Source organism: Microcoleus sp. D3_18a_C4 (assembly GCF_036702415.1).
GTDB lineage: Bacteria > Cyanobacteriota > Cyanobacteriia > Cyanobacteriales > Microcoleaceae > Microcoleus.
The window spans coordinates 144598-198975 of sequence record NZ_JAUBTI010000003.1; the positions used below are offsets into that span (position 1 = coordinate 144598).

The 54378-nt window shown below is 45.3% G+C and carries 38 protein-coding genes (1 of these 38 only partly in view); 16 read left to right on the top strand and 22 right to left on the bottom strand.

Annotated elements, in window-relative coordinates; genetic code table 11:
- The 4 genes from QUB16_RS02875 to QUB16_RS02890 all read left to right on the top strand — a co-directional run.
- Positions 1 to 214: the end of a polysaccharide deacetylase family protein gene (locus QUB16_RS02875; protein ID WP_333313878.1), read on the top strand. Its footprint begins 476 nt before the window's first position; 214 of the gene's 690 nt are visible here — the last part of the coding sequence; its start codon lies beyond the left edge, outside the window; the stop codon is at positions 212 to 214.
- Positions 215 to 218: 4 nt separating this feature from the next.
- Entirely contained in the window at positions 219 to 1205 is a 987-nt protein-coding gene (locus tag QUB16_RS02880) for a DUF6263 family protein (RefSeq protein WP_333313879.1), read from the top strand.
- A 162-nt stretch (positions 1206 to 1367) separates the two neighbouring features.
- Positions 1368 to 2849 (top strand): S-layer homology domain-containing protein, encoded by a 1482-nt coding sequence (locus tag QUB16_RS02885; protein WP_333313881.1) that lies wholly within the window; start codon positions 1368 to 1370, stop codon positions 2847 to 2849.
- 419 nt (positions 2850 to 3268) lie between these two features.
- Positions 3269 to 3943, top strand: a complete 675-nt coding sequence (locus QUB16_RS02890) for an acetoacetate decarboxylase family protein (protein WP_333313883.1) — start codon at positions 3269 to 3271, stop codon at positions 3941 to 3943.
- Between the two features lie 327 nt (positions 3944 to 4270).
- On the opposite strand, the gene QUB16_RS02895 is transcribed toward QUB16_RS02890, so the two are convergent.
- The gene (locus QUB16_RS02895; protein ID WP_333313885.1) at positions 4271 to 4750 is read right to left on the bottom strand and encodes an orange carotenoid protein N-terminal domain-containing protein; all 480 of its coding nucleotides are present in this window, start codon (positions 4748 to 4750) and stop codon (positions 4271 to 4273) included.
- A 288-nt stretch (positions 4751 to 5038) separates the two neighbouring features.
- Between QUB16_RS02895 and QUB16_RS02900 the strand changes: the two genes are divergently transcribed.
- On the top strand, positions 5039 to 5632 hold the full coding sequence (locus tag QUB16_RS02900; protein ID WP_333313886.1) for a Uma2 family endonuclease: 594 nt from the start codon (positions 5039 to 5041) through the stop codon (positions 5630 to 5632).
- A gap of 210 nt (positions 5633 to 5842) precedes the next feature.
- Here the strand turns inward: QUB16_RS02900 and QUB16_RS02905 are convergent, their stop codons facing one another.
- From QUB16_RS02905 to QUB16_RS02920, 4 genes are all read right to left on the bottom strand, one after another.
- Positions 5843 to 8977 (bottom strand): MFS transporter, encoded by a 3135-nt coding sequence (locus QUB16_RS02905; protein ID WP_333313888.1) that lies wholly within the window; start codon positions 8975 to 8977, stop codon positions 5843 to 5845.
- 365 nt (positions 8978 to 9342) lie between these two features.
- Positions 9343 to 9684 carry a hypothetical protein gene (locus QUB16_RS02910; RefSeq protein ID WP_333313889.1) on the bottom strand — a complete coding sequence of 114 codons (342 nt, stop codon included), beginning with the start codon at positions 9682 to 9684 and terminating at the stop codon, positions 9343 to 9345.
- A gap of 179 nt (positions 9685 to 9863) precedes the next feature.
- Complete coding sequence (locus QUB16_RS02915; protein WP_333313890.1) at positions 9864 to 10793, bottom strand: hypothetical protein; 930 nt, start codon at positions 10791 to 10793, stop codon at positions 9864 to 9866.
- A 151-nt stretch (positions 10794 to 10944) separates the two neighbouring features.
- Positions 10945 to 11337, bottom strand: a complete 393-nt coding sequence (locus QUB16_RS02920; RefSeq protein ID WP_333313892.1) for a hypothetical protein — start codon at positions 11335 to 11337, stop codon at positions 10945 to 10947.
- Between QUB16_RS02920 and proS the strand changes: the two genes are divergently transcribed.
- The 3 genes from proS (at position 11336) to QUB16_RS02935 (ending at position 18678) form a co-directional block, all read left to right on the top strand.
- On the top strand, positions 11336 to 13174 hold the full coding sequence (gene proS / locus QUB16_RS02925; protein WP_333313894.1) for a proline--tRNA ligase: 1839 nt from the start codon (positions 11336 to 11338) through the stop codon (positions 13172 to 13174). The genes QUB16_RS02920 and proS overlap by 2 nt on opposite strands.
- Before the next feature lie 328 nt (positions 13175 to 13502).
- Positions 13503 to 16475, top strand: coding sequence for an adenylate/guanylate cyclase domain-containing protein (locus QUB16_RS02930; protein WP_333313896.1), 2973 nt, complete (start codon positions 13503 to 13505; stop codon positions 16473 to 16475).
- 139 nt (positions 16476 to 16614) lie between these two features.
- A complete protein-coding gene (locus QUB16_RS02935) occupies positions 16615 to 18678 on the top strand; it encodes an adenylate/guanylate cyclase domain-containing protein (RefSeq protein WP_333313897.1) in 2064 nt (687 codons plus the stop codon).
- 78 nt (positions 18679 to 18756) lie between these two features.
- Here QUB16_RS02935 and rpmB read toward each other — a convergent pair whose 3' ends face one another.
- The 4 genes from rpmB to rppA form a co-directional block, all read right to left on the bottom strand.
- On the bottom strand, positions 18757 to 18993 hold the full coding sequence (gene rpmB / locus QUB16_RS02940; RefSeq protein ID WP_006634309.1) for a 50S ribosomal protein L28: 237 nt from the start codon (positions 18991 to 18993) through the stop codon (positions 18757 to 18759).
- A 353-nt stretch (positions 18994 to 19346) separates the two neighbouring features.
- Positions 19347 to 21335: a molecular chaperone HtpG gene (gene htpG / locus QUB16_RS02945; protein ID WP_333313898.1), complete on the bottom strand. Its 1989-nt coding sequence runs from the start codon at positions 21333 to 21335 to the stop codon at positions 19347 to 19349.
- Positions 21336 to 21619: 284 nt separating this feature from the next.
- Positions 21620 to 22957, bottom strand: coding sequence for a two-component system sensor histidine kinase RppB (gene rppB, locus QUB16_RS02950; protein ID WP_333313900.1), 1338 nt, complete (start codon positions 22955 to 22957; stop codon positions 21620 to 21622).
- A 161-nt stretch (positions 22958 to 23118) separates the two neighbouring features.
- Positions 23119 to 23808, bottom strand: a complete 690-nt coding sequence (gene rppA / locus QUB16_RS02955; protein ID WP_333313901.1) for a two-component system response regulator RppA — start codon at positions 23806 to 23808, stop codon at positions 23119 to 23121.
- Between the two features lie 206 nt (positions 23809 to 24014).
- Between rppA and QUB16_RS02960 the strand changes: the two genes are divergently transcribed.
- Positions 24015 to 25019 carry a multicopper oxidase domain-containing protein gene (locus tag QUB16_RS02960; RefSeq protein WP_333313902.1) on the top strand — a complete coding sequence of 335 codons (1005 nt, stop codon included), beginning with the start codon at positions 24015 to 24017 and terminating at the stop codon, positions 25017 to 25019.
- Positions 25020 to 25052: 33 nt separating this feature from the next.
- Here QUB16_RS02960 and QUB16_RS02965 read toward each other — a convergent pair whose 3' ends face one another.
- Entirely contained in the window at positions 25053 to 25253 is a 201-nt protein-coding gene (locus QUB16_RS02965) for a hypothetical protein (protein WP_333313904.1), read from the bottom strand.
- 22 nt (positions 25254 to 25275) lie between these two features.
- Here QUB16_RS02965 and QUB16_RS02970 point away from each other — a divergent pair, with 22 nt between their 5' ends.
- Both QUB16_RS02970 and QUB16_RS02975 read left to right on the top strand, forming a co-directional pair.
- The gene (locus tag QUB16_RS02970; protein ID WP_333313905.1) at positions 25276 to 26400 is read left to right on the top strand and encodes a helix-hairpin-helix domain-containing protein; all 1125 of its coding nucleotides are present in this window, start codon (positions 25276 to 25278) and stop codon (positions 26398 to 26400) included.
- 87 nt (positions 26401 to 26487) lie between these two features.
- Positions 26488 to 27432: an FTR1 family protein gene (locus QUB16_RS02975; RefSeq protein WP_333313908.1), complete on the top strand. Its 945-nt coding sequence runs from the start codon at positions 26488 to 26490 to the stop codon at positions 27430 to 27432.
- Positions 27433 to 28053: 621 nt separating this feature from the next.
- On the opposite strand, the gene QUB16_RS02980 is transcribed toward QUB16_RS02975, so the two are convergent.
- The 9 genes from QUB16_RS02980 to QUB16_RS03020 form a co-directional block, all read right to left on the bottom strand.
- Positions 28054 to 29913, bottom strand: a complete 1860-nt coding sequence (locus QUB16_RS02980) for an AMP-binding protein (RefSeq protein WP_333313909.1) — start codon at positions 29911 to 29913, stop codon at positions 28054 to 28056.
- A 22-nt stretch (positions 29914 to 29935) separates the two neighbouring features.
- Positions 29936 to 31204 (bottom strand): transposase, encoded by a 1269-nt coding sequence (locus QUB16_RS02985; protein ID WP_333313910.1) that lies wholly within the window; start codon positions 31202 to 31204, stop codon positions 29936 to 29938.
- Between the two features lie 127 nt (positions 31205 to 31331).
- Positions 31332 to 32888, bottom strand: coding sequence for a formyltransferase family protein (locus tag QUB16_RS02990; protein ID WP_333313912.1), 1557 nt, complete (start codon positions 32886 to 32888; stop codon positions 31332 to 31334).
- Between the two features lie 295 nt (positions 32889 to 33183).
- Complete coding sequence (locus QUB16_RS02995; RefSeq protein ID WP_333313913.1) at positions 33184 to 34284, bottom strand: RNA-guided endonuclease TnpB family protein; 1101 nt, start codon at positions 34282 to 34284, stop codon at positions 33184 to 33186.
- A 595-nt stretch (positions 34285 to 34879) separates the two neighbouring features.
- Positions 34880 to 35359, bottom strand: a complete 480-nt coding sequence (locus QUB16_RS03000) for a hypothetical protein (RefSeq protein ID WP_333313915.1) — start codon at positions 35357 to 35359, stop codon at positions 34880 to 34882.
- Between the two features lie 39 nt (positions 35360 to 35398).
- A complete protein-coding gene (locus tag QUB16_RS03005; RefSeq protein WP_333313916.1) occupies positions 35399 to 38512 on the bottom strand; it encodes an efflux RND transporter permease subunit in 3114 nt (1037 codons plus the stop codon).
- A 239-nt stretch (positions 38513 to 38751) separates the two neighbouring features.
- Positions 38752 to 40695 carry an efflux RND transporter periplasmic adaptor subunit gene (locus QUB16_RS03010; protein ID WP_333313918.1) on the bottom strand — a complete coding sequence of 648 codons (1944 nt, stop codon included), beginning with the start codon at positions 40693 to 40695 and terminating at the stop codon, positions 38752 to 38754.
- Positions 40696 to 40897: 202 nt separating this feature from the next.
- Positions 40898 to 41095: a hypothetical protein gene (locus QUB16_RS03015; protein ID WP_333313919.1), complete on the bottom strand. Its 198-nt coding sequence runs from the start codon at positions 41093 to 41095 to the stop codon at positions 40898 to 40900.
- A gap of 348 nt (positions 41096 to 41443) precedes the next feature.
- Positions 41444 to 42166, bottom strand: a complete 723-nt coding sequence (locus QUB16_RS03020; RefSeq protein ID WP_333313921.1) for a DUF305 domain-containing protein — start codon at positions 42164 to 42166, stop codon at positions 41444 to 41446.
- Between the two features lie 319 nt (positions 42167 to 42485).
- On the opposite strand from QUB16_RS03020, the gene QUB16_RS03025 reads away from it, so the two are divergent.
- The 4 genes from QUB16_RS03025 (at position 42486) to gloA (ending at position 45942) form a co-directional block, all read left to right on the top strand.
- Positions 42486 to 42686 carry a heavy-metal-associated domain-containing protein gene (locus QUB16_RS03025; protein WP_333313923.1) on the top strand — a complete coding sequence of 67 codons (201 nt, stop codon included), beginning with the start codon at positions 42486 to 42488 and terminating at the stop codon, positions 42684 to 42686.
- A gap of 165 nt (positions 42687 to 42851) precedes the next feature.
- Entirely contained in the window at positions 42852 to 45107 is a 2256-nt protein-coding gene (locus tag QUB16_RS03030; RefSeq protein WP_333313924.1) for a heavy metal translocating P-type ATPase, read from the top strand.
- A 95-nt stretch (positions 45108 to 45202) separates the two neighbouring features.
- Positions 45203 to 45439: a hypothetical protein gene (locus QUB16_RS03035; RefSeq protein WP_333313926.1), complete on the top strand. Its 237-nt coding sequence runs from the start codon at positions 45203 to 45205 to the stop codon at positions 45437 to 45439.
- A gap of 74 nt (positions 45440 to 45513) precedes the next feature.
- Complete coding sequence (gene gloA / locus QUB16_RS03040) at positions 45514 to 45942, top strand: lactoylglutathione lyase (protein ID WP_333313927.1); 429 nt, start codon at positions 45514 to 45516, stop codon at positions 45940 to 45942.
- Positions 45943 to 46030: 88 nt separating this feature from the next.
- Here the strand turns inward: gloA and QUB16_RS03045 are convergent, their stop codons facing one another.
- The 3 genes from QUB16_RS03045 to QUB16_RS03055 form a co-directional block, all read right to left on the bottom strand.
- Positions 46031 to 47827: a hypothetical protein gene (locus tag QUB16_RS03045; protein WP_333313929.1), complete on the bottom strand. Its 1797-nt coding sequence runs from the start codon at positions 47825 to 47827 to the stop codon at positions 46031 to 46033.
- Between the two features lie 276 nt (positions 47828 to 48103).
- Positions 48104 to 49093, bottom strand: a complete 990-nt coding sequence (locus tag QUB16_RS03050; protein WP_333313930.1) for a DUF459 domain-containing protein — start codon at positions 49091 to 49093, stop codon at positions 48104 to 48106.
- Between the two features lie 5 nt (positions 49094 to 49098).
- Positions 49099 to 50514, bottom strand: coding sequence for an MBOAT family O-acyltransferase (locus QUB16_RS03055; RefSeq protein WP_333313932.1), 1416 nt, complete (start codon positions 50512 to 50514; stop codon positions 49099 to 49101).
- 405 nt (positions 50515 to 50919) lie between these two features.
- Between QUB16_RS03055 and QUB16_RS03060 the strand changes: the two genes are divergently transcribed.
- Entirely contained in the window at positions 50920 to 53871 is a 2952-nt protein-coding gene (locus tag QUB16_RS03060; protein ID WP_333313933.1) for an AAA family ATPase, read from the top strand.
- Positions 53872 to 54378 lie beyond the last annotated feature (507 nt).

Below are 54378 nucleotides of genomic sequence, written 5' to 3' on the forward strand. Positions count from 1 at the left end.
TTGGGTGCGACCGGGGGTGAGGAAAGTTATTAGTCGCATCGTGCAGCAAACTGAAAACGGATCTATTATTGTACTGCACGATGGCTATTGCGGCGGCGAAGATGTTGCAGCTTCTGCTGATAAAATAATTCCATTGCTTTTGTATAAAGGTTACAAATTCGTGACAGTCGATCGACTGTGGGAACAGGCTAACATTCAAATACCAGGAAATTAAGTTAATGAAAAAAAGACAGTTTATTGCATCTCTTTGCTTGGTAAGTGCCGGATGGGCGATCGAGCTTTCTCCTGCTTCCCTGAGTGCGAAAACTCCACTTCTAGTGCAGCAGCCAGCCAGGGGTGTATCCGCGCCTGCCCCCAACTCGAAAACCCCGCAAGTGGTACTGCTAAATCCGGGAGTGGAACCCCGACAGCAACTGCGTTTAAAACCAGCTATCAATGTCAAACAAACAACTGTTATGACCGTAAAAATGGATATGGAAATATCCGCATCCGGTCGGTCTTCGCCTGGGGCTAAAATTCCAGTATCGGTGATGACTTTCGAGACAAAAGTCACTAAAATTGATCCCAACGGCGATATTCACTACGAGTTTGCTTATACTAACTCAGATATCGTCGGCGATACTGGAAATATGCCGCCAGCCGTCCGAGATGCCATGCGTTCCGCACTCAAAAGCATGGTGGGAGTGAAAGGCTCTTTCATCATGGACAATCGCGGTTTTCATAAAGGAGGTAACTTTATTTTGCCCGAAAAAGCTGACAACAACCTCAAACAAATGGTTAGACAAATGTCTAAATCTCTAGAGCAAGTTGCCTCGTCGCTGCCCGCAGAAGCAGTCGGAAAAGGAGCAAAATGGCGCGTTTCTTCTTCCTCTGATTTCAGTGGCATAAAGGTGAATGACATTTCTACCTATGAATTGGCTAGCTGGCAAGATGGAGTTGCCTCTGTAAATGTAAGTGTAGAGCAGCAAGCAAACCCTCAAAATATTACCTCTCCCCAACTGCCTCCGGGAACTACCTTAACCCTAAAATCTTTGGCTTCTCAGGGTCGGGGAGCAACCACAATGCGCTTGGATAGATTAATTCCTGTTCGGTCTACTTGGTCTGTTAGTTCAAATAGCGAAATGAGTGCTAAAACTGCTGGCAGTTCTCAAGAATCACCAATCACAACAAAAATGGTGATGGAGATGACTTTAGAGTCGAAGTAAGCTTTATTATACCAACTGGAAAAAGTAGGGACACGGCCTTGCCGTGTCCCTGGTCGCAGCTAAATTTTTAATAAATGGTATTAAATCCGGCTAATATACTGGATATTATCTAAATTTTCCGAAACTTTCGATCGCCAATTTGCAAGTAGAGGAGGCTGTTATATGGTTCGATCGCACAAAAGTCAAGCTGTAATTGCTTTCGTCGTAGCTTTAGGGATAATCATCGGGAATTTGGTGTTTCCGGGTCTGAATGTAGCGCCGGCATTTGCTCAAGCCAAATTTCAGGATGTTAAAGACCATTGGGCTCAAGCTTGCATTGAGGAGTTAGCAGAGAAAAAAATTATCAGCGGCTACTACGAAGACGGCACTTTTCGCCCGAATCGCCCAGTCAGCCGCGCTGAGTTTGCGGCGATGGTTCGCATGGCTTTTCCCGATGCCAAAACCGTCCGCAATCCGATCGACTTTGCAGATATTCCCACGAATTACTGGGGTTTTAAAGCAATTCGAGAAGCTTATCAGACGGGTTTTATGTCCGGTTACAGCGGCAGCATTTTTAACCCGACTTTGAATGTTACCCGCTGGCAGGTTTTGGTAGCTTTAACCAGCGGCTTGAAATATACACCTGCGGGGCCGGCGGCTGAGATTTTGGATGCGACTTTTGAAGATGCGCGGGACATTCCCGAACTGGCCAGAAGTGCGATCGCCGCCGCCACAGAAAAACAACTTGTGGTCAATTATCCGGCTGTTAAACAGCTAGAACCTACACGCAATGCTACTCGCGCCGAAGTAGCAAGTTTTTTCTGTCAGGCGATCGCCAAACCCGGCCAAACTGCCTTAATTCCTTCGGAATATATCGCCCAAGTTCCGCCGAATATCGGCCCGCCGAGAACAACAGAAACCTCGGAATCGGGGAAAGTTCGGGCGGAAGTTTCTTTCGTAAAAGAAGCAGAAAATGCTAAAAATCTCCGCATCAGAATTCTCCGCGACGGTCAAAGTTTATTAGAAGAACCCGTGCTGATTCCGACTCGTTCTCTAGTAGATAACCCCGACAAAAGAGCCAGCGAAGAAGTATCGGAAGGACGTTTGTTATCGCTGCGAATACGTGATTTGGATGGGGACAAGGAACCGGAAGTGCTAGCAGATTTAGTGTCAATCAAAAGCGGCGTCCGCTGCTGCAATTATTCGTTTATTTACCGCTACGACTCTGCGGCTAAAAAATACACTCATCTCAAGCATTTTTGGGGCAATGTGAGTTACGAAATTGTCGATTTTGGCAAAAATGATATCCCAGAGTTCAAGAGTCAGGACGGGCGATTTGCGGAAGCTTTTACAAATTATGCTGATTCTCGCTTCCCGCTGCAAGTTTGGGAGTACCGCCAAGGTAAAATGCAAGATGTTAGCAAACAGTATCCGGTGGAAGTATACACGAATTCTGCTGAGCTTTGGCTGGAATCTAACAAGCGTCTGAGTGAAGATGGGGAGGTGAAGGGGGTGTTGGCGGCATTCATGGCGAACAAGTATGTCATGGGCCAGGATGCGGAAGGTTGGCAGTTGTTGGAGAAAGTTTATCAAGGACGCGATCGCACTCAATTCTTTGGGAAGTTGCGGGAGTTTTTGGTAAGTACGGGTTATGCTAGTAAGTAGATTTGGAGGTTTTTAACCGCAGATTAAAGCGGATTAACGCGGATTAACGCTGATAAAATCTGTAGGGGCGGGTTTTACGAATAATATCTAATTATTACTAACAATATTACTAAACCCGCCCCATACAACAGATAACCCACGTCAACTATTCATCAAATTTATCGTCACATCTTATATTTTTTAAACAAACTAAATTACTACTCACATCTTGCCCCATTCTCCAGAACAGGCTTTTCGGCCTGTTCCACAAAGAGTGAATTTTCTTGTGGAACAGGCCGAAAAGCCTGTTCATAAAAAGCTTATTGAGAATGGTGCAACATCTCAGTTACTAACAACTTGTGAAGAAATACCAAAAATTGTTGCTTTTTGAAGCGCCAAGCTAAAATAAGTATAAAATATCAGACATTAAATCACTTAAAATGGTATATCCACCTGCACCTTGGAATCTGCAAGGTTATGCTGTTGGGACTTTACAATTGGTAGATGTGGCACGAGTGCGCCCCTTGGTTCCCTCTGAGTTAGAAATTGTCTCTTTATTGCCCGGAAAAACCCTAGCTGGCATTTATATATCCTCCTATGGGTTGGGTTCGGTGATGGAGTACAATGAGTTAATTGTAGTTAGCGCGATCGCCAATTATGCAGGAAAATGGGGCGCTTGGATTTCCCACATCTACGTAGACAATCCTAACTCGGTAGCCGGCGGGCGCGAAATTTGGGGACTTCCTAAAGAATTAGCTCAATTTAGTTGGGAAGGCAGCGATTCGGTAAAGGCAGCACCGCTAGGCTACCGCGTCACAGTTAGCCAAGGAAACCGTCAACTGTGCAGCCTCAATTACAGCCAACAAACTTTAGCCTTACCGCTGCCTTTTAGCGGGAATGTTTTCAGCGCTGACCGCCGCAATTTGCTGTTGTTTAAAGGAGGATTAGAGTCTCGCATCGGTTTGATTAAAGGCGAATTAGAAGTGGCAGAAGAAAGTCCTTTTGGCAGTTTAAACTTAGGTCAGCCCTTGCTAACATTTGCCTGCGAAGATATGCGTTTAAAAGTCGCTGCGCCGGAAGTTGTGGGAAACAGAGCCGTTGAATTCAGTTATTAGCTGTAAAGTGCGGATATTTGCCGTAAACCTAAAAAAACACAACAGCCAGAAACCCGGTTTCTTGAAGAAGCCGGGTTTCTGGCGCGGCGTATTAGTTTGAGCTACTTAGTAATCTTTTTGAGAACTTAAGCTAATCCGCATTTAAATTGCATGGTAAAATAAATTTTCACTCTTGTGGGGTGGGCCGAAGAGCCCGCCCTCAACATACAATTTAAATGCACAACAGCTTACCCATCAAACGGCTAAAAACCGGGTTTCTTCCTAAATGCGTCGTTGCCGCACCCAATATTCTCCGAGAAACCGGGTTTTTTTTCGTAAGTCCTATTTTTAAATGCCAGCCCCCGGAGCGGCTTCAGCACCCATTTCTAAAACTGTACCGCGAAGGAAATCAATTTGTTGCTGAAAGTCCATCCCCTGAACCTTTCCTAATAAAGCTTTTCCTGCTTCTGGAAGTTGATAGTCGGGAGGCATGGGTATGATAGTTCCTTCGTCCATTCCTAGTGCTAAGAAATACCAAAAAGCCAGCTTGGTTTCAGGACTCATTGAGCCGTACATCCGGCTGATTTCAGTATTGGCTTTTGAGGCAATGTCGCGCATTACTTGTAGTTGTTCTTCGTGGGGCAGCGGTTTGACTTGATCGAACAAACCCTGAGCGATTTCGGAACCGGAAGCACCGGGAGCCGCTGGTGTTATTGACTTGCCCATTTCGGTGTAAACAAACCACAGCAAACCTAATTGGTCGTCTACACTCAAGCTCTGAATATCTGCTTTTCCTTGGTCGTAAGCACCGGTAGTAGTAAATGTCATTCAAGCCTCCAAAATAATATGTATTGCTCAGTTTTCTTATTTGTGAGAAAACTTTTGTTTGCTACTTAAGTTAAAGTACCTAATAAATAGTGATGCTAGAATCTTGCTTAAGACAGAGATGATCCCGGACATAAGTTCGGGGAGTAACTTCACCAAAATTGGGAAAAATTGCAACCAAAGGATGAGGCAAATTTGACACGATTGTTGTTAGCGGAGTTCATGATTAGCATTGTTTAGCCGATCGACGATCGCCTATAATCGCAACAGACCTGTATTGAGGTGGCTGTTATGTCGATCGCAACTGCAAAACGCTTCACCATAGCGGAATATCACCGCCTGACAGAACTGGGGTTCTTTGGTGAGGACGATCGAGTGGAGTTAATCAAGGGAGAACTTGTCAACATGGCTGCTAAAGGTACGGCTCATTCTGTTTGCGAGACACGCTTGGAACGCGAGTTATTTAAGCTGCTGGGAGAAAGGGCGACACTGCGGGGACAACAACCGATTATTCTGCCGGATGAGAGCGAACCCGAACCCGATCGCGCGATCGTGCAAAATCGCCCTGATGACTATCTATCCTCTCACCCCACAACAGCGGATATATTGTTACTGATTGAGATTGCGGATTCTTCTTTGAGTTACGACAAACAGGTCAAGTTGCCCCTTTATGCGGAAGCGGGTATCTCTGACTATTGGATATTTAACTTATTAGAAACTTGTTTGGAATGTTACAGCGATCCCTATCAGAATTCGCAAGGCAAATTTGGTTATCGCGTCAAGAGAATTTTTCTGTCTAACGAGACAGTTGCCATCCCTAATTTTGGGGATTTGTCCCTCGATTTATCTAAAGTATTTCCTCCTAGTTCGATCGGCGATAAATAATATCGTTTTCGGTGGCATCGGAATCATATATTTGGATAATGTCAGTGCGAGCGTCCTCGCTCGCGGTATGGATCGCGAGCGAGGACGCTCGCACTGCATAATAATTCCAATGCCACCAAATCAACCGGACATGATATCATTCCAAAGAAAATAGGCTGGCAAACAGCCAGCCTAGAATCAGGAGAACTTTATTTCAAACTCGTTGAAAATCTAGCTAAACAAACCCGAAATACCGTTGACTGCTATTGCTCCAGCCAAAGCGGAAACCACCACAGAAGTCAGAGCCGTACCGAACAGCCACCAAGCTGCGGCTGCTGCCGCTTCGCGCGCATCTTCTGCTTGCTGCTTGGTCTTTTTCTTGAGCTGTTTGATGCGTTTTTTGGCTTCATGTTGCAGGCGTTCCGATCGCAATAAAACGCTGTCCCTGGCTCCTTCCATTTGGTCAACAATTCGGTGAGCGTCAGTCTCGGAAATATCGGAACGAGAACTCAGCAGGGCAACTAAAGTACCGCGATCGAACTCACCTAAACGCTCTTTAATCGCGTCAAATCCTGCCTGCGGGTCATCAAACACTTTACGCAAGTCCCGCTTGATGCCTTCGTAGTTGAGCTCTGGTCGATCGAGCGAATTGAGGTAATCCCGGATTTTTCCGAAAATACCATCCATTGCTGACTGAAACTTGTCCTGAACCATTTGAACTTGTTCGACAATTTGGTTGCGGACAGATTCAATTTGGTCGGCAATTTTGTTGGCTTCCTCTTCCGAGATGTCTTCCCGCTGCGACAGCAATGCTACCAGAGTCGATCGATCGAAGTGCTTCAGGCGATCGCCCAAACTTTGCATCCCCATCCCCGGCTCGCTAAACAGCAACTGCAAATCGCGTTTGATGCTTTCAGGATTGAGTTCTTCCTTGTCCGTATTCCGCAAGTAATTTTCCAAACTTCCTGGGAAATCCCGTACACTTTTTTGAGCGCGAGATGCCAAGCGGCGGGGCGATTTCACGATGCTGCGAATCGAATCTTGCACGCGATCGATCGTCCGATTGATCTGTTCTTCGCTCAAATCTTCCCGCTGCGACAGCAGCTTGACTAAAGTTTCGCGATCGACCTGAGAAAGTCTGTCCCGAAGTGCCAAAGCACCCTCTTTCGGATTTTCAAACAATTTGGTCAAATCCCGATTGAGGCCTTCTGGATCGAGTTCTTCCAGGTTGGTATTCCGCAGGTACTCGCCAATTTTTGCAGTAACTTCCTCGTACTGTTGCTTAGCTCTATCTGCAACTATTTGCGGCGCGTGGATAATGTTGTCGCGCACAGATTCGATCCGGTCGATCGTCTGATTGATCTGTTCTTCGCTGAGGTCTTGGCGCTGTGACAGCAACTGCACCAGCGTATCGCGGTCGAATTGAGATAAGCGTTCTCTCAGCGCTTTAAATCCGGCTTCCGGGTCGTTTAACAGCGTTTGAAACTCGCGCTCGATCGCTTCGGGATTGAGTTCTTCCTTATTAGTATTGCGGAGATAGTCTTCTACCTTTTGCCGCAATTCTTGGGCTTTCGATTTCGCTTGCTCTTGCAATTCTTGAGCTTTAGAAATCACGCGATCGCGCGAACTTTCGAGCCGCCCGATTAACTGATCGGCTTCCTCTGGACTGAAATCTTCCCGCTGACCCAGCAACTGCACCAAAGTATCGCGGTTAAACTGCGAAAGGCGATCGCGCAAAGCCTCAAAACCAGCATCCCGATCTTCCAAAAGCGCTTGGAAATCCCGCTCGATACCTTCAGGATTCAATTCTTCCTTGCCGGTCGATCGCAAATAATTCTCAATCCGACTCCGCAAATCTTGAGACTGTTCTTCACCAGCAGCAGCTTGCACAATTTCCAACACTTCTTGTCGGACACCTTCAAGCTGTTCGGCAATTTCCGTCACCTGTTCAGGAGCAAACCCCTCACGGCGGCCCAGAATCCCTACAAAATAATCTGGATTAAACAGCTCTAACTGGCGCAAAACAGCCCCAGGAGAAGCTTCCGGGTCGTAAATCACATCCCTAAATTCCTGCTTGATTGTCTCCCGGTTGAGATGCCAAGGTTGGGCATTCATCAAGTAGTTTTCCACATCAGCCTTAGCTGTATTGAAAGGCAGCGCAGGCACTTTGTCGCCCACCTTAGAAGCCAAAGATTTAGCTTGTTCCGTCCCTTTGGCTGTCAGTTGCTGCAACTGACCAGAGATTTTTTCAACATCCAAATCAGACAAATCCGTCCGCGACAAAACAGTGCCCATAAGAGATTCGACACCCAACTGCATCGCTCGCTTCATGGGGCTGCTGGAGCCCGATTTGTTTTCCCTACTTTCCAGAATTTGAGACAGCTTGGCGTTGAGTTCGTCAGACTTCAGCAAATCGGGAGCCGCAAACTTGAGAAAATCCACCAACTCTAAATTCGGGTCTTTCTGCTCTTGCTGCTTGCCGAAAGTTTGCTTCCAAACGCCTTCTAGTTGGTCAGCAACTTGAGTTATTTCCTCTTGAGAAAAGTCTGTGCGACTCTTAATCAAATCCACAAAAGTCTGGCGGTTAACATTCTTCAGAACATCGCTTCCCGCAAGAGATTTGATATCTGCATCGCCCAGCAACTTTTCAAATTGACCGCGAATTTCCTTAACATCTAGTTTCGGTAACTGCAAAGAACCCACATAATCTTGCAGTGTTTCGCGAATGCTATCCGGGTCTACCGCCGAACTCAACTCGCGGCGTACAGCAGCAACAGATGCCTCTACAGTATTGACCATTTGGTCGCTAGCCATCTTGCCGCCGATCGCAGCACCCGCAGTACCCATGACGCCTTGAACGCCTGAAAAAGCAGTTTTGATCAAGGAACCGATCATAGAACCGACGGCGCTAGAACCGAGCCACACCAGGGTTAAAAAGTACGCAGCCCAGATGACCACACCAATAATTGCCGCTCCGTCTACGCTGGCAATTGAAGTTAGTTTGACGGCCAGAAAACAACCCAAAAATAAAGCCAGGTTAACCGTGACTAAAATCCAACCCCCGACTAAACCTTCGATTTTCCGAACTTTCTTGCCTAAACTTTCGGACTCATCATCATCATCGTCATCGTCGGGTAAAGCCTCGTCCCAATTTGATATCTTGGCGGCGATCGAGAAATTTGTTAACAGGAATTGGAAGCCGAAAGCCATAATGACTCCGGCGATTAATGCCACGAAAAACTGAGGGCTTAAAAACATCAGCCCTCCGATATCGGGGTGGTCAAATGGCACATCTATTTCTACTGGCATTTGGGCAATATTAAATTTGGGACTGTACAGCGACATTAATAACTCGCTTTCAAACATAATTTACCTCCTAAGTTTTTATGCCTAACTCGGCATGAAGAAAATTGTCCCCAACTTTTTTATAGGGGATTTTGTAATCTTTAGATGATGGTTTGTTTGGGTTCGGCTTTATCTTACGGAAGGCCTTATTAGTGAAATTGGGATGAGTAGTAAATCAGTTCTTTAGTTATCTCATCCTTACTGCTTATTATGGCTGTGGGAGCTAAAAAATAAATCCGTCTAAAGTCAGAAATCAGTCTTTCTGGGGCTGATAGCAGCCGAGTTCGCATAAAAGTGGCAAGTTTGAGGCGGGGGGCGTCACCCATTATCAATAGTAGTAAAGTGATCTTCGGCGCACCCTACATATCGTAGAGTTCGCTACCGAGTTAGGATTCCGTTGGATTTTCAGGCTCAAAACGAGCGAGTAATTGCGGGCGATCGAGCTGCATAATCAGTCGCGCGATCTCGATGGGTTCTAGTTGAATCAAAGGCTCGATTAGTTGGGATAATTCTTCATCAATCTCGCCCAAATACACTTGTAACATACTCTCAACAATCTCGCGTTTACTTTGCTGAATACCTTGCTCGATACCTTGCTGAATACATTGCTCGATACCTAGCTGAATACCTTGCTGAATACCTTGCTGAATACCTAGCGGAATACCTTGCTCGATACCTCGCTGAGTTGCTTCTTCAAGCCGTTGTAAATAGAGGGGTGATAGTTCCATAATTAACTCCAGATTTGGTCGATAATAAATAGTAAAGTGATAAGCTGTTGTGCATCTAATTTGAAAGTCAAATTTTCTACAATTATTGTGGAACGGGCATCCTGCCCGTCTCTGGATTCAATTTAAATGCGTAGCAGCTTATTGAGCGCACCCTACCGATTGTAGAGTGCGATGCTGACTCAGGATTCCGGTTGATTTTTATCTTCAAAATGAGCTAGCAATTCAGAGCGATCGAGCAGCATAATCAGCCGCGTGCTAGCGAGGGGATCTAGTTGAATCAAAGGCTCGATTATTTGGGCTAATTCTTCATCAATCTCACTAAATTTTACTTGTAGCAGATTCTCAACCATCAGGCGTTGAGCGCGCTGCATACCTTGCTGAATACCTTGCTGGATACCGCGCTGAGTTGCATCTTCCAGCCGTTGCAAGTAGAGGGGTGACAGTTCCATAATTAACTCCCGATCTTCTCGATCTATGTCTTGGCGGACTTCTAAAATAGTTCGCAAGTTGTACAACAATTCTAACGCATTCAACCGAAAGACATTATCTGAGGGTAATTCTCTCAATTCGGCAACCGCTTGCTTCTGCACGTTTCCCTTCCCCAAAACTCTCAGCCACAGGGTTTCTGGAGTGCGGGGCAGTTGGTGAATGGCAATAATCGCTGCTTTCAGAGATGGGCCCAGAAAATAAACTCCATTTACCCAATTTTCCGGTTCGGGAAGGGCTCGAAATCCAGCTAATATCGTGTCGGAAACAGTCGGCGACAGTATCCAGAGTTGGGGCAAGTCGGCCTCTGCAATCCGGGTATTTTCTCTAACTGCGGCGCGTTCAAATTCGCCGTGGATATCGAAGAGTTTGCCCAGACAACTGCGAATTTCTCCGATTTGGACTGGGCTGCGGAAGGGTTCAAATACAGCGGGTTTTGCTGCGATTTGACCCAGAATGCCGAGGGCTGTTGCTTCAACTTCCGGTTCTGCTTTCGGGGAAAATAAAACGTCAACCTGCCTCACTTCTCCAGCGACATCCCGGCTGGTTTCTACATTACCGAGAGGGGTTAATAGTTCTTTCAGATACTGTTTGGCAAATTGGTCGTGAATAAATCTGGTCATGCGATTTTAGATGTGAGATTTGAGATTGAGAATTAGTTACGGGATATGGGTTGGGCGCTTGCCTAAAGTTGCATTGTTTTTTGAATTCGGTAATTAGAATGTAATTGCGGGTCCTTCAACAAACATGATATCAGGTGCGCCGCAGCGTACCCTACGATTTTTTGCCGCAGCATTTACCCTCACAATTGCGAATGCTGCGAATACATCCGTACTCCTCGAAACGTTGACTGTGTTTGCGAACAGTAGGATAGGCCAGTAAATATAATGGAATTCCGATTAGTTTGTAAAGCAATCGACCAGCAGCATGAACAATATCCCAAATTTCGCTTAAATTAGGTTCTCGAACAAATTCTCCTATTTCATCTTTTAAGGCAACCCATTGAGATTGCACAGTAGGAGAGTGACAATTATCAAAGACTGCCATACCTTTTTCGTAGTTTTGCCAAATTTTATTCATATATTTAATCAAATCGGGCTTAGTTCTGATAATATCAGAAGTTGATCTAAAATTACACTCATCCGCTATTTTAAGGAAATCAGCCATGCGACTCTCTCAAATGCTTTTTGTTACCCTGCGCGAAGACCCGGCAGAAGCAGAAATTCCCAGCCACAAACTATTACTCCGTGCCGGATACATCCGGCGCATCGGTAGCGGAATTTACGCTTATCTACCTTTAATGTGGCGAGTTCTCAAAAAAGTATCTCAAATTGTGCGCGAAGAAATGGACGCTACCGGCGCTCAAGAATGTCTACTCCCGCAATTGCAACCGGCCGATTTGTGGCGGGAATCCGGCCGCTGGGATACCTACACTCAAGCTGAAGGTATTATGTTTGCCATGACAGATAGGCAGCAGCGAGAATTGGGACTGGGCCCAACTCACGAAGAAGTAATTACTACAATTGCTAAAGATATGATTCGTTCCTATCGGCAATTGCCTTTACATCTTTATCAAATCCAAACTAAGTTTCGCGATGAAATTCGCCCGCGTTTTGGGTTGATGCGCGGTCGCGAATTCATTATGAAAGATGGCTATTCTTTCCACACTAACGAAGAAAGTTTGAAAAAGACTTATCAGGATATGGCTCAAGCTTATAGCAATATGCTGCGCCGATCGGGCTTGCAATTCCGAGCAGTAGATGCTGATTCTGGAGCAATTGGCGGTTCTGGTTCTCAAGAGTTTATGGTGTTGGCTGAAGCGGGAGAAGATGAAGTTCTTTATACTGAAGATGGTCAGTATGCAGCTAATGTGGAAAAGGCTGTATCGATGCCTGCTGATGTGGAACCCTCGCCCTTTGCAACGTTTGAAAAGCGGGAAACGCCGGGAACTGAAACAATTGATAAACTTTGCAAGTTTTTGAAATGTTCTCCGACGCAAGTTGTCAAAAATGTGCTTTACCAAGCTGTTTACGACAATGGCATGACTGTTTTGGTCTTGGTAAGCATTCGCGGCGACCAAGATGTGAATCAGGTAAAGTTGCTGAATGAGTTGACGAAGTTAGCGGGCAACTATCAAGCTAAAACTGTTTTATTTTTGACTGTTCCCGATGCGGAAGCTCAGCGGAAATGGGCGGCTAAATCTTTACCTCTGGGTTATATGGCTCCGGATCTTGCTGATGATTATATCGCCTCCAACCCCCCCCAACCCCCCCTTACCAAGGGGGGGCAAGGGGGGGTATCTCCCAAGTTTTTGCGTTTGGTCGATCGCACCGCAGTTGACCTGACAAACTTTGTCACTGGTTCTAACGAATCAGGATACCACGTTGTCGGGGCTAATTGGGATAAAGAATTTCCGCTACCAGCAACGGTTGTAGGTGTCAGAACAGCCAAAAAGGGCGATCGGGCAGTGCACAACCCCGAACAAACCTTGCAAAGCGCCAGAGGCATCGAAGTCGGCCACATCTTCCAATTAGGAACCAAATACTCCCAAGCAATGGGCGCCACCTACACCAGCGAACAAGGCGAAGAAATGCCCTTTATGATGGGCTGCTACGGCGTCGGCGTGTCGCGGCTAGCTCAATCAGCCGTAGAACAATCCTACGACAAAGATGGGATAATTTGGCCAGTGGCGATCGCGCCGTATCACGCCATCATTAGCATCCCCAATATTTCCGACGCCCAACAAGTAGAAGTCGCCGAAAAACTCTATGCAGAACTCAACCAATCTGGCATTGAAACGTTACTAGATGACCGCGACGAACGAGCCGGAGTTAAATTCAAAGATGCTGATTTAATCGGCATTCCCTATCGCATTGTTCCGGGCCGTTCGCTGAAAGCAGGCAAAGTTGAAGTCGTGGAAAGAGCAACTCACAAATCACATGAAATTCTCATTGATGAAGTAAATTCTACTTTAAAACAGTGGATTGAAGCCGCCATCAACTAAGCCTTTATAATTGGTAAGGTGCGCGCACCGCGCACCTATATTTAGGCTTGCAATGTGCGCGGTGTACACCCTACATTAGCTCCAATCTTGGGAGCATCTCACTTTTGAAGCCAACCTAGAAATTGGAGTTGGGAGGCAGGATACAAGAGGAAAGAGTGAGAAAGAAGGAGCCAGAAGAAGTGTTTTTACAAATATGAGATTCTCCCCCCTCTTCCCTCTTCCTTCTATCCTTTACATCCGTTACATCCGTTACATCCGTTACATCCGTTACAAAATCCGTTGCCGAACTTCCTTGAGATGTGAAATTCCCTAAAACTTAAAACTCGGTATGAATCTGAACCTAAATCAGTTTCTGCGATTCCCTCAATCCCGAATTGGGCGGTACTTAGCTCAAGTAACTGTCGTTGCTGTCGCTTACGCCGTGGGGGCGAGGCTAGCAATTTCAATTCAAGGTGTTAGTCCCTTTGCGGCCTCGGTGTGGCCCCCCGCAGGAATTGCACAAGCGGGAATTTTATTGTTTGGGAGAAAAGTCTGGCCTGCCATAGTTTTGGGTACATTTCTGCTAAATTTGGTTAACCCAAATGAACAGATATTTGCGGTTTGGGTGGGAGGAAACGCCGGGGCAATTCTGCAAGCTGTCTTTGCAGTAACTGCCCTGCGCTGGATGGGGTTTCGTCCATCTCTCGATCGCTTGAAAGATGTAGTTAATTTAATCTTGTTTGGCGGTCTAATTTCTACTCAAATCAGTTGCACGATTGGCGCGTTTTCCCTATATTTAGCGGGCAAAGTAGATTGGACAGAATATTTTTCGGTTCGATGGAATTGGTGGTTGGGAGACACAATGGGAGTTTTAATTTTAACTCCCTTAATCCTAATATTTTTTCGCCCAAAAGTAACCGCCGATCGTTTAAAAAGACAAACAGGCCGCCAGCAAAGATATTTAATTTGGCGGGCAGTATGGTTATTATTATTAATTGGGGTGAGCTGGCTTGTCTTTGTGTCGAAAAATGAAGCTTCTATTTCTAGTTATCCCCTGGAATATTTGCCGTTTCCTTTCATAATTTGGTCGGCGCTCCAATTCGGTCAACGAGCCGCTGTCCTAGCATCGTTCATTGTCTCAAGCATCGCAATTATGGGCAGTTCTCAGGGAGGGGGGCCGTTCATAACCAAAGCCGAAAATATCACTCAGGCTATCTTATTTTTGCAAGCTTTTATGGCTGTAGTTACAATGACCTCGCTGTTATTGGCAGCGACGGTAGCTGAACGCGCTGAGGCAGAAAATTCCCTGCGAGAAAGCGAAATTAAATATCGAGAATTGGTGGAAAATGCTAGCAGCATTATTATGAAATTGGATGCTGACGGCTATATTACTTTTTTTAACGAATTTGCCGAAATATTCTTTGGCTACACTCAGGAAGAAATCCTGGGTAAAAATGCAATGGGAACAATTCTTCCGCAGACAGACATCGAAGGGAATAACTTACAGTTGGTTTATCATGAAATTTTACAAAATCCCGATCGCTTTACCAGCTATGAAAATGAAAACCTCCGGCGCAGTGGCGATCGCGTTTGGGTATCTTGGGCAAATAAACCGCTGGTTGGTTCAGCGGGAGAAATCCTGGGAATCCTCTGCATCGGCACAGATATCACCGCTCGCCGAAAAGCTGAAATAGCGCTGCAAAAGCTGAATGAAAAGCTGGAAATCCGAGTTGAAGAGCGGACAAATGCCCTGAAACACAGCGAACTTCAGCTACAGAAACAGAAATCGGCATTAATTGATTTAGCCAAAAATAAAGCGCTGAATCAAGGCGACTTAACAAAGGCGCTTCAAGAAATAACTGAAACTGCTAGCCGTACTCTGGAAGTTGCCCGATCGAGCGTCTGGCTGTACGATCGCACTAAATCCAAGATCGAGTGCCTGGATTTGTTCGATCGCACTGTCAACCAGCACTCAGACGGTTTGGAATTAGCAGAAGCAGACTATCCTGTCTATTTCCAAGCACTCCGAGAAGAACGCGCAATTGCTGCCTTTGACGCGCAAAACGATTTTAGAACTAGAGAATTTGCGGAATCTTACCTAATTCCGTGCGGCATCACTTCCATGCTAGATACGCCGATTCAAATAGGCGGAGAAACAGCAGGAGTCCTCTGTTTAGAACACGTAGGAATGCCCCGCTATTGGACGATTGAAGAACAAAGTTTCGCTGTTTCTCTAGCAGACTCTGTAACTTTCGCAGTGGAAGCGCGAGAACGCCAGCGCGCTGAAGAAGCGCTGCGACAAGCTGAGGCAAAATACCGCAGCATTTTTGAAAATGCGATCGTCGGCATCTTTCAAACTACTCCCGATGGGGAATATCTCAGCGTCAACCCTGCTTTAATTCGTATTTACGGTTATAGTTCCTTTGAAGAGTTGAAGGGAAATTTAACTAATATTAACCGCCAGCTCTATGTATGCCCCAAACGCCGCGCCGAAGTCATTAATTTAATGCGAGAAAACGGCAAGCTATCAGATTTTGAATCTCAAGTTTACCGCCAAGATGGCAGTATAATTTGGATTGCGGAGAATGCTTATACTGTCTGCGACAGACATGGAAATTTGCTTTATTACGAAGGTACTGTTCAAGATATCACAACTCGCAAACAAGCTGAGGCAGCTTTGCGCTTAGAACAAGAAAAATCTGACCGTCTCCTGCTCAACGTTTTACCGCAAGCGATCGCCGACAGATTAAAACAAGACCAAAGCATCATCGCCGATACTTTTTCCGAAGTAACAGTATTGTTTGCAGATATAGTCGGTTTTACCCAAATTAGTTCCCAAATTTCTCCGCCGGAATTAGTTTCCTTGCTAAACGACATTTTTTCCACCTTCGATCGCCTAGCAGAAAAGCACGGGTTGGAGAAAATTAAGACGATTGGCGACGCCTACATGGTAGTAGGAGGATTGCCAATGCCCCGCAGCGATCATGCAGAGGCGATCGCCCAAATGGCCCTCGATATGCAGCAGGCAATTATTGACTTCAGCAATACCCACAATCAAGATTTCAGCATCAGAATCGGCATCAACACCGGCCCGGTTGTCGCCGGAGTAATCGGTATTAAAAAATTTATTTACGATTTATGGGGAGACACCGTTAACACCGCTTCCCGCATGGAATCCCACGGCTTGCCGGGGTGTATTCAAGTCACGTCTGCAATTTATGATATATTGCAGGACAAGTATGTATTTGAAAGTCGCGGCGCGATCGAAGTTAAAGGCAAAGGGGAGATGAACACTTACTTTCTTACAGGCATCAAGTTATAGCAGTAAGGAAAAAAGCCCTTCGACTTCGCTCAGCAGAAAAAGAAGGAATAAGCAATATAACAACTCATGTTTCAGCAATTAAGAACGTCCTAATATTCGGTCGCGGTTGCTATAGTTAGTTAAACATATAATACTCAGTATGAACCCCAACAAAAATCAGTTTCTGCGATTTACTCAATCTAGAAATTCGCAATACTTAGCAAAAGTAGCTGCCATTGCTTTTACTTACGCTTTGGGAGGAAAAATAGCAATTTCAATCCCAGGCGTCAATACATTAGCTAGCTGCGTCTGGCCGCCGGCAGGAATTGCACAAGCTGCACTTTTATTATTGGGTCGGCGAGTTTGGCCGGGAATAGCTTTAGGCGTATTTTTGTTCGAGACTATCAACAAAATGTCATTTTTTAGTGCATTGTTAGCTGCGTTCAGTGCTTGCTTGCAAGCTTTTTTTGCATTTGCTTTGTTGCGAAAACTCAACTTTCGCTCATCACTATCTCGGCTCATAGATGTAGTCAATTTAGTCTGGGGCGGCGCTCTAGTTGCGACTCAAATTAACTGCACTCTCGGCACGTTACGCCTGTGTTTAACGGGTTTAGTTGACTGGAGCGAATATTGGCATATTCGATGGAATTGGTATCTCGGAGATACATTAGGAGTGTTAATTTTTACTCCCCTGCTGTTGATTATATACAACCACAAACCAGCGCCCCGCCCTTCACCAAATACAGCTTCTCAAACAATTCTCAATCGCATCGGTGCCGGAATAGGTCTGCTGTTATTAGTAACAGTCAGTTGGCTAATCTACAACTCAAAAAGTGAAAGTAATCTCTCCGGTTATCCCCTCGAATACTTGCCATTTCCCTTAGTAATTTGGGCAACCATTCAATTCGGTCAGGTAGGGGCGGTTTTAGCATCTTTTATTGTATCCAGTATCGCCATTTGGGGCGGTTCTCAGGGAGGCGGGCCTTTTATTGCCAAAGCGGAAAATATCAATCAGGCCATCTTATTTTTGCAGGCTTTTATGAGCGTAATTGTAGTTACATCGCTGCTGTTGGCGGCGACAGTAGCCGAACGCGCCTCAGCAGAGGATTCGCTGCGGCAAAGCGAAATTAAGTATCGGGAATTAGTGGAAAATGCTAACAGCATTATTTTAAAAATAGATAGGGCAGGAAATATTACTTTTTTTAACGAATTTGCACAGAAGTTTTTTGGTTACGATGAAAAAGAGATAATTGGCAAAAACGCCGTGGGAACAATTATTCCCAAGACAGATACAACAGGAAATGACTTGGCAGCAAAGTTGAGAGATATTTTGCAAAACCCAGAACAATATACGCGAAATGAAAATGAAAGTATCCGGCGCAGCGGCGATCGCGTTTGGGTATCCTGGGCAAATAAACCGCTGTTTGACGCAGCAGGAAAGTTCGCGGGAATGCTGGCAATCGGTACGGATATCACAGACCGCAGGCGGGCTGAAATGGCGCTTTACAAGCTGAATGAAGAGTTAGAATTTCGAGTGAAAGAACGAACTAATGCTCTGAATGATACTTTAAGTGCACTGCGAGTTCAACAGGAACAATCAGAACGCTTGTTGTTGAATATTTTGCCTGAAGAAATAGCAAATCGGTTGAAGCGAGGAGACAGTACGATCGCAGATACTTTTGCTGACGTTACTGTCTTGTTTGCGGACATAGTGGGCTTTACTCAATTGAGCTCGCGAGTTTCTCCAACGCAATTAGTAGCCTTGCTGAATGACATCTTTTCGACCTTCGACAACCTAGCAGAAAGGCACGGTTTGGAAAAAATTAAGACGATTGGCGACGCTTACATGGTAGTAGGAGGGCTGCCCATTCCTCGCCCGGATCACGCAGAAGCGATCGCAGAAATGGCCATCGATATGCAGCAGGCAATTACTGACTTCAGCAATATCCACAATCAAGATTTCAGCATCAGAATCGGCATCAACAGCGGCCCGGTTGTCGCCGGAGTCATCGGTATTAAAAAATTTATTTACGATTTGTGGGGAGACACCGTTAACACCGCTTCCCGCATGGAATCTCACGGCTTGCCGGGGTGTATTCAGGTAACAGAGACAACTTATCAGCAGTTGCGAGAAAAGTATTCCTTTGAAAACCGCGGCGCGATCGAAGTTAAAGGCAAAGGCGAGATGACTACTTATTTACTGAAATGCCGAAAAGTGCTCTAGTAAAGGTTTTTCTCTAAAAGTAAGGGCGATCGCACTCTCAAGTGTGCGATCGCCCTCATTTTAATTTAGCCAAGTTTTTTAAAGCTTGTACAGGTTAATTCCAGCTTCCTTCGCCATGATTTCCAAACCCTTGTGTTGCAAGGTTTTAATCGCCTTTGTAGAAAGGTGCAATCTTACCCAGCGCTTCTCCTGCGGCCACCAAACCCGCTTCCACTGCAAATTTGCGTCTTGCAATTTGTGAGTGCGGTGGTGCGAGTGAGAAACTGCAAAACCGTTATTCGCCTTCTTCCCCGTTAGCTGACATTTCCGAGACATACTTCCCTCCAGATTACCGTTTTTTGCGTGCAGCATTTCATTATACCCGAAGGAAGAAGGAAGAAGGAAGAAGGAAGAAGGCTTGACTTATCCCTTTACCAATAGAAATAAACTCTTGCTCCCCCCCTTAGCAAGGGGTGGTTGGGGGCAGGGCTGTTTCGGGGCAACCACGGGGGGATTGCCCCTACGGAAAATCAGGCTTTTGTAGGGGCGGTGCGACCCCTACTCCCCGTGCCCGCCCCCCCACGGACGATGAAATCGATGTTTCAAATATCGGGGCAACCGGGCGTGGGATTGCCCCTACAAGAGAATGAAACAGCCCCCCCCTTAGCAAGGGGGGGTTGGGGGGGTTATTACATGGCACGTTCAGTCAATTTTGTCAAGACTTGATTCGATCGCTCGACAAAATCCTTCATCCCTTCAGCATCGAAACCCTTCTGGGCCATCAAAGCCAAGTCGTAAACGTGGTGACAAATCATACTCGCCAACTGACTTGACGGAGACTCCCCGCCGCCTTGAATAATCGCACCCTGACTCAAACTAGCCAGATTTTGAATCAGCGGGTGAGACGTATTCACCAGCAAAACGTGTTCTTCGGGGAATTCGGCCGCTTGCTGCTGCAAAAGCGCCGTCATGTCCCGCATCCGGCGCAAAGCTTCCGGCAAAAGTACGATCGCAGGTGGCGTCCCCTCCGCAGAGTCAGACTTCAAAGCTTCTGTGCGAATGTTCACTTTCGGCTTATTGAGAGCTTTTTGGAACATTTCTTTAACTTGTTCGCTGCGAGTTTTATTCGTCGCCGGATCGACAATTTCCGCTTCTTTCTCTTTGTCAATTAGCGTTTCGTCGATGTCGGAATCAACCCGCGAGAATTTGACATCTAAGTGTTCTCGTTCCAAGAAACTAATAAAGTGCGTGTCGATGAAAGAATCCATAAACAGCACTTCTAAACCTTGGCTTTTGTGCATTGCCACGTAAGTTGCTTGAGACGCCGGATCTGTACAATAAAACACCCGATTTTCGTGGCGTTTTTGATTGCGTTCCAAATACTCTTTCAGCGTCGTGTAAGGCTGCGTTGAAGTAGAAGTTTCCGACTTCGGAGTTACATCTTGCCACAAATCTCCTTCCTCAGTTTGCACCTGAACTTCGGGCGTTACAGTTTCTGGCTTCTGGGCTGTTGGTTCGTAGGTGCTGCGGTAGATTAAGATATCTTCGACTTGCTTTTTGAACTTGTCATCGTTGAGAGTTCCAAACTTGACAAAAGTGCCGATATCTTGCCAGCAGCGGATGTATTCGTCACGGTCGTCGCGGTAGAGTTCTTTCAGGCGATCACCCACTTTTTTCGCAATATAATCAGCTATTCTCCTCACAGTGCGATTGCTTTGCAAAGAACTGCGAGAAACGTTCAGCGGAATGTCGGTACTGTCAATAACTCCCCGCAGCGGCATCAAGAATTTCGGGATAATTTCTTCGCAGTGGTCGCTGACAAAAACCTGGTTGCAGAATAGCTTAATATTGCCTTGGGTAACATCGACCTCCGGGCGCAGTTTGGGAAAGTAAAGAATCCCGTTGACAATAAAAGGATAATCTGTATTCAGGTGTACCCACAGCAGAGGCTCGTCTTGGTACGGGTAAAGGTGGCGGTACAGTTCTAAGTAATCTTCTTTTTGCAAATTGCTGGCTGATTCCCGCCAAATTGCTTTGTGCTTGTTGAGTTCCTCACCCTCAAATTTGATGGGAACGGGCATGAAATCGCAGTAAGTTTTGATTAACTGCTTAATGCGACTGGGTTCTACATATTCTAGTTCTTCATCTTGGAGGGTAAGAGTAATAGTAGTGCCGCGTTCCGTGCGGGAAGATTCTGATAGTTCAAAAGCGGGGGAACCGTCGCAAGACCAGTGTACGGCTTGGGAGCCTTCTTGGTAAGAAAGGGTGTCTATATCTACTTTCTGAGCGACCATGAAAGAAGAGTAGAAACCTAGGCCGAAGTGACCAATAATTGCGTCCTCGCCGCTGCCTTGGTATTTTTCAATAAATTCTTCTGCGCTGGAGAAAGCGACTTGGTTGATGTATTTTTTTACCTCGTCGGCGGTCATGCCGATGCCGTTATCGGAAATTGAGAGGGTTTTGTTTTCTTTGTCGATCGCTATGTTGATTTGCGGTTCGCCCATGTCGCCGCTGTATTCGCCGGAACGAGAAACCATTTTGAGTTTGGCAATGGCATCGACGGCGTTAGAAATTAGTTCCCGCAAGAAGACTTCGTGGTCAGTGTATAGCGACTTCTTGATAATCGGGAAAATATTTTCGGTATGGATTGAGATTGTTCCCTGTTCTAAAACTGTCATAATTTTTCGCTAGGTATTTGTCGGTCATGAACCGTGATTAGTCATTGGTCATTGGTCATTGGTCATTAGTTATTAATTGTTAGTCGAGCTGAATTTTCCTGTTATACGTTGTTAGCTGCTAACTACTAACTACTAACTACTAACTACTAACTACTAACTACTGACTACTGACTACTGACTACTGACTGAGGACTAATGACTATTTAATGATTTTCGGCGATCGTGCTACCTTTTGCCAAAGGGATTACCCGAAATAACTGATTCGGTTTCCCTCACATGGTAACTCACAAAGGCAATCGCAGAAAAAAGGTGCTGCCACAGCCCAATTCGCTGCGGGCGCTGAGGCTGCCGCGGTGTGCGCGGGCGATGGTTTGGGCGATCGCCAATCCCAGTCCCGAACCGCCGGTATGGCGCGATCGATCGCTGTTGACTCGGTAGAATCGATCGAATATTCGCTCTAAATCTGCCGCCGCTATCCCAATACCGGTATCTTGAACCTGAACGATCGCCTCCTGGTGGCTGCAATCTAAAATAACTGTTACTTTTCCCCCAGGCGGAGTGTATTGAATGGCATTAACAATTAAATTAGCAACTAAGCGATAAAGTTGGTCGGAATTGCCGACAACATTTAATTGCTGTTGCACCCGCACGGACGATGTTAGGGCTACCTTAGAAGCGATCGCCAAAGCTGCCAATTCCTCTACTAAATCGCTAACAAGGTCATTCAAACAACACAATTGAGGGCGATCGCGTATCGCTTGATTATCCATGCGAGCCAGTAGCAGCAAATCAGCCACTAACTGAGTCAATCTGCGGTTTTGGCGCTCTACAGTTCGCAAAATTTCCCGCGCTTCTTTTTCATCCAATTGAGGCATCAACAGTGCTGATTCTACTGTCGCCTGCGAAGCCGCTAAAGGTGTCCGTAATTCGTGAGCAGCATCCGCTGTAAACTGTTGAATTTGTCGGTAGGAAGAATAAATCGGTTTCATTGCCAATCCTGCCAATAACCAACTAGCAAAGCCTATCAGAATCAATGCTGTAGGTAATCCTAATTTTAAAACCCATTTCACTGTACTGAGATAATCATTAAAGTCTTGTAGGCTCCGGCCAACTTGAAAATATCCCCAATCTTGCTGTGTTTGGGTGTGGAGCGCTACAGAAATTTGGTGAAAAACATTACCTTTGGTGTCAGTTATTGTTTGCCAGTATTGGGAGTTAAATCCGGCTGGTAATTCTTCTGGATAATCGCCAGCAGTAGCAATTAATTTACCGGAATAATCAAATAAACGAATATAGTAATAGCCTTGGTTGATAGCGCTTAAAATATGGCGGCTTGGCAACTGTTCTTTATCTTTAATGCCGTTAACTCCAATTACGCGGAGGTTTGGCAAAAGCTCATTGACTATTGGTTCTAGGCGTCCGGGCTGCTGCAATTTTGTTTCTAGGCTGTCGTGTAGCGTCCCCGCTACCGATTCTAATTCGCGGTCTATGGCTACCCAGTGAGCGTGGGCGATCGACTTATATACGCCCAATCCCAGCAAGCTTAAAATCAAACCCATTACTGCTGCATAGGAAAGGGCTAATTGCCAGCGAGTTCGGTTAAATAGTTTATTTTGATTCATTTTTATAACTTAAGCTGTCCGTCAAACAGTCCGCCAGGGAATGAATTCCCTGGCTAATAGTTAAAGTCCTCTAAAGAGGACTAAAGAACTCATTAGTCCTCTTTAGAGGACTTTAGCTTTGAGGCAGGGAATTCATTCCCTGGCGGACTATCGGTTTTACTTTAATTTTTCATCCGGTATCCGACGCCGTGTACAGTTTCAATTAAATTCGCGCAGCCAACCGACTCAAGTTTGCGTCGCAGCAAACGCACTTGAGCTGCTACCACATTGCTAAAGCTATCTGCACTCGCCTCCCATAGCTGATTCCGAATTTGGTCAGTGGTGACAATTTGGTTCGGATGTTTCATAAAGTATTCTAGCAGTTGAAATTCTTTGTTTGTCAGCGAAATTATCTGGTTTTTGCCGTGGGTATCGACATGACAAGCAGTGCGATTTCCGCAGTCGAGAACGAGATTCCCTACTTGTAGCTGTTGTGGTTGAATTTGGGGCGATCGTCTTTGCAAAGCCCGCAACCTTGCTAACAGTTCCGCCATCCCGAACGGCTTGACTAAATAATCGTCAGCCCCGGCATCTAGTCCCGCAACTTTATCTTCCATTCGGTCTTTTGCTGTCAGCATCAATACGGGCAGCGCGCTATGTTTAGCACGCAATCTCCGCAGCAGTTCCAATCCTGACAATCCTGGTAGCAACCAGTCAAAAATAGCGAGGGTGTATTGCGTCCACTGGCTGTCTAAATATTCCCAAGCTTCATTGCCATCTAGGGCCCAATCCACTATATATTTTTCCTGCTTTAAGGTTCGCTCGATCGCTTTCCCTAAATCTGGCTCATCTTCAACTAGCAAAACTCTCATAACTCTAATTTATAGCGGTAAATCCTTATACATTGTTAGCGATCGGCAGCATCTACCCCAACATCTAACCTCACATACTGAGATGAAATCAGCATGAAATTTTCTAATTTCGCAGAAAAAGATGATAGTTGACAATCATTGACAACAAGCTGGAAATGTCTTATACTCAAACACAATCAAATTTTTGAGAATATTTTTCAATAAGTATGACAGATTTATCCGATCGTCCCCCCATGAAAAAGCCGGGACGCTGGAGCCGCCGCCAACTGCTACAGCTAGGAATAGCTGGGGCTGGGGTAGCGGGCGGCGCGATCGCACTTCAAAATTTGACTCGCAAACCGACATCAGTTGCGAGAATACCGCCCATGCCCGCAGATGCAGTCACCGTCAGCAATATGAACCCGATGCAAATTGCGCGGGATTTTGATTACGGCACGGTGACGCGCGAAAACGGGCGCACGGTTCGGGAATTTCGCCTGGAAGCTAATACTTCGATCGTCCAACTTAACAGCGCCGTCACTTTCAACACCTGGAACGTGAACAATCGCGTGCCGGGGCCGACATTGAGGGCAACTGAGGGCGATCGTATCCGCGTCATTTTTTATAACAAAGCCGGGGATTCTCATTCGCTGCACTTTCACGGCGTTCATACCAGCGAAATGGATGGCGTTAAACCAGTGAAACACGGTTCGGTATTTATTTATGAATTCGATGCCAATCCCTACGGAGTGCATCTTTATCACTGCCATATTGAGCCTGTAACTCGTCATATAGGTAAAGGACTCTATGGAATGTTCATCATCGATCCGCCAAAACCCCGCCCTCCCGCAGATGAAATCTTGTTAATCATGGGAGGATACGACGTAAACGACGACAAAAAAAACGAACTATACGCTTTTAACGGGTTGCCCAATTATTACATGAACAACCCGATACCTATTTACCGAAATCAGCTAATCCGGCTTTACGTTCTCAACATGATTGAGTACGAAGCGGCAGTGACTTTTCACCTGCACGCCAACTTTTTTGACGTATATCGCACGGGAATGACTTTGACTCCCAGCGAAAGAACCGATGTAATTACAATGGGAGTAGCTGAAAGACATATTTTAGAATTTACCTACGGCTACGCTGGAAAATTTATGTTTCATCCCCATCAAGATGCGATCGCCGAAGCAGGCTGCATGGGGGTATTTGAAGTCATCACTTAAACCAATCGCGCTCCCCGATTACAGCGATTAAAGTTAAGAAAGTCTTAAATTATCTACCAAATTTTCTCGCAAATAGGTAGAATGAATAGCTCCCAAATAATTGAGAATCTTTCTTAATAAATTGTGAGTCCAAACGCACATCACATAAAAATTAGCAACAGCCATGTTATCAACTTTTCGTTTATTACTCACATCTTGCACCATTCTTAAGAACAGGCAAGATCCCTGTTCCATAAACAATGACTTTTCTTGTGGGGTGGGCGTCCCCAAGAACAGGCAAGATGCCTGTTCCACAAACAATGACTTTTCTTGTGGGGTGGGCGTCTCGCCCGCCCGTAGCAGGGTTGTTGCAAATGTTGCAAGATATCGTTTATTACCTACCGCCGCTGCTACAGCCATCCTCGTTGCTCTGGCCGGTTGCGCTTCCCCCACAGCCAGCAACACCGACAGCACACCCTCACCCGCTGCTACAGCCAGTCCCGCATCCACAAGCGGTCACAGCGGGAATCACGGCGGCAAAGGTGGCATCAACATCAATACTGCCATTCTTTCAGAGTTAGATAAACTCGAAGCCAAGTTAGGAGTACCAGCACTTTCTAACAAAATTCAAGCCAGCCGCCCTTACGGAAAAGTCGAAGAATTGGTTTCTAAAAATGTCATTACTCAAGCCCAATTCGACCAAATCAAAGACGTGGTAACTATTGAAAATGTGGTCCTGACAGGCGAGCCCAAAGATGTAGACTACATGACTAAACTTGGCTTGATGAAAGGGCATCTTATCGTAGCCAAAGAACTCTTGGATCAAGGCAAACCCGACCAAGCCGAACCGCACATCGGGCATCCAGTCGAAGAAATTTATGCCGATGTGGAAGAGCAGCTAAACGAGCGTAAAATTCCCGAATTTAAGACTACTTTAATTAAATTGCAGGATTTAGTTAAAGCAGGTGCAAAAGATCCTGCTCAAGTGAATGCGGAATTTACCACATCGATGCAAGCTGTAGATGGAGCAATTGCCGCCCTTCCCGAAGCCCAGCGAAAAGATCCGAAATTCGTGCTGCAAGTGATTAACGGCTTGCTGGATACAGCTAATTCCGAATACGCAGCGGCGGTTGCTAACGGCAAAATTTCCGCAATTATTGAATACCAAGATTCGCGGGGTTTTGTCATGTACGCGGAAAGCCTGTACAAAGACATTGCCGAGCAAGTGGCTAAAACTAGCCCGGAAATTGACAAAGCAATTGTTGCCAACATGACTGAACTTAAGGCAAATTGGCCAACTGCGATCGCACCCCCCGCCCCCGTAAAAACCACCGAACAAGTCAACCAGCTAGTTAAAACGATCGAAAGCGACAGCCAAAAAGTTCTCAAACCCGCCTCTTAAAAACATTACTCTCATCAACAGCGGTAATTGGTAAATAATCTGCCAATTACCTCGCTCCTTAACCAGTCCCATTTCCACCATAAAAAAATGAATTTTGGCGAAGCATTGCCCACCTTTGTAATTACTCTCCGCGAAGGAGTCGAAGCCGCCTTAGTTGTCGGAATTGTTCTAGCTTGCCTCAAAAAATCAGGACAAAGCTATTTAAGTCCTTGGGTTTTCGGCGGTGTTGGCGTTGGACTGATTGCCAGTGCTTTGATAGGTGTACTTTTCGGCTGGACTATTCAAATTTTGTCCGCATCCAATCAGCCTTTTGCACCGATTATGGAGTCGCTGCTAGAGGCAATCTTTGGGGTTGTGGCGATCGCAATGCTGAGCTGGATGCTGATTTGGATGACCAAACAAGCGCGATTTATGAAAGCCGAAGTCGAAGGCGCTGTGAGTGCTGCCTTAACGCAAAATTCTCATGCCGGTTGGGGCGTATTTAGTTTAGTTTTGATTGCCGTGTTACGCGAAGGATTTGAAACCGTTTTGTTTGTGGTTGCCAAATTTCAACAAGGAATTATTCCGGCAATCGGCGCTTTGGCGGGCCTTCTCTCAGCCACCGCACTTGGTGTCCTGCTGTTTAAATTGGGAATCAAAATTAATATCCGCCTGTTTTTCAAATATATGGGCGTTTTATTGCTCTTCATTGTAGCGGGTTTAGTGGTATCTACTTTGGGATTATTTGACAGCGCGGTGAATATTTTATCGCAATCAAATCGCGAATCAGCATCACTGTGTTTCTATTACGAAAGATTTACTAAAATCCACTCTTGCATTCTCGGGCCAATGGTCTGGAATACCTCGCAACTGCTTCCCGAAGAAAAGTTTCCCGGTTTGTTATTGAGTGCGCTGTTTGGATACACGGATAAGCTCTATGTCGTGCAGGCGATCGCTTATTTCGTCTTTTTAATTACCGTGGGCGGGATTTATTTTCAAAGTTTGGCCGGTCGAGTCTTTTTTCCGTTTAAGAAAACTCAGGTAACGAAATAGGAAATTAAGTGCGATGAAAGGCGATCGGCTTTTTAGTCTGAACTTCCCCCTACAAATATACTTACACAAGCTCAAAACCCTCTTATCACAAAGGTGTCAATTGTTGAGTAAAAAAGTGTGTACCCAGGTAGATGATTAATATCTGTTTGCGATCGGCAATTATATTGAATCTACAACAATTGAGCGCGATCGCCTGCGTCAGCTCTTGCTGATAAATGGGTACAAATTTTTAGCTCAACATTTGCATCCTTTGTTGAGTAAGAGTTTTAGGGCTGTTAGTACATTTGTATGAGAAGTCCAGATTAAAACCTGTGAGAGAGACGAGAATGGGTGGATGACTTTAGTAATGCTATAGCCCTAGGTGAATTGACGGAACTACCCCGCAGGGGGTAAGTTCCGCTTTACACTCACCCGAAGTACAACCAGCAGAAAGACTATGGTCTGCAGACAAATGAACCGATAGCCAATCGCTGTTTGAAAAACGCAAGATGAATTAGAAGCTGTTTTATTTGATCGGTGTCAAAAACGGTTAAATCTCAAATCGCTAATTAGCGGCTTGACCCATTTCTATTCGTAGCCGGAGGCAAAAGTTTAATAATGGTTAATCGACCGGACATGAGATTAATCATCCGCCTGCACACGATCTATACAAGCTTTCAATTTTTCAGCTAGCACTTGTACATGGGGTTCTTGCAACATAGTAAGATGTCCACCAGGAACTTCATAGATATCCAATCCTCCAACAGCCAGCTTACCCCAGCCGAATTTAATGTCAATGTCTACCAACTTAGGATCATACAAGGAGTCGCTTACAGTAGTTTGCATACTAGATACAAAGAGCGTTATTCGACCTGAGTAGGCTTGCGGTACATATTGGGTTTGGGCTTCTCCGTATGCCTCCTGAAAAGTTTTGTATCGAGTCTTGTCCGACCCACGAAGACCGTTAGCCTGGAAAAATTTGTAGTAAATCCACTGAAGCTTTTTGCTCAAATCATTGAGTTTCTTCAGACCATAGGCAGGGCCGAATTCCAAAAGGTTACTCAAGAGGCCAAAAGCCCGCTTGTGGATAGGCTTGGGTGTGTATGCGCCTAAACCGAGAGTATCCAACAAAGCTAGCAGAGCTACCTTCTCACCCTCTGCGTGGAGCTGTTGAGCTACTTCGAGTGCTACCATTCCTCCAAAGCATAAACCGCCTAGAAAATAAGGGCCATGAGGCTGGACTATTCGCATTTCTTTGATGTAATGAGCCGCTAGCTCAATAGGGTTGAGGGAAGCCTCTGTTGCATTCATCATCTCTATTGATAACCCATAAACGGGTTGCTCCGAACCCAGATGAGATGCCAAAGCGTGGTATATGCCGATGCCTTGAAAAAGAAAAATAGGTGGCTTGGAACCGTGAGGCTGAATCGGTGCTAGCGCAGACCCAAGTTTTGAGTATCCTTCCTGGCGGAGAATGCTGGCCAATTGCTCAACTGTAGGTGCCTGGAAGAGAGCAGCCAGAGGCAAGCTTTTGCCGAATGCCTTATTGATTTGAGCCAACAGGCGCACGGCTAGTAGAGAGTGTCCTCCCACGTCAAAGAAATTGTCATTCACACTAATCGGCTTTTTGCCTAAAACGTTCTCCCAAATTTTTGTTAGTTGGATTTCTAAATCATCGCTGGGAGGCACAAAGGTACTTGCTGGCTCTTGCCTGAGCCCGTCGGGTGCGGGCAGGGCGCGCTGGTCTATTTTCCCGTTGGGTGTTAAGGGTAGGGTGTCTAGGAAAACGAAGGCTGATGGCACCATATAGTCAGGGAGCGTTTGCTTCAGGAAGCATCGTAGTTCGTCGGTAGTGGGTTTCTGCTGTTGGTTTGAAACAATATAGGCAACTAAACGTTTGTCGCTTCCATAGTCAACCCTTGCTGTTACGACACACTGCTGCACAGTAGGATATTGGGATAGAGTTGACTCAACCTCCCCTACTTCGATTCGGAAACCACGAATTTTTACTTGATTATCTATGCGACCGAGAAACTCAATGTTCCCGTCGGGTAGATAACGAGCTAGATCCCCAGTTTTATAAAGGCGTGTCCCTGGTTCATTGCTAAAGGGGTTTGGGATAAATTTATCTTTGGTCAAATCGGGGCGGTTGAGGTAGCCTCGAGCGATGCCTGCACCACCAATATGGATCTCGCCCGATACACCAATGGGAACAGGATTCAAATATTTATCCAGCAGATATATCTGCATATTGGCAATAGGGCGACCAATCGGAACCTGTGTTCTGAGTTCCGAAGACTGACAATGATATACACTGCTCCACACCGTTCCTTCTGTTGGCCCGTATTCGTTGAACAAAGATGTCTTAGCCAGCAGCTTAGTATGGCGTTCAACCAACTCTCTGGAACAGGGTTCGCCTGCGACAATAACACCACGAAGACAAGTGAGCTGTTGTGGTTCCGCTTGCTCCAAAATCAGGTTATAGAGAGATGGAAGACTCAATAAATTTGACATCTCCCCATGCCTAAAGGCGAGGGGATTCATAAGACCACAATTTAAGTCTTACAGGTGCTGACAAGTCACCTCTACCAACTCCACTTAGATCGAGTCCAAGTATTGTTGCTACTTTACGACCAATATTTGCACAACCATTGCAATCTGCATTAATTAGCCACCCCTTCGCTGTCCGATATAATCCACGTTTAATTCTTGTTCCAGAAGCTTTCCACCACTCGGGTTTTTCGCCGATTTTAGGCAGTTCGTCAGCATCGAGAAAAGAAGTTTTTGAAGTATAGGATTCTTCGGTTTCGACGAATTTAATTCCGTACTGTTCGCCGAGTTGAGCAATTCTATCTTTTAACCTACCCGTGGGAATCTGAACAAATTTTTGATTGGTATTTGTACCCAGATTTAGCGAATCTTTCTGATGCTTGTTCCATCCAAATATGACTGTACCAATCTTGGATGATATACAATGATTTATCACCTTACGAGCAGCTTTATTAACTGCATCCCGCATTGTTCTATTTCTGCTTTCGGTCAGCCGTTCCAGTCTTTTCGACCAGAATCCATTGTCTTTTCCAGACATCAAGCTTGCCACTCGTTTGTTATAGCCTTGGTTGATGGACTTGAGATGCTTTCCGTCTACGATGAATGAAGTTCCAATATTGCTGACACAAGTTATCCAGTTGTCCATCCCGTGGTCGATCATCAATACAGAATCAACGTTGACATCGGATTGAACAGCTTCTTTTTGGTAAACCAATTCTAGATAAAAACATCCGTTTCTGGGTAAAATCCTGTACTCTCGAATCGAAGAATGCTCCTTATTAGATGGCATCGTCAGATAGAACGCATCTATGCCAAACCAAGCTTTAACTTGCTTCCCTAAAGGAAATCGCAACATTCCATCTTTTAATTTGACTGATCTACCTGTAAAAGTTACAAGGGCTAATCCACCTTCTCTGTATCCCGGAAGTCTTGGATGTTGCGTCACTGTCCCTTCTTTGATTCCAGCTAGCAAGCCCAAATAGGATTGGAAAGATTCAGCAACGCTAGTCAGTATCTGCTGTGCGGTATCTGAATAAAAAGCTTTATAATGAATGTTTCGATTGTCAGTTCCTAAAACTTTATGCAGCTTGGCTCTACTCGGTATCCTGCCAGTTTTGAAGAATAGTTGTCTGGCATAATAAGTTCCACAATTAATTAACTTTGAGGCTTCACTACACAAGAATTCTAAGACTGCTTTCAATTCTTTGTCTGGACTAATTAGATTTTGCTGGCATCCATACATTCTGTTTTCCTCCTTGCTCTATATTAGCATAGTATTCTTGATTAAAGATTTAAATATGACTACAAAACAACCAATACCAAGAAAATATTGAAGGCGGTTGAAACCGCTACCGACTTCCTCCCCATGTCTAAAAGCCAGGGGCTTCCGTCTCGTTTTTCGGTGATGGAATGACCAGGGTCAACTCATTCCCAAACCCAGCTTGGTGCTCGTCTAGTTTTTCTACCCGTTCTACGACCACCGGAAAAATCGGCTCGCGACTCCGATCGGGCAATGAACGAAGTGCCGGATACCTCGCTACCACATCACGCGCATAAGTCTTGTGAAGTTTGGTCAACTCCACCTGCTCCTCAAAGGCTTTAAAAACTTCCTCAAAACTTTGCTGGTAGTCTATATCTACGCGACAAGAAACAATTGATGCAAACAAGCCTTCCAGTCCTATCAACTCCCGTTGCACTTCGACATCTCTATATCCGATATCAAAACATCCAGTTCCTACAAGACGGGCTAGATAAGTAGCAAAAGCAGCAAACAGGAAGTCACTCTGATTCCAAGCAGGATGGCCCTCCAGAAAGGTTGTGACCTCATCCGGTATGGACATCTTTACACTGGTGTACTGCTTTTGATTCAAGTGCGAGGTAGTTCGATCGGCATAGGGAACCGCGATCGGCTCTAACGTCGCCAGCTTCTCTACCCAGAAAGCTTCGTGCTGAGCAATTAACCCATCAAACCTCTCAATACGCCTCGCCCTATCTGGCTCGATGTCCTTAAACTGATACCCAACTTGCAGTCCAAATCTCTCGACCAAATCAGGAATCGATAGCGCTTGACCATCGATGGTCAGCACTTGGCGCAGCGCTACCTCGTAACTTGCTGTAGAAACCGTCAAGAAGCTGGGTTCGATCGCCGTGATTGTTCCTGGAGACGACTTAGACCGGTCATCCTTAACTTCGAGTTTGGGGATAACGATCGAGTCGTTCCCTATAGCCAACTTCGCCACACCAAGGGGATTGGGGTAGGAAGCAAAGTCCAATGCCCTAATGTCGGCATCAATATCATAGGCACAACGATTGAACGAGAGTACACCTCCAGCAACAAGTCTTTTTGAGTGTCGCAAATAGGTTCGCTCATCCAGATTTTGCTTCAAAGCTAACGCTTGACCACTTGATATCTCATCCACTAACTCTTCAAACGCACGAATTGCGGCTTCATGACATTTCCCAGTGAGAGAAAATGCCGTATCGTCATCAGCAATATCGATAGCAACCTGCTTCAGGATATCGCCGCCCTCAGCCGAATCGCTCATCACATACCACGTCACCCCATGAGTTTTCTCCCGGTGCATCAAAGCCCAAGAGGTAGCATTGAGTCCCGCATACTTCGGCCGTGGGGCGTCATGGTAGTCGATCGCTAACTGGCGCGGCAACTCCAAAATTTCTTTGGGTAATAGCGAGCTGTTTACAATGTTGAATAGGTAATCAAAAGGCTGTTGTCTTAAAAATGCTATGAGATTCTCTGTTTGTTGGATGTGAGGTATGTCCTTTGCCTTCGCCCAGCTACTTATCGATGTATCAGCGGAGATGACACCGAAAATCTGATGACCCCGCTCTAAAAGAAGTTCCGCACATTGAACAAGTAAAGTTCCTTGTCCAATAAGAAAGCAACTAAATGGATTCTGAATAGACATAGTTGTATTGCTTATAGTTTGAGCCACTCAATTCACCAGTGTTTACTACGGAGTCTTTCCACGGCATAGCAAATCACTTCATTCCCTTAATACTTATTCTGTGTTTCAGGAATGAAATAGTTCGCCACACGCTCTAGAAGCTTTGTTAGCTAATTTTAGATTTTTTTAAGTAGCTAGGTTGACATCATCACTGCTTTGTAAAACTCATCTAAACTTACCTAAAGCCATCTTTAGACACAATTCGGAGTTTACTTCCTACGCTGTTGGGTAGACGGCTAATCCCAAGATAAGTAGGCTATCCCCCTCCAGCCGAGGGTTCCCAGTTTAAAATGTTGATGCTGGCGTTGAAATCACGATCTAAAGATCTGCCACAAGCAGGACAGTCAAAAGTCCGAATGCTTAGTGGCATATCTTTTTTAGTGCCACAATTCGAGCAAGTTTTAGTGCTGGGGAACCATTGGTCTACCAGCACTAAATTTGCCCCATACATTTTGCACGCCATATCGAGTTGGCGTTTGAATTCGTAAAACCCTAGATCCGATATTGCCCCGGCTAACTTGTGATTCACCATCATTCCTTGAATGTTCAAGTTTTCAATCTTAATTAGCTTAAAAGTTTGGGCGGTGGGAGTTGTTAGCTTGTGAAGAAAGTCTAAGCGAATACGAGCTATCCGTGCATGGAGCCGACGGATTTTATGGTAGGTTTTGCGCTGATTTTGGGAGCCTCTTACCTGTTTTGAGGCTTTGCGTTGCAAGGTAGCAAGCTTGGTTTTCGCTTGCTTTAACGGCTTTGGTGCATCAAAGACCTGTTGGTTTGACAGCGTGGCAAAAGAATTAATCCCTACATCGATTCCTACAGAGCTTTCAGATTGTTGAACTGGCAAACGTTCTGCATCAACGCAAAAGGAAAGAAACCAACGACTTCCTTCTTTTGAAATCGTAAAAGTTTGAGACACATAACCGCATTCTAGGGCTTCGTAGAGTCGAAAAGTTCCCAATGTAGGAATCTTGATAGTGCTGCCAGCATTTAGTAAAACTTTGCCGTTAGACGAATCAACTGTAAAAGAGTGACCGTCTCGGCGACTAGCAAATTTTGGATGACCTGCCTTTCCAGAGCGATACCGACTAAAAGCATCTTTCAAGTCAATCAAAGCATTTTGATAAACGCGACTAGATAATTGATTCATCCAAGCGAATTCAGGCTGTTTCTTGACGTAGTTGGTGAGAACTTTTTTGAATTCGTTAAGTACCTTTGAGTCTGTGAATTGTCCCTCGCCATACATTTGAGTCCGCAAGCTCAACCCCATGTTAAACACTACCCGCCGAAATCCTGCGTGTTTTGCCATCAAGGTGGCTTCCCGGTTATTCAATTTGAGCGCTCGCTTGACGGCAAACACAAAACTTCTCCTCAACGATTAACTATGGATATTTTTAGCGAACTATTTGGCACTTAAGTCTTGCTCATAATTCGCGCTTTAACCCCAGTCCGTCAGCTTTGCCCTTGCCAAAGGCTAGCTTAGCGATGGATGCGATCCCCGTGAGCCCCATCATAAACGATCGCTGCCTAGTCCTGTCAAGGTGCGATCGAACTCCAGCCCAGTCCGCGATGGTTCCTGACGGGCAATTGTCAGCGGAGTTTTAACCTGGACTTCCCCGATACAAATGTACTAACAGTCCTAAAACTATTACTCAACAAAGGATGCAACTGTTGAGCTAAAAAGTGGAACCCATTTATCAGCAATAGCTGACGCAGGCGATCGCGCTCAATTGTTGTAGATTTAATATAATTGCCGATCGCAAACAGATATCAATCATCTACATGAGTACACAATTTTTTACTCAACAATTGAAACCTTTGTGATGAGAGGCTTTTGAGCTTGTGTAAGTATATTTGCATGAGGAAGTTCAGTAAGAGGGGAAATGCAAGAGGCAGTTGTTTGTTGCTCATCACTAATGCGCCCATAAGTTAGAGCGCATTAGGAAATCAGCTATTTATTGATTGAAGGTAAAACGACCGTCAACTTTTTCTCCGTTAATATCCGCAGTCACTTTCACTGGATACTGACCGGGTTCATTGCCGGGAAACAACACAGCGTAATGTTTGCCCTCAGCATCATACTTGAGAGCTAGGGTTTGCTGCTTTCCACTCGGCAACTGCACTTGAGCCGTCACTTTCGCGTTAGGAACTGGTTCCTTTTTATCCCCTTTTAGCAAAAATAAATCTAAATGAGTTCCGGTAGCTTCTTTTTCCGGTACAAACTCTAAATGGTAAGCTCCAGACTCCACAACTTGCCCCCCTTTAGTTGGTGTTGCAGGAGCAGCGGCGGGAGCCGAAGACGCGGGTTGAGAGGCAACAGGAGGGGATGGTGGACTGCTATTTGTATCGCTTGCTTGGTCGCCTTTACTGCAAGCTCCCAAAAACAGTAATCCGACACTACCTAGAACAATTAAATTTGACTTGAGCGATTTCATTTGTTTGACTCCTTGCTGACTGACAATAATTGGAAAATATCACACATTAACTACCTTGCCATCTTCAATAACTGGCTGAGGTTGTTGAGGTCGTAAAAAATGCCCGAATTGAGCATACAAAGCTGGCAAAACTAACAGAGTCAAGGCGGTCGAAGTAAATAACCCTCCTAAAACTACGACTGACAGCGGTTGCAAAATTTCCTTTCCCGCCCCACCTTCAAAGACTAAAGGTGCTAAACCCAAAGCTGAAGTTAAAGCGGTCATCAGGATGGCATTAAGCCGTTCCATCGAGCCTTTAATAATTGCTTCCTTAAAAGGCAGTCCTTCAGCAAATTTAGTGTTGTAGTTGTCTACTAAAAGCAAGCCGTTACGGGTAGCAACACCGAATAATGTGACAAAGCCAACCAGGGAAGCTACAGAGATGATGCTGCCAGTTAAAGCTACCGCAATTACTCCTCCTACTAATCCGATCGGCAAATTAATCATAATCATAGCAGTGGAAGGAATTGACTTGACGGACAAGTACATCAATACTGTAATTACCAAAAATGCGATCGCACTAAATATCATAATATTTTGCGACGCTCTTTGTTCGGCTTCAAATTGACCGCCGTACTGGATAAAATAGCCAAAAGGCAACTCTACCTCTCGTTTGACTTTAGCTTGAATTTCATTCACAACCGATCGCAAATCCCTATTTTTAGCATTAGCCGCTGCTACAATCAAGCGAGAAACATTCTCGCGGTTAATCGTATTTGGCCCCGTACCGTATTTAACAGTCGCAACTTGGGCGAGGGGAATCTTGTTGCCGCTTGGAGTATCTACCAACAAATTTTGAATAGTTTCTAAGTTATTTCGGGCTTCAGGCTGCAACCAAACAACTAAATCAAAAGTTTGCTGCACTTCCAAAACTTGAGAAACAACTTTGCCGTTTAAAGCTGTCTCAATTATTTCAGAAAGCTCTCCGATTTTCAAACCGTATCTACCCGCAGCTTGACGGTTAAACTTAATTTGAATTTGTGGCACTGGCACCTGCGGTTCGAGTTGCAAATCCACAATTCCCTGAACTGTTTTCATTTGCTCTTCAACTTGGGCACCGATGCTGCGAAGTTGATCCAAATCCGGGCCAAAGATTTTGACAGCAATCTGACTTCTGACACCAGATAAAACCTCATCCATCCGGTGAGAAATAAAACCGCCGATATTTGGTGCAACTCCCGGCAATTTACCAAACTCCTGCCGCAGCGACTCCAAAGTTTGCGGCCTGTTTTTCATGCCCTCCTCGCTCAAACCGATATCAATGTGAGCTAAATTGACTCCCGCAGCATCAGCATCTCCCGGAGCTCTGCCCGATCGCACTTGCACATATTGAAACCTGCTATCATCCTTAAGGGCATCTTCAATAGCAAAAGCCGCGCTATCTGTTGTCTCCAAAGACACGCCCGGATAAAGCATAATAGTATTCACCAAAGTTTGCTCCTGAAACTCCGGCAAAAACACCCGTCCAAAGGAAGGCAAGATAATTAACGCAGCCACCATGCTAGCAGCAGCTAAAGCTAAAATAATCCCCGAATAGCGCATTGACAAATTTATCGAAAAATGATATATGCGCTTGCAAAATCTCGGCAGCCAAGGTTCTCGTGAACTCATGCGTTTGGTAGGCAACAAGATAGCGCAAAGGGCCGGAGATATTAACAGCGATTCTAAACTAGAAATCACCACAACTACCAGATAAGTAATCCCCATAGGCGTAAAAATTCGACCTTCTACACCGGGCAAAGTAAAAATTGGAGAAAAAACAACAATCCCAATAACAGTCGCTCCAATTAACGAATCGCGCACCTCCTCACTGCCATCAAAAATCACATCCATCACCGGGCGAGGATGAAGAGAAGACGTATTTTCTCTCAAATTGCGGTAGGTATTTTCGGCATAGACGATCGCATCGTCGATCGCAGTGCCGATCGCCACCGACAAACCCCCCAAAGTCATCGTATTTAATCCCAGCCCCAGCCAATACATCGCCAGCAGCGCCAACAGCCAAGTCAGAAAGAAATCCAGCAAAACAACCGCCAGAGTGCGCCAATTCATCAAAAACGGGATGAGAATAAGGGTGACAATGATGCTGCCTTCAACTAAAGCCGATCGCACATTCTCCACCGAAGAATTAATATATTCTTCCTGTCGAAAAGTCACAGTAACTTTAATATCTTTTGGCAGAGCTTCCTGCACCTGGGCCATTGCTGCCTCAACTGCTTTCGTTACCGTCGGAGTATCAGCAACTGGCTGTCTGTTTACCATCACAATCACAGCTTTTTTGCCGTTAAAACTGCCATCGCCCCGCTTGATTGCAGCACCAATCTTGACCTCAGCCACATCACTAATTCTGACGGGTGTTCCGTGGCGAGAGTCGATCGCCGATTGCTGCAAATCTTCCAGAGACTCAATCCGCCCCACCCCCCGGATTAAAGTTTCTCGATCCGGCGTAATTAAATACCCCCCCGGCGCGTTAACATTCGCAGCCGCCGCCGCTTCAGCTACTTGCTGCAGCGACACATTAAAAGCTTTCAACTTGGCAGGTTCTACTAATACTTGATACTGCCTTTCTTCGCCCCCGTAAGCCACCACTTGAGCAACGCCAGTCACTGCCAAAAGGCGATTTGTGACTTGCCAATCAACCAGACGGCGCACTTCCATCAAAGGAGTAGTTTCCGAGGTAAAAGCATAGGTAATAACAGTGCCCACAGGAGAAGTTGTGGGAGAAATTTGCGGTGTTTCTACCCCAGCCGGGAGTTTGCTTTCAGCTTGCTGCAACCGTTCTGTTATCAACTGCCGCGCTTGATAAATTTCAGTTCCCCAATCAAAGATTACCTTAACCGAAGAAAGGCCCACAGCAGAAGACGATCGCACTGCTGTCACCCCAGGAGTTCCGTTAATCGCACTTTCGATCGGTAGTGTTACCAAAGACTCAATTTCTTCCGGCGCGAGACCCGGTGCTTCCGTCTGAATTTCCACCTGCGGGGGTGCAAAAGGAGGAAAGACATCAAGCGACATTTGGGGGATGATATACAATGTCCACAGACTAACAATAATGGTGGCGATAACGACTAGCCAGCGGCGGTTAATTACCCATCTAAGAATTGTGCTGAACATTTAATAATTTGGGAATTGGGAATTGGGAATTGGGAATTGGGCATTGATAAAAACAGCTATCCGTCTATCCGTGACTTCCGTGTCATGCTGTTACTTCAAACTCTTGACCGAAAGCCTCCAGGATACCCGCCACGTGATTCATCCGTCCAGAAATAAAAAACCTGTATCCGATGAAACTTGCCGAACGTATTTATCTCGCGCAAGTCAATGCTTCAATTCTTTAATCTAAAATCTAAAATCTAAAATCGATGGACTTCTGCCTCTTGAGTTTTAACGTGATGGTTGTCATTGTGTAACAGGAGTTCATTGTCCAACGCCGATGCAGAGGCGGAAAAACCATTATTTGCAGTATTGTTTCCAGAATCCGCTGCTATTGCTGGCAATTGGCGCCGATTTCCCCACAACACGCCGGCTGTGAAAGTCAGGGATGCGATCGCAACTCCTCCCCCTATTCCCGCCCACCATAAAGACACGGGTAAATTATTAAAATTAACCTCTGCTGCCTTTGGAGTTGCGTCTTTCTTTGCCTCGTGTTTTGAGGGCTTGCTGCCGCCCCGCAAAGATTGTGCGTAAAGTTGAGGTGCTCGCTGCGTTACTATCAAATCTCCCTCGAATAAACCCCTCTTCACTTCAACTAAATCTCCGGCCGTTTGACCTTGTTCAATTTCAACAGCTTGATAAGCATTGCCATTTTGGACGTAAACGGTTTTTTTACCGCTAACATCCACTACCGCCGCACTCGGAATTGCTAAAATATTTGTGGCAGTTTTGTCGGTTAAAATCTCCAACTCCGCAAACAGTCCGGGCTTTAATTCACCGTTAATATTATCTAGTTCTGCTTTCACCGGCACAACCCGCGTTTCTCCTGACACGGATGACCCAATTAAGGCGATTTTTCCATTGAAAGTGCGATCGGGTAAATTAGCGACTTTTACCCTGACTTCCTGGCCCTGTTTTACTTGATTCAGGTCTTTTTCGTAAATGTTGGCTGTGGCAAAAACGCGGCTGTCATTTAACAGACTCATCAACGGTTTTTCAGCGTTTACTGACTCTCCTGGGGTGATGAAGCGATCGGCTACCGTCCCCGAAATCGGAGCAACTACGGTAACGAGTCCTCGATCGTTGGCAGCAGTTCCTAATTGTTGCAGTCGCGCTTGATAGGCTGCGTCAGCCAAGCGAATGCGCGATTGAGCGACTTCGACGGCAGTTTTGCCGCGTTTGACTTGGTTCTCGGCTTCTAGGACTTCCCGGCGGCTCTGAGCTCTGGTAAGTTGAGCTTTTGCTTCTGCTACTCTGCCTTGAGATTCCCGCAATTCCCGCATCGGCAGGTCTACTTCGGCTTGTTTAATTTCGGTTTGGGCTTTGATAACTTCTGGACGGCTTTTTGCCTTAGCAACAGCGGCTTGTGCTTCGGCGAAGTGGGCTTGCGATTCCAGCATTGTGCGCCGCGCGATCGCCCCAGATGCCACTAATTCTTTGTCGCGATCGAACTGTTCTTTGGCAACAGTTAATTCTGTTTCTGCCCGTGCTATTTCGGCTTGCGCTATTTCAACTTGACGCTGATAGTTTTCTTTAGCGGCTTGCACAACTGAACGCTTGTTTACTAATTCTTGTTCTTGCTGGTACTGCTTAGTTACCGCTGCCAATTGGGTTTGGGCTTGGGCGATTTCTGCTGCGGATATTTGACTTTGGCGATCGTAATTTTCTCGTGCTAATTTGAGATCGCCTTCCGCTTGCTGCAAATCTGCCTCAGCTTCGGCACGTTTCGAGAGAGATTCAACCCGCAATTGTCCTAATTCTGAACTCGATAAAACCGCCACCGGTTGACCTTTTGATACTTTGTCCCCAGGCTCAACCAGCAACTCTACTACTTTGCCAGCAACAGGAGCCGTAACTTCAACTTTTTCGTTGGGTAAAGTTTCAATTTGTCCTGTGGTTTTGATGCCGATATCTAGTCGCTGGCGGGCGGCAGGGGAGACTTTAATACCTAATCGTTTTGCGGTTTCGGCATCGACAGAAATAGCAGCAGGAGTTTGAGTTGTTTCGCCGCTTTGGTGAAATTCATCTCCGTGGCCAGCGTGGGCAAAAACAGCGGCAGGAGAACTTAGCAAAATTAGGCTGAACAAACTTCCCGAAAAGCTGCTAATAATTGCCGGATATTGAGCATATTTGTGGAATATCATCGTTGGCAATGTCCTTGAAATCAGGTTGAGTGCCACAGGTTTAGCAGTTGGTATTTTGCCAAGGTAAGTAAGTGATACCCATTAAGTAAAGTTACTTGTTAGCATTTTCCAAGAAGCGACTGCTAAGCAATGACCAAGAGCTAGAAATGCTCTACTCAACCTAGTATTTCACGGTCAAATGAAATTAGGATGAAATTTCGCATCAGCAGCCCAGATGCCCACCAGCTTCTAAAATACGAAGATAAGTTTCGCCTAATGACAAGCGATTTGGCTGTAGATTTTTTGCCGATTTTTTTATCTCTGCTGGCGCTGCAATTTCGTTGGTCAATGCGCTCACTAGCTCATCTACGGCTGCATTGGATTTATAAGTGGTGTTTAATTCCAAGCTATTCAATATCATAAACTACCCTCTCTATCTATATAGCTTTTTGCTGACCTATCTACTACTTTAGAGGTATGGCTGAGCAATTGTCTACAGTATTATTACGTAACTTGCTACTACTTTAGAGGTAGGGCGGCTCAATTATCTACAGTCTGTGTAGGTACTCTCAGGAAACTGAGGTGGAGTCAGACAAATGCTGACAGCCACAGTCGAGCTACATTACTTGGTCTACCAAGGTGGTCGCCACTTTTTCATTTGCTCAGTTTCTTGCTTTTGTGAACCAAGTATGTTCTTAACTATTGAGCTACTGTGATTAATGTCACTCATTTTTTGGATTTGGGTCACGTTTTGTTGAGGTGAGCTAAATTACTTTTTGTACCAAGCTTGCCGCCACTGCTTCATTTGCTCAATTTCTTGCTTTTGCGAAGTCAGAATTTCTTGAGACAATTTCTTCATTTCCGGGCGTTTTGACTTCTTCAAAGCATCTTGGGCCATCACTAAAGCTCCTTCGTGGTGAGGAATCATCGCATTGATAAATCGCAAGTCAAATTGGTCGTCAGCCGCCCCTAAATCCATGCTCATCATCATGTGGTGCATTTGTTCGGGAGTCATGGCCATCATACGACCCATAGGAGCCTGATAAGCCATCGGGGTACTGCTGGCTTTGGGATACCAAGTTTTTCGCCACTCTTTCATTTGATTGATTTCGCGGTTTTGAGCAGCAATTATATCAGTGGCAAGTTTTTTCATTTCCGGGCGTTTGGATTGTTTAAGCACATCTTGAGCCATTTTTACAGCACCTTGATGGTGTACTGTCATGCCATCAATAAATCGCAAATCGTAGTCGGCATCAGCCGGGCCTAAATCCATTGACATATCGTGATTCATGCCATGATGCTCCATGCCACCCATGCCACCGCCTTGTGCCACGTTTTGCTTGTTGTTTGCTTCGGTTGCAGCCGTAACATTTGGGGCGGGAGTTTCACTGGAAGGGGCATTTGAACAAGCTGCAAGCACTCCGCTGGTTAAAGCGGCTGTGGCGGTCAACATCAGCGCTGCAAAGCCTGTTTTCAATGAAAGTGGTTTCATAGAGCTTATATCCTTAAAACTGCCATTTATCTTCAGCTTTCCACATATAAATGAAATTAGGATGAAATTTTTGCTGCGAACTTGTAAAGAATTATTGCTCTGCCGTCGATCGCACTCAAAGTTAAGATTTACACAACTCACAACCTAATTATGTAGGGTGCACAGTGCGCGCCTTACCCCTAGGGGTAGCGTGTCAAACCAGTTTTTTCATCATTCCTGATTTATTTTGCAATTCCCCTTGACTCTCCTGTGGACTGGAGACTTTACAATAAAGTTAATTCATTGATTGAGCAGAGTAGTTTCTGCTGAGGTTCAAATTATGACATTACAGCTAAAAGTGCCTAAGATGGCTTGTTCTGCTTGTGCGACTACAATCACAAAAGCAGTCCAAGCCATTGACTCAGCCTCGACGGTTGAGGCGGATATCAAGACAAAATTGGTCACGATTCAAACCGCTAAGTCAGAAAGTGAAGTTAGGAAAGCGATCGCATCGGCGGGCTATCCAACAAGTCAATTTTAGATTTTAGATTTTAGATTTTAGATTTACTTGCAGCTTTGAATCTGGGAGATTTAACAAGAGTCTAAAATTTTTGATTCTCCACGACAGGAGTACGTCGCACGTTATCCGTTTTTAGGCGAGGTCATTTGAAGACAGAAGGTAACTTTATAAGTTAGGAGGGCATCTATGGACAATCTCACACTTAAACTGCGGGGCATGAGTTGTGCTTCTTGTGCTTCCTCTATCGAACAAGCAATTCAATCTGTTCCCGGCGTACTTGAGTGTCACGTAAATTTTGGGATGGAACAAGCAACCATCCAATACGACTCCAAGCAAACCAACTTAGAAACAATTCAATCTGCTGTTGATGATGCGGGATACCAAGCTTTGCCGCTTCAAGAAATGGCTGCGCCAGAGGATGATTCCGAACAAGCCGATCGCAAATCTGAATCTCAAACATTGCAGCGGAAACTCTGGACATCAGGTATCATAAGCATCCTGCTAGTTGTGGGATCTATTCCAGCGATGACAGGCTTGCATCTGCCATTTATTCCCGCATGGCTGCACAATTTTTGGCTGCAATTAGTCCTGACATCACCCGTACAATTTTGGTGCGGAAGATCGTTTTATGTGGGAGCTGGGAAATCCCTAAAACGGCGTGTAGCAACAATGGATACCCTGATTGCATTGGGTACGAGTGCTGCTTACTTTTATTCTGTATTTGTGACAGTTTTTCCCGGTTTCTTCACGGCCCAAGGTTTGACTCCTAGCGTTTACTACGAAGTGGCCGCCAGCGTTATCGCCTTAATTTTGTTGGGGAAAACCCTAGAAAATCGGGCGAAGGGAGAGACTTCCGAAGCCATTCGCAAACTCATGGGTTTGCAAGCAAAAACTGCTCGGATAGTTCGCAACGGGGAAGAATTAGAATTGCCGATCGCCCAAGTGGAAATTGGCGACATCGTGCAGGTGCGGCCGGGAGAGCAAATCCCCGTAGATGGAGAGGTAATTGAGGGTGCTTCGACGGTAGACGAAGCAATGGTTACGGGAGAAAGTTTGGCTGTCAAAAAGCAGCTTGGCGACGAAGTTATCGGAGCCACAATTAATAAAACTGGCAGCTTTAAGTTTCGGGCGACAAGAGTTGGCAAAGATACATTTTTAGCTCAAATTGTCAAGATGGTGCAGGACGCACAGGGGTCAAAAGCACCGATTCAAAAGTTAGCAGACCAAGTGACTGGTTGGTTTGTTCCCGCAGTAATTGCCGTCGCTTTAGCTACTTTTATTATCTGGTTTAACGCGACGGGAAACATCACTCTCGCCACGGTGACAATGGTGGAAGTGCTGATTATTGCCTGTCCCTGCGCTTTGGGTTTGGCGACTCCGACTGCTGTGATGGTTGGCACGGGTAAAGGTGCAGAAAACGGGATTTTAATTAAAGGAGCCGAGAGTTTAGAATTGGCTCACAAAATCCAAATCATCGTGTTAGATAAAACTGGAACTCTCACAGAAGGCAAGCCCACTGTAACTGATTTTGTGACAATTAAAGGAACGGCGAACAGCAATGAGTTAAAGTTGCTGCAATTGGCTGCGTCTGTAGAGCGAAATTCGGAGCATCCTTTGGGGGAAGCTGTTGTGAGGTACGCTCAATCTCAAGAGGTTAATTTGACGGATGTTAAGGATTTTGAGGCGATCGCGGGAAGTGGCGTGCGCGGGGTTGTAGGCGGAAAGTCGATCGCCCTGGGAACGCTGAGGTGGATGCAGGAACTAGGTTGCGATACTGAATATCTGGAACTGCGCGCGAGAGCTTTGGAAGCTGCGAGCAAAACGGTTGTTTGGATGGCTGTAGAAGGCAAAATAGAGGCAATTCTGGGCATTGCGGATGCCCTCAAACCATCGTCAGCGCAGGCGGTGAAAGCGCTTCAAAAGCTCGGTTTGGAGGTGGCGATGCTGACTGGGGATAATCGCGCGACTGCGGAGTCGATCGCCCAATCCGTGGGCATTACTCGTGTTTTTGCCGAAGTTAGACCCGACCAAAAAGCAGCTCAAATTCAAGCCCTGCAAAGGGAAGGAAAAATTGTCGCGATGGTGGGAGACGGGATTAACGACGCGCCGGCTTTGGCCGCTTCAGACGTGGGAATTGCGATCGGCACCGGCACAGATGTGGCGATCGCAGCCAGCGACATTACCTTAATTTCAGGAGATTTGCAAGGCATAGTTACAGCAATTAAACTTTCCCGCGCCACCATGCGGAACATCCGCGAAAATCTGTTTTTTGCGTTTATTTACAACATCGCTGGAATCCCGATCGCGGCTGGTATTTTATTCCCCATTTTTGGCTGGCTGCTAAATCCAATTATCGCCGGTGCAGCAATGGCTTTCAGTTCAGTCTCTGTAGTTACTAATGCTTTGCGATTGCGGAATTTTCAAGCCAAATCTAGTGCATAAATTAGGATTTTTCCCCAACATCCTGGTAAGCAATGCCCACCAGACACCGATTTATCAACAAAAATCTTTTGTATAAACTAGGAGAAATTTAAAAAATGTTGAACCAACGCCAAATCTTAGGAAGCCTCGGAAGTTTAGGAATTATGCTCGGAATTGCATCGGGAGTTCGAGCCAATCAAATCTCAATCCATCCTGCCAATTCAACCGCTAAATTTCGGCATATCGAACAGCCGTTAAGTTTAAAAATAGGCGTAACAGCAGGCGGATTGACCTTAATTGGTTTAGAATTATGGTGGTTTTTGTTCAGTAAAAAGCCAGCTAAAACCAAGTAAACTTTGCCGACGCGGTTTTTTCCAGCAAGAAATCGCTAAAATTGAGGAAGCTTAAAAAATTTGGAGTGAGCTAAATGCAACTACTACACACGATGCTCCGAGTCGGCAACCTGGAAGAGTCCCTCAAATTTTACACCGAGGTTCTGGGCATGAAATTGCTGCGAAAAAAGGACTATCCAGACGGTAAATTTACTCTGGCTTTTGTTGGCTACGGCGACGAATCAGACACTACAGTTTTGGAATTAACATACAACTGGGGCGTCACAGAGTACAATTTGGGGGATGCTTACGGTCATATTGCGATCGGCGTTGACGACATTTACGGTACTTGCGAAGAAATTAAAGCTCGCGGTGGTAAAGTTAGTCGGGAACCCGGCCCGATGAAGCACGGTTCAACAGTCATCGCTTTTGTGCAAGACCCAGATGGATATAAAGTTGAATTAATTCAACTGCAAAATCAAGGTAGCAACACCCAGAAAGTAGCAGCAACAACCGCATCCTAACTTTCTTAAGAGGGGGAAGGGGAAGGACAAACTATCTTCCCTCTTCCGTTTTCCTTTTGACAACAGTCGCACCCACAACTGTCAACTGTCAACTGTCAACTGTCAACTGAAACTTTTTATTCGATCGCACCGACGGTACAAACTGCTGCAAATAAATTTTTTGCCATAAAATAGAAAAGCTGCTGCCTATTTGGCTTAAGCTATCAAATTGAGGAATTAATTTAGATTCTCGGCGCTTGTCTACAGCAGCGAGCGCCGAAAAGAATACAGCTAATACTAACAAAAATACCACCATCACACTAAAGAAAATAGTCCAATAAACTAGAAATTCGCTTGTGTAGCTGACCCCGAATATCCAGTTAATCACTAAATCCGATAAATACAAAAACAGCCCTACTGAAAACCCCACCGCGAACAAGAGCCACGTCCACCTAAACATATCTGTTGCAGTCTTGCTATTTTTGGACACAGAAAGTTCTAACTCTCTAATTTGGCTGTTAATATTTGATGTGACTTCATACAAGGTAGACTGCAAAGAATCTCTGATATAATTGAGTTCATTGTCGAGGTTTATGCACTGCTCGGAGGTACTTTTATCCAAGCTCAGGTTTTGAATTTTTTTGCGGTGCGCCGCCAGTTTATTGTCTAGAGTGTAATCCCATTTTTCCAGCCGATCTACCGTCAAATACAAAAGTTCCCTATTAGCATCTAACAAGCTCTGGCAATTTATGATTGATTTAACTAACTTGCTGAGATTGTTGATATGCTCTTCTAGAGTATGTTGGTATTCCCTTTGTTTAGCTGACAAGAAACTTGCGAGTTCGACCTCCCGATCGCCGCACAGCGCCAAAGCCTCACAATACAAGTCGTCAATTTCCATTTTACCGAAATACAGTGACGCTTTGTACTCCTCGATTTCGGGAAGAGTCAGGGATTCTAAAGGCTGATATTTTACATTAAATTTATATAGGAGCGCTGTCAGAATCTGCGCCGCTTTTCGCTCCAGCTTGTCTTTATAGGGTTGTAAAATAATTGCAGCTAGATTTTTAACTCTCGCTTCCGGGTGGTTCAGAAAATCAAATATTTTGGCAAGTATTTTGGAGAATTCCAAGTTATTAAAATTAGTTTCCGCAACTTCCAAAAAGTTTGTTACCGCTGCATCGTTTTCGGTATTCAATTTGTACGGGCCCCTAAGTGCGATCGCCGCAAATACTCGATCGATCCAAAACAGATATTCCTCGCAATCCATTGGCAGGCTAGGCAGCAGCCAGCTAGGGCCGTACACCCAAAAATCGAGACAATTCTCATATTCCTTACCGCTGTCATTTCTGCTGCAGTCGCCGAAAGCAAATTTGTTGCTTGCTAATAGTTGAATTTGCTCTTCTACAACCAGCCGCTCAATTTCCCCTGCATTGATTGTGACATTGACAGCACCTTCCTTGCCTTGCCCTGCTTCATCCAACCAAATTGACTTAATACTAACAGCCGCAGACCACCGAATTAAAGGAGTCGATCCCCCTCGCGCTTCCTGTTCTAACGCCGCCAGCAGATTTTTGCTAAAATTACTTGATCTAGCCGTTCTCTCACTTGATATCAGCCCCTCTCGCACCTTCCCAAATGCCTGAATTGCCAAAGCGCGAAACAGCAAATTCGGATGCGGTTTTCGGACGGATTCCGGTATATTTTCTCTGAATATTCCGCTGTTGGGTACGCCCAAAACTTCAGCAAAAGGCTCGATGCCGCACTGTTGCAGGAATTTTTCAACTAGGTTTATTCTTTGCCAAGGTTGAGTATCTTTAGTGAGAGAGAAGATTAGCGCTGTGCCGCTGCACCCCATTGACTCAGGGATGTTAGTGCGATCGAGTTTCCACATATTGCTCGTCATAATTTGTCGCCATGACAATTGCTAGATATGGAGGCCGTTGTTGGATGCTGAATTCAGCATTACATTTACTGTGGCTTTTTGTCAATATTAGTCTGGGACGCATAGGGAGTTATAAACCCGGTTTCACGAGTAAGTTTATTATAACTCAAGCCTAGATTTTTCCTATAAACCTAGTTGATCAAGGCCAATGTGCGTCCCGAACTCAATATATTATTTAGCAATAATTGGTCAAATGTCACACTTTTAGATTTTGCCACGAAACCCAACCTACTAAAGTCATTTTTTTGTCGGCTCTTTTAAGATTTGGTCGCTTACCATTTTGTCAACGATTAAGTCACTGATAATTTGAGCTCCGTGGGAGGTAAAGTGCAAGCCGTCATTATTTTTTACATAGCCTCGCTTACCCGATTTATTAGCAACTACAGGAACAAATTTTCCTCCTTGTCCAAATGTCTCCCAAGTAGAAATAAATTCGATTTTGGATGAAGATTTGCTGGCAGTTTTATAAATATTGTTCATGATGGGAAAAGCTTTGAGATACGAAGATTTGTTAGGCATCGATTGACCGACCCAATACACTTTTCTCACGGATGACGAATCAAGTAAATTGGCATATCTTTCAACTCTTTCTTGATAAGCTTTTTGCCAGTCTTGGGTCATAACAGCCCAGGCTTTTCCTTGAGAATCAATGATATTTTGACGGTCATTGGTTCCAAACAAAACTATCACTACATCCGGCTGGTAATTATTAATAATTTGGCGACTTCTGGCATACCAATCATAATAATCAATCCGATTTAATCCGGTCGATACCTTGTAGTCAATTTTCGTATCGGCGATATTGTATTTTTTCTTAAGAGTGTACTGGAGTTGAATTCCTAAGTCGAACATTACGGAATCTCCAATAAATAAAAATCTGCGATAAGGTCTGGTCAGTTTAGGTTTAGCTGGGGTTGGTTTTTTAGCTGGGGTTGGTTTTTTAGCATTAGCCGGCTTTGGGGGTTTAACGGCCGCTTTTGTTTCGGTTTTGACAGGAGGAAGTTCTGATTCTTTGGGGAGGCTATCGAAGTTAATATCTTTAATTTTCCTCCAAAAATCTTGTTCGGATTTGCGGAAACCTTCTATTTTTATCTGGCGCGCGGCTTGTTTAATTTCTGCACTGGCGAAAGGAGTTGAAGCAAAGCTTTTTAGAAATAATGATAAGTTTGAAAATATTAAAGTGAGAATTACAGACGTAAGAATCAGCAAAATTTCCCGGTCTTTCATCTTTTTTAGAAATTAAAATAAATAAAAGGCGCGACGGTACTTGGCCCCAACATCAAGATAGTATACACGAGCAGCGAAACTAAGACAACCCGAAAGAAAATGTTTTTTAATGACAATACGGTTTGCAATAGTTCGGAGATGCGATCGCCCCACAAGTTGATCGCGCCGATGACTGCAATTACTAAATACAATTGCCAAAAGTTAAACTGAAAAGTTGTGACTGCAGGATGGACAATTCCTTGAAAAAAACTCATCGCAGTTTCCCAGTTGGGAGTGCCGAAAAATACCCAGCTACAAGTAACAAAAGTAAATGTTAGCAGCCAACTGCAAAATTTAGCAAATCTGGGAAAGGCATAGTCTAATTTAAAGTGGATAGCTTGGGGGATATCTTTACATAAATGGTTGACAATTAATCCTAAACCGTGAATTGCTCCCCAGAAAATAAAGTTTAAACCGGCGCCGTGCCACAATCCACCGATCGCCATTGTCATCAGTAAATTTACGTACTTCCTCAACTTGCCGTATTTGTTGCCGCCAAAGGGAAAGTAAACGTAATCCCTCAGCCACTCGGAAAGACTGATGTGCCACCTTTTCCAAAATTCTTGCAGGCTGAGCGATCGGTATGGCATATTAAAGTTGGCAATGGGTTTAAAACCCAGCAAACAGGAGATGCCGTTGGCTAAATCCGAGTAGCCGCTGAAATCTACGTAAATTAGACAGGAATAGGAAATTGCCGCGAGGATTAAATCGATGCTGCTGTACTGCTGGGGGACTTTGAATGGCAAGTCAGTGAAGTTAAACAAAAAGCTCGATAAAGTATATTTTTTGAAGAGTCCCGACAAAATCAAAACTATAACTTCTTCAATTTTATAGTCGTATTTTTCCGGTGAATTTAGCTGCCAGTAAAATTCGCGAGCTCGCGAGATTGGCCCGGAGGCAATTTGCGGAAAATAGGTAATGTAGGCGGCATAGTCTACAAAATTCGGACAAGGGATTTTTTGCTGGTAGCAGTCGATTAAATGGGAAATTATTCTAAAAGTGTAGAAAGACACGCCGACGGGGGCGATTATTTGCAAAACTGGAAAGTCGGCGGGAATTTGTAGCTGATTCAGTACCTCAAATAAGGAAGTTACAAAGAAGTTGTAATATTTAAACATGCCGAGATAGCCAATGTTGAAAATTAGACCGGAGATTAAAGCAAATTTTTTATATTTACTCTTGCAGAGCACCCGGAGAATGATATAATTGTAGACTGTAGAGAAAATCAGGAGCAAGAGAAAGTCAACACTCCAAAAGGAATAAAATAATAAACTCGAAACTAACAAGACAATTTTATACAAATCGACTTGGGGTTTCACAGAGACGATCGCGCTAAAAATAATTAGGAAAAATACTAAAAATTGGTAAGTGGGAAATAGCATATATCTCAGCCGATAAAAAATCTTGTTTGTGGCAATATTTTTATAAGTACGGCCACCCAACCTATCCCGCAGGGAATCGCCAGAGTCTGTCTGAACTCATATGTTGCACCATTGTCAGTTAGCCTTTTATGAACAGGCAAGATGCCTGTTCCACAAGAAAATTTATCTTTTGTGGAACGGGCATCTTGCCCGTTCTGGAGAATGGCGCAAGATGTGAGTCTCACCGCAGCAAATTTCGGGGTGGATTACGGACTGTAAGCTTTTTCAATCTTGTCAATTAGGTCACAACTTCCGCCCTAGTTAACCGCACTCATAAATTCATAATCCTGTTTAAAGATTATGATGGTTGTGAGACGATGTATTAACGGATAACAACAGGAATCCCCTTGATTGCGAGGAACCAACGTGCAGCCAACAGACCCTAGCAAATTTACAGATCAAGCCTGGGAAGCCATTGTCAAATCCCAGGATGTAGCCCGCCGCTTTGCCAATCAGCAGCTAGAGGTTGAACATTTAGCCATCGCCCTTCTCGAACAGCAAGGCCAGGCCAACAGCATTCTCAGCAAAGCTGGAGTCGATGCCCCCCGCTTGGCCCAGCAGTTAGATGCTTTTGCCAAACGACAGCCCAGAGTTGCCAACGCTGACCAACTATACCTCGGTCGCGGCTTAGAAGTTATGTTAGATGTTGCCGAGGCCACCAGGGCGACTTGGCAAGATAATTTTATCGCCGTTGAACATTTATTAATTGGCTTAGTAGAAGACGAACGAGTCGGGCGCAGGTTGCTGACAAAAGGCGACGGGCCGCCGGGCCGCCCCGGTTACGATCGCAAACCCCCAGCCGGTACACTCGATCGACCAAAACTCGAAGAAGCAATCAAATCTTTCCGCGCCACTGCTAAAGCCCAAGAAAAAAATTCCGAAACCGGGAAAGGCAGCCGCAGCAACGCTAAAGCCCAAGATCAAGATGGGGAAGCTAACTCCGACGCCCTCAGCAAGTACGGCCGCGATTTGACAGAAGCCGCCAAAGCCGGCAAACTCGACCCAGTAATCGGCCGCGACGAGGAAATCCGGCGCGTGGTACAAGTTCTTTCCCGCCGCCAAAAAAACAATCCAGTGTTAATTGGCGATCCCGGAGTCGGAAAAACTGCGATCGCCGAAGGTTTAGCCCAGCGAATTGTCAACGGCGATGTACCGGAATCTTTAAAAAATCGCCAGCTATTTAGCCTTGACATGGGCAGTTTAATTGCTGGGGCAAAATTCCGGGGCGAATTTGAAGAACGGTTGCGGTCTGTTCTGCGGGAAGTCATCGATTCCGACGGGCAAATTGTCCTATTTATTGACGAATTGCACACGGTTGTCGGCACTGGCGGCGGTGGCAGTTCCGGTTCGGGGATGGATGCGGGAAATTTGTTAAAACCAATGTTGGCGAGAGGCGAATTGCGCTGCATCGGCGCTACAACTCTCGACGAATTCCGCAAAAATATTGAAAAAGATCCTGCACTGGAACGCCGATTTCAACAAGTATTTGTCGGCGAACCCAGCGTTGAAGATACTGTTTCGATTTTGCGCGGATTGAAAGACCGTTACGAACGCCACCACGGGGTAAAAATTACGGATTCGGCCCTGGTAGCTGCTGCAACTCTGTCTTTTCGCTATATTTCCGATCGATTTTTGCCGGACAAGGCGATCGACCTGGTAGATGAAGCGGCCGCCCACTTGAAAATGGAGATTACCTCTAAACCTGTGGAATTGGAAGGAATCGACCGCCGGGTGATGCAGTTGGAAATGGAAAAATTGTCGATCGAAGGGGAAGGAAAAGGTGCTCTAGCCCCTGGGCTCGGCTTCCGCGTCGAACGCATCACATCTGAGATTGACATTTTAAAAGCTAAGCAGGAAAAATTGTCCTCTCAGTGGTTGGGCGAAAAGCAGTTGTTGGATGCAATCAATAAATTGAAAGCAGAAGAAGACCAACTGCGAGTCCAAATCGAACAAGCAGAAAGGGCTTATGATTTGAATAAAGCCGCACAGTTAAAGTACGGCAAGTTGGAAACGGCGGTGCGCGATCGCGAAGCGAAAGAAGCGGAACTTTTGAAACAGCAAGCTCAAGGTTCTTCCCTGCTGCGCGAAAAAGTTACTGAGGGCGATATTGCGGAAATTGTCGCTAAATGGACGGGCATTCCGGTTAATCGGTTGTTAGAATCCGAACGCCAAAAATTGCTGCAATTGGAAAAACACTTGCACCAAAAAGTCATCGGTCAAGAGGAAGCTGTAACAGCCGTGGCAGCGGCAATTCGGCGCGCTCGGGCGGGCATGAAAGACCCCGGCCGGCCGATCGGCTCTTTCTTGTTTATGGGCCCCACAGGCGTCGGAAAAACTGAGTTAGCGCGGGCGTTGGCGGAGTTTTTGTTTGACAGCGATGATGCGATCGTCCGCATCGATATGTCGGAATACATGGAGAAACACAGCGTTTCCCGGTTGGTAGGAGCTCCTCCCGGATATGTCGGTTACGATGAAGGGGGACAACTTTCGGAAGCAGTGCGGAGACATCCTTATTCGGTAGTGCTGTTTGACGAAGTGGAAAAAGCGCACCCGGATGTATTTAACATTTTGCTGCAAGTGTTGGATGACGGCAGAATTACCGATTCTCAAGGTCGAGTGGTTGACTTTAGAAATACCGTAATTGTGATGACTAGCAATATCGGCAGCGACCACATTTTAGACGTGTTTACTAAGAAGGAAAAAACCGTCAAAAAACCTGCTAGCCGGAAGCAGGAAACGAAAGATTTGTCAAGTCAAAAGACAGATTATAAAGTGGCTGCAGACGGTACTGTTGAGGTGTCGGCCCAGCGAGTCGATGGTGATACTGTAACTAAGAGTGAAAACAAGACTGAAAACAAGAGTGAAAATGAAAATTTATTGACTCAAGAACGGGAGACAGACCAAGAGTACGAACAGATGTTAAAACGGGTGATGGCAGCGCTGCGATCGCACTTCCGGCCCGAATTTCTCAATCGGGTGGACGAGATAATTTTGTTCCACACTTTGAGCAAGGTCGAACTGCGGCAAATAGTCAGCATTCAAGTGAAGCGGATCGAGCGTTTGTTGGCCGAGCAAAAAATCACTTTGGAACTGTCGGATGCGGCGAAAAACCATATCACAGATGTTGGTTACGACCCGGTTTACGGCGCTCGTCCCTTGAAACGCGCTATCCAGCGGGAGTTGGAAAACCCGCTGGCTAACAAGATTCTGGAAAATGCGTTTGTCGAGGGTGATACAATTGCGATCGACTGCGAAAATAACTCTTTGCAATTTCGCAAAAAAGAGTCTCGTCCGGCGCTAGCAGGTAACAGTTTGTAGTTGCTGAATAGTTAGGAACAGGCAAGATGCCTGTTCCACACACAATCCATTTTCTTGTGGAACAGGCATCCTGCCTGTTATTGAAAGTTAGCAACAGGCTTTTCGGCCTGTTCCACAAATAATAAGTCTTCTTGTGGAACAGGCCGAAAAGCCTGTTATTGAAAATTAGGAACAGGCATCCTGCCTGTTATTGAAAATTAGGAACAGGCTTTTCGGCCTGTTCCACAAATAATAAGCCTTCTTGTGGAACAGGCCGAAAAGCCTGTTATTGAAAATTAGGAACAGGCTTTTCGGCCTGTTCCACAAACCATCAATTCTCTTGTGGAACAGGCCGAAAAGCCTGTTATTGAAAATTAGCAACAGGCATCCTGCCTGTTCCACAAATAATAAGTCTTCTTGTGGAACAGGCCGAAAAGCCTGTTATTGAAAATTAGCAACAGGCTTTTCGGCCTGTTCCACAAATAATAAGTCTTCTTGTGGAACAGGCCGAAAAGCCTGTTATTGAAA

Excerpts from the sequence above, each read along its gene's own strand:
- QUB16_RS02920 (WP_333313892.1), bottom strand. The coding sequence starts at position 11,337 with ATGGCTGATTTCCTTAAAATAGCGGATGAGTGTAATTTTAGATCAACT.
- QUB16_RS03050 (WP_333313930.1), bottom strand. The coding sequence starts at position 49,093 with ATGAAAGACCGGGAAATTTTGCTGATTCTTACGTCTGTAATTCTCACT.
- QUB16_RS02935 (WP_333313897.1), top strand. The coding sequence starts at position 16,615 with ATGAACCCCAACAAAAATCAGTTTCTGCGATTTACTCAATCTAGAAAT.
- QUB16_RS03030 (WP_333313924.1), top strand. The coding sequence starts at position 42,852 with ATGGACAATCTCACACTTAAACTGCGGGGCATGAGTTGTGCTTCTTGT.
- QUB16_RS02965 (WP_333313904.1), bottom strand. The coding sequence starts at position 25,253 with ATGGAACAGGGATCTTGCCTGTTCTTAAGAATGGTGCAAGATGTGAGT.
- rppB (WP_333313900.1), bottom strand. The coding sequence starts at position 22,957 with ATGAATCAAAATAAACTATTTAACCGAACTCGCTGGCAATTAGCCCTT.
- QUB16_RS02900 (WP_333313886.1), top strand. The coding sequence starts at position 5,039 with ATGTCGATCGCAACTGCAAAACGCTTCACCATAGCGGAATATCACCGC.
- QUB16_RS02895 (WP_333313885.1), bottom strand. The coding sequence starts at position 4,750 with ATGACATTTACTACTACCGGTGCTTACGACCAAGGAAAAGCAGATATT.
- QUB16_RS02890 (WP_333313883.1), top strand. The coding sequence starts at position 3,269 with ATGGTATATCCACCTGCACCTTGGAATCTGCAAGGTTATGCTGTTGGG.
- QUB16_RS02990 (WP_333313912.1), bottom strand. The coding sequence starts at position 32,888 with ATGTCTATTCAGAATCCATTTAGTTGCTTTCTTATTGGACAAGGAACT.
- gloA (WP_333313927.1), top strand. The coding sequence starts at position 45,514 with ATGCAACTACTACACACGATGCTCCGAGTCGGCAACCTGGAAGAGTCC.
- QUB16_RS02910 (WP_333313889.1), bottom strand. The coding sequence starts at position 9,684 with ATGGAACTATCACCCCTCTATTTACAACGGCTTGAAGAAGCAACTCAG.
- QUB16_RS03020 (WP_333313921.1), bottom strand. The coding sequence starts at position 42,166 with ATGAAACCACTTTCATTGAAAACAGGCTTTGCAGCGCTGATGTTGACC.
- QUB16_RS02915 (WP_333313890.1), bottom strand. The coding sequence starts at position 10,793 with ATGACCAGATTTATTCACGACCAATTTGCCAAACAGTATCTGAAAGAA.
- QUB16_RS03015 (WP_333313919.1), bottom strand. The coding sequence starts at position 41,095 with ATGATATTGAATAGCTTGGAATTAAACACCACTTATAAATCCAATGCA.
- QUB16_RS03025 (WP_333313923.1), top strand. The coding sequence starts at position 42,486 with ATGACATTACAGCTAAAAGTGCCTAAGATGGCTTGTTCTGCTTGTGCG.
- QUB16_RS02960 (WP_333313902.1), top strand. The coding sequence starts at position 24,015 with ATGACAGATTTATCCGATCGTCCCCCCATGAAAAAGCCGGGACGCTGG.
- QUB16_RS03005 (WP_333313916.1), bottom strand. The coding sequence starts at position 38,512 with ATGTTCAGCACAATTCTTAGATGGGTAATTAACCGCCGCTGGCTAGTC.
- QUB16_RS02985 (WP_333313910.1), bottom strand. The coding sequence starts at position 31,204 with ATGTATGGATGCCAGCAAAATCTAATTAGTCCAGACAAAGAATTGAAA.
- rppA (WP_333313901.1), bottom strand. The coding sequence starts at position 23,808 with ATGAGAGTTTTGCTAGTTGAAGATGAGCCAGATTTAGGGAAAGCGATC.
- QUB16_RS02930 (WP_333313896.1), top strand. The coding sequence starts at position 13,503 with ATGAATCTGAACCTAAATCAGTTTCTGCGATTCCCTCAATCCCGAATT.
- proS (WP_333313894.1), top strand. The coding sequence starts at position 11,336 with ATGCGACTCTCTCAAATGCTTTTTGTTACCCTGCGCGAAGACCCGGCA.
- QUB16_RS03055 (WP_333313932.1), bottom strand. The coding sequence starts at position 50,514 with ATGCTATTTCCCACTTACCAATTTTTAGTATTTTTCCTAATTATTTTT.
- QUB16_RS02885 (WP_333313881.1), top strand. The coding sequence starts at position 1,368 with ATGGTTCGATCGCACAAAAGTCAAGCTGTAATTGCTTTCGTCGTAGCT.
- rpmB (WP_006634309.1), bottom strand. The coding sequence starts at position 18,993 with ATGTCTCGGAAATGTCAGCTAACGGGGAAGAAGGCGAATAACGGTTTT.
- QUB16_RS03045 (WP_333313929.1), bottom strand. The coding sequence starts at position 47,827 with ATGACGAGCAATATGTGGAAACTCGATCGCACTAACATCCCTGAGTCA.
- QUB16_RS03035 (WP_333313926.1), top strand. The coding sequence starts at position 45,203 with ATGTTGAACCAACGCCAAATCTTAGGAAGCCTCGGAAGTTTAGGAATT.
- QUB16_RS03000 (WP_333313915.1), bottom strand. The coding sequence starts at position 35,359 with ATGAAATCGCTCAAGTCAAATTTAATTGTTCTAGGTAGTGTCGGATTA.
- QUB16_RS02880 (WP_333313879.1), top strand. The coding sequence starts at position 219 with ATGAAAAAAAGACAGTTTATTGCATCTCTTTGCTTGGTAAGTGCCGGA.
- QUB16_RS03010 (WP_333313918.1), bottom strand. The coding sequence starts at position 40,695 with ATGATATTCCACAAATATGCTCAATATCCGGCAATTATTAGCAGCTTT.
- QUB16_RS02905 (WP_333313888.1), bottom strand. The coding sequence starts at position 8,977 with ATGTTTGAAAGCGAGTTATTAATGTCGCTGTACAGTCCCAAATTTAAT.
- htpG (WP_333313898.1), bottom strand. The coding sequence starts at position 21,335 with ATGACAGTTTTAGAACAGGGAACAATCTCAATCCATACCGAAAATATT.
- QUB16_RS02975 (WP_333313908.1), top strand. The coding sequence starts at position 26,488 with ATGAATTTTGGCGAAGCATTGCCCACCTTTGTAATTACTCTCCGCGAA.